Annotated in this window: 48 protein-coding genes and 1 riboswitch (2 of these 49 cut by a window edge); of the genes, 24 read left to right on the top strand and 24 right to left on the bottom strand. The window is 68.9% G+C overall.

Going from position 1 to position 57551, the window contains the following annotated elements:
* From H0E82_RS12090 to H0E82_RS12050, 9 genes are all read right to left on the bottom strand, one after another.
* A protein-coding gene (locus H0E82_RS12090; protein ID WP_180545714.1) for a S41 family peptidase crosses the window boundary here: on the bottom strand, nt 1–618 show its 5' portion. The gene continues 255 nt to the left of window position 1, outside the view; 618 of the gene's 873 nt are visible here — the first part of the coding sequence; it begins with the start codon at nt 616–618; its stop codon lies off the left edge, out of view.
* Nucleotides 619–1127: 509 nt separating this feature from the next.
* Nucleotides 1128–1466 carry a hypothetical protein gene (locus H0E82_RS12085; protein ID WP_180545713.1) on the bottom strand — a complete coding sequence of 113 codons (339 nt, stop codon included), beginning with the start codon at nt 1464–1466 and terminating at the stop codon, nt 1128–1130.
* Nucleotides 1467–1943: 477 nt separating this feature from the next.
* Nucleotides 1944–2390 (bottom strand): cupin domain-containing protein, encoded by a 447-nt coding sequence (locus tag H0E82_RS12080; RefSeq protein WP_180545712.1) that lies wholly within the window; start codon nt 2388–2390, stop codon nt 1944–1946.
* Between the two features lie 88 nt (nt 2391–2478).
* A complete protein-coding gene (locus H0E82_RS12075) occupies nt 2479–2985 on the bottom strand; it encodes a hypothetical protein (protein ID WP_180545711.1) in 507 nt (168 codons plus the stop codon).
* A gap of 81 nt (nt 2986–3066) precedes the next feature.
* Nucleotides 3067–3411, bottom strand: coding sequence for a hypothetical protein (locus tag H0E82_RS12070; RefSeq protein ID WP_180545710.1), 345 nt, complete (start codon nt 3409–3411; stop codon nt 3067–3069).
* A gap of 669 nt (nt 3412–4080) precedes the next feature.
* Nucleotides 4081–4371, bottom strand: a complete 291-nt coding sequence (locus H0E82_RS12065) for a helix-hairpin-helix domain-containing protein (RefSeq protein WP_180545709.1) — start codon at nt 4369–4371, stop codon at nt 4081–4083.
* Between the two features lie 80 nt (nt 4372–4451).
* The gene (locus H0E82_RS12060) at nt 4452–4784 is read right to left on the bottom strand and encodes a low molecular weight protein tyrosine phosphatase family protein (protein ID WP_180545708.1); all 333 of its coding nucleotides are present in this window, start codon (nt 4782–4784) and stop codon (nt 4452–4454) included.
* A 67-nt stretch (nt 4785–4851) separates the two neighbouring features.
* Entirely contained in the window at nt 4852–5295 is a 444-nt protein-coding gene (locus H0E82_RS12055) for a YxiG-like protein (RefSeq protein ID WP_425600344.1), read from the bottom strand.
* Between the two features lie 113 nt (nt 5296–5408).
* Nucleotides 5409–5648, bottom strand: a complete 240-nt coding sequence (locus tag H0E82_RS12050) for a hypothetical protein (RefSeq protein ID WP_180545706.1) — start codon at nt 5646–5648, stop codon at nt 5409–5411.
* Between the two features lie 409 nt (nt 5649–6057).
* On the opposite strand from H0E82_RS12050, the gene H0E82_RS12045 reads away from it, so the two are divergent.
* The 7 genes from H0E82_RS12045 (at nt 6058) to cls (ending at nt 13193) form a co-directional block, all read left to right on the top strand.
* Entirely contained in the window at nt 6058–6783 is a 726-nt protein-coding gene (locus tag H0E82_RS12045) for a DUF3348 domain-containing protein (RefSeq protein ID WP_235974298.1), read from the top strand.
* Between the two features lie 10 nt (nt 6784–6793).
* Nucleotides 6794–9145: a DUF802 domain-containing protein gene (locus H0E82_RS12040; protein WP_235974297.1), complete on the top strand. Its 2352-nt coding sequence runs from the start codon at nt 6794–6796 to the stop codon at nt 9143–9145.
* Complete coding sequence (locus H0E82_RS12035; RefSeq protein ID WP_180545704.1) at nt 9142–9786, top strand: OmpA family protein; 645 nt, start codon at nt 9142–9144, stop codon at nt 9784–9786. The genes H0E82_RS12040 and H0E82_RS12035 overlap by 4 nt, the downstream gene beginning before the upstream one ends.
* Complete coding sequence (locus tag H0E82_RS12030) at nt 9776–10486, top strand: DUF2894 domain-containing protein (protein WP_219338529.1); 711 nt, start codon at nt 9776–9778, stop codon at nt 10484–10486. The genes H0E82_RS12035 and H0E82_RS12030 overlap by 11 nt, the downstream gene beginning before the upstream one ends.
* Before the next feature lie 650 nt (nt 10487–11136).
* A complete protein-coding gene (gene rpmB / locus H0E82_RS12025) occupies nt 11137–11373 on the top strand; it encodes a 50S ribosomal protein L28 (protein WP_096209782.1) in 237 nt (78 codons plus the stop codon).
* A gap of 10 nt (nt 11374–11383) precedes the next feature.
* Entirely contained in the window at nt 11384–11548 is a 165-nt protein-coding gene (gene rpmG, locus H0E82_RS12020) for a 50S ribosomal protein L33 (RefSeq protein ID WP_180545703.1), read from the top strand.
* Between the two features lie 223 nt (nt 11549–11771).
* Nucleotides 11772–13193: a cardiolipin synthase gene (cls, locus tag H0E82_RS12015; protein ID WP_180545702.1), complete on the top strand. Its 1422-nt coding sequence runs from the start codon at nt 11772–11774 to the stop codon at nt 13191–13193.
* A 13-nt stretch (nt 13194–13206) separates the two neighbouring features.
* On the opposite strand, the gene H0E82_RS12010 is transcribed toward cls, so the two are convergent.
* Complete coding sequence (locus H0E82_RS12010; protein ID WP_180545701.1) at nt 13207–13746, bottom strand: DUF924 family protein; 540 nt, start codon at nt 13744–13746, stop codon at nt 13207–13209.
* 87 nt (nt 13747–13833) lie between these two features.
* Here H0E82_RS12010 and H0E82_RS12005 point away from each other — a divergent pair, with 87 nt between their 5' ends.
* On the top strand, nt 13834–14247 hold the full coding sequence (locus H0E82_RS12005; protein ID WP_180545700.1) for a hypothetical protein: 414 nt from the start codon (nt 13834–13836) through the stop codon (nt 14245–14247).
* Nucleotides 14248–14316: 69 nt separating this feature from the next.
* Here the strand turns inward: H0E82_RS12005 and H0E82_RS12000 are convergent, their stop codons facing one another.
* Nucleotides 14317–15093: an AMP nucleosidase gene (locus H0E82_RS12000; RefSeq protein ID WP_180545699.1), complete on the bottom strand. Its 777-nt coding sequence runs from the start codon at nt 15091–15093 to the stop codon at nt 14317–14319.
* Between the two features lie 168 nt (nt 15094–15261).
* On the opposite strand from H0E82_RS12000, the gene H0E82_RS11995 reads away from it, so the two are divergent.
* Both H0E82_RS11995 and H0E82_RS11990 read left to right on the top strand, forming a co-directional pair.
* Nucleotides 15262–16641 carry an amidohydrolase gene (locus H0E82_RS11995; RefSeq protein WP_180545698.1) on the top strand — a complete coding sequence of 460 codons (1380 nt, stop codon included), beginning with the start codon at nt 15262–15264 and terminating at the stop codon, nt 16639–16641.
* Complete coding sequence (locus H0E82_RS11990) at nt 16638–17951, top strand: amidohydrolase family protein (RefSeq protein WP_180545697.1); 1314 nt, start codon at nt 16638–16640, stop codon at nt 17949–17951. The genes H0E82_RS11995 and H0E82_RS11990 overlap by 4 nt, the downstream gene beginning before the upstream one ends.
* Before the next feature lie 367 nt (nt 17952–18318).
* On the opposite strand, the gene H0E82_RS11985 is transcribed toward H0E82_RS11990, so the two are convergent.
* Both H0E82_RS11985 and acs read right to left on the bottom strand, forming a co-directional pair.
* Nucleotides 18319–18984: a response regulator transcription factor gene (locus H0E82_RS11985; RefSeq protein WP_180545696.1), complete on the bottom strand. Its 666-nt coding sequence runs from the start codon at nt 18982–18984 to the stop codon at nt 18319–18321.
* 198 nt (nt 18985–19182) lie between these two features.
* Complete coding sequence (gene acs / locus H0E82_RS11980; protein ID WP_180545695.1) at nt 19183–21141, bottom strand: acetate--CoA ligase; 1959 nt, start codon at nt 21139–21141, stop codon at nt 19183–19185.
* A 210-nt stretch (nt 21142–21351) separates the two neighbouring features.
* Between acs and H0E82_RS11975 the strand changes: the two genes are divergently transcribed.
* The 4 genes from H0E82_RS11975 to H0E82_RS11960 all read left to right on the top strand — a co-directional run bounded on the left by H0E82_RS11975 (nt 21352) and on the right by H0E82_RS11960 (nt 25695).
* Nucleotides 21352–22722, top strand: a complete 1371-nt coding sequence (locus H0E82_RS11975; RefSeq protein WP_180545694.1) for a DcaP family trimeric outer membrane transporter — start codon at nt 21352–21354, stop codon at nt 22720–22722.
* A 190-nt stretch (nt 22723–22912) separates the two neighbouring features.
* Entirely contained in the window at nt 22913–23170 is a 258-nt protein-coding gene (locus H0E82_RS11970; RefSeq protein WP_180545693.1) for a DUF4212 domain-containing protein, read from the top strand.
* Nucleotides 23171–23182: 12 nt separating this feature from the next.
* Entirely contained in the window at nt 23183–24958 is a 1776-nt protein-coding gene (locus H0E82_RS11965; protein WP_180545692.1) for a sodium:solute symporter family protein, read from the top strand.
* A gap of 218 nt (nt 24959–25176) precedes the next feature.
* The gene (locus H0E82_RS11960) at nt 25177–25695 is read left to right on the top strand and encodes a hypothetical protein (protein ID WP_180545691.1); all 519 of its coding nucleotides are present in this window, start codon (nt 25177–25179) and stop codon (nt 25693–25695) included.
* 231 nt (nt 25696–25926) lie between these two features.
* Here H0E82_RS11960 and H0E82_RS11955 read toward each other — a convergent pair whose 3' ends face one another.
* Both H0E82_RS11955 and H0E82_RS11950 read right to left on the bottom strand, forming a co-directional pair.
* Nucleotides 25927–26250: an EF-hand domain-containing protein gene (locus H0E82_RS11955; protein ID WP_425600343.1), complete on the bottom strand. Its 324-nt coding sequence runs from the start codon at nt 26248–26250 to the stop codon at nt 25927–25929.
* Between the two features lie 29 nt (nt 26251–26279).
* Nucleotides 26280–27488, bottom strand: a complete 1209-nt coding sequence (locus H0E82_RS11950) for a DesA family fatty acid desaturase (RefSeq protein ID WP_180545788.1) — start codon at nt 27486–27488, stop codon at nt 26280–26282.
* A gap of 278 nt (nt 27489–27766) precedes the next feature.
* On the opposite strand from H0E82_RS11950, the gene H0E82_RS11945 reads away from it, so the two are divergent.
* Nucleotides 27767–29818, top strand: a complete 2052-nt coding sequence (locus H0E82_RS11945; RefSeq protein WP_180545690.1) for a sodium-translocating pyrophosphatase — start codon at nt 27767–27769, stop codon at nt 29816–29818.
* 797 nt (nt 29819–30615) lie between these two features.
* Here H0E82_RS11945 and H0E82_RS11940 read toward each other — a convergent pair.
* Entirely contained in the window at nt 30616–30780 is a 165-nt protein-coding gene (locus tag H0E82_RS11940; protein WP_180545689.1) for a hypothetical protein, read from the bottom strand.
* A 137-nt stretch (nt 30781–30917) separates the two neighbouring features.
* Between H0E82_RS11940 and H0E82_RS16710 the strand changes: the two genes are divergently transcribed.
* Nucleotides 30918–31154, top strand: a complete 237-nt coding sequence (locus tag H0E82_RS16710) for a hypothetical protein (protein ID WP_219338528.1) — start codon at nt 30918–30920, stop codon at nt 31152–31154.
* Nucleotides 31155–31337: 183 nt separating this feature from the next.
* Here the strand turns inward: H0E82_RS16710 and H0E82_RS11930 are convergent, their stop codons facing one another.
* Nucleotides 31338–32897, bottom strand: a complete 1560-nt coding sequence (locus H0E82_RS11930) for a M91 family zinc metallopeptidase (RefSeq protein ID WP_180545687.1) — start codon at nt 32895–32897, stop codon at nt 31338–31340.
* A gap of 193 nt (nt 32898–33090) precedes the next feature.
* On the opposite strand from H0E82_RS11930, the gene ppa reads away from it, so the two are divergent.
* Nucleotides 33091–33621, top strand: coding sequence for an inorganic diphosphatase (ppa, locus tag H0E82_RS11925; protein ID WP_180545686.1), 531 nt, complete (start codon nt 33091–33093; stop codon nt 33619–33621).
* Between the two features lie 93 nt (nt 33622–33714).
* On the top strand, nt 33715–34857 hold the full coding sequence (locus H0E82_RS11920; protein ID WP_180545685.1) for an HDOD domain-containing protein: 1143 nt from the start codon (nt 33715–33717) through the stop codon (nt 34855–34857).
* A 361-nt stretch (nt 34858–35218) separates the two neighbouring features.
* Here the strand turns inward: H0E82_RS11920 and H0E82_RS11915 are convergent, their stop codons facing one another.
* The 6 genes from H0E82_RS11915 to H0E82_RS11890 all read right to left on the bottom strand — a co-directional run bounded on the left by H0E82_RS11915 (nt 35219) and on the right by H0E82_RS11890 (nt 46927).
* Nucleotides 35219–38053: a TonB-dependent receptor plug domain-containing protein gene (locus tag H0E82_RS11915; RefSeq protein WP_235974296.1), complete on the bottom strand. Its 2835-nt coding sequence runs from the start codon at nt 38051–38053 to the stop codon at nt 35219–35221.
* Between the two features lie 483 nt (nt 38054–38536).
* Complete coding sequence (locus H0E82_RS11910) at nt 38537–39394, bottom strand: helix-turn-helix domain-containing protein (protein WP_180545684.1); 858 nt, start codon at nt 39392–39394, stop codon at nt 38537–38539.
* Nucleotides 39395–39503: 109 nt separating this feature from the next.
* The gene (locus tag H0E82_RS11905) at nt 39504–41816 is read right to left on the bottom strand and encodes a winged helix-turn-helix domain-containing protein (protein ID WP_180545683.1); all 2313 of its coding nucleotides are present in this window, start codon (nt 41814–41816) and stop codon (nt 39504–39506) included.
* Between the two features lie 327 nt (nt 41817–42143).
* Nucleotides 42144–42737 (bottom strand): DUF4136 domain-containing protein, encoded by a 594-nt coding sequence (locus tag H0E82_RS11900; protein WP_180545682.1) that lies wholly within the window; start codon nt 42735–42737, stop codon nt 42144–42146.
* A 123-nt stretch (nt 42738–42860) separates the two neighbouring features.
* Nucleotides 42861–44738: a phosphomethylpyrimidine synthase ThiC gene (gene thiC / locus H0E82_RS11895; RefSeq protein WP_180545681.1), complete on the bottom strand. Its 1878-nt coding sequence runs from the start codon at nt 44736–44738 to the stop codon at nt 42861–42863.
* A 156-nt stretch (nt 44739–44894) separates the two neighbouring features.
* Nucleotides 44895–45005, bottom strand: a riboswitch (TPP riboswitch).
* 74 nt (nt 45006–45079) lie between these two features.
* The gene (locus H0E82_RS11890; RefSeq protein WP_180545680.1) at nt 45080–46927 is read right to left on the bottom strand and encodes a methyl-accepting chemotaxis protein; all 1848 of its coding nucleotides are present in this window, start codon (nt 46925–46927) and stop codon (nt 45080–45082) included.
* Nucleotides 46928–47247: 320 nt separating this feature from the next.
* Between H0E82_RS11890 and thrA the strand changes: the two genes are divergently transcribed.
* The 3 genes from thrA to thrC are packed head-to-tail and all read left to right on the top strand — an operon-like array spanning nt 47248 to nt 52015.
* Nucleotides 47248–49755, top strand: a complete 2508-nt coding sequence (gene thrA, locus H0E82_RS11885) for a bifunctional aspartate kinase/homoserine dehydrogenase I (RefSeq protein WP_180545679.1) — start codon at nt 47248–47250, stop codon at nt 49753–49755.
* Nucleotides 49752–50723, top strand: a complete 972-nt coding sequence (locus H0E82_RS11880; RefSeq protein ID WP_180545678.1) for a homoserine kinase — start codon at nt 49752–49754, stop codon at nt 50721–50723. The genes thrA and H0E82_RS11880 overlap by 4 nt, the downstream gene beginning before the upstream one ends.
* Nucleotides 50720–52015 carry a threonine synthase gene (thrC, locus tag H0E82_RS11875; protein ID WP_180545677.1) on the top strand — a complete coding sequence of 432 codons (1296 nt, stop codon included), beginning with the start codon at nt 50720–50722 and terminating at the stop codon, nt 52013–52015. Before H0E82_RS11880 ends, thrC begins: the two co-directional genes overlap by 4 nt.
* Before the next feature lie 101 nt (nt 52016–52116).
* On the opposite strand, the gene H0E82_RS16850 is transcribed toward thrC, so the two are convergent.
* Nucleotides 52117–53226, bottom strand: a complete 1110-nt coding sequence (locus H0E82_RS16850; RefSeq protein WP_180545676.1) for a BON domain-containing protein — start codon at nt 53224–53226, stop codon at nt 52117–52119.
* A gap of 126 nt (nt 53227–53352) precedes the next feature.
* Between H0E82_RS16850 and H0E82_RS11865 the strand changes: the two genes are divergently transcribed.
* From H0E82_RS11865 to ilvG, 3 genes are all read left to right on the top strand, one after another.
* Nucleotides 53353–54453 carry a DNA topoisomerase IB gene (locus H0E82_RS11865; protein WP_180545675.1) on the top strand — a complete coding sequence of 367 codons (1101 nt, stop codon included), beginning with the start codon at nt 53353–53355 and terminating at the stop codon, nt 54451–54453.
* Between the two features lie 511 nt (nt 54454–54964).
* Nucleotides 54965–55969, top strand: a complete 1005-nt coding sequence (gene ilvC / locus H0E82_RS11860) for a ketol-acid reductoisomerase (RefSeq protein WP_180545674.1) — start codon at nt 54965–54967, stop codon at nt 55967–55969.
* Nucleotides 55969–57551, top strand: partial view of an acetolactate synthase 2 catalytic subunit gene (gene ilvG, locus H0E82_RS11855; protein ID WP_180545673.1) — the 5' portion only. Its footprint extends 187 nt past the window's final position; only the first 1583 of its 1770 coding nucleotides appear in the window; it begins with the start codon at nt 55969–55971; its stop codon lies beyond the right edge, outside the window. Before ilvC ends, ilvG begins: the two co-directional genes overlap by 1 nt.

Below are 57551 nucleotides of genomic sequence, written 5' to 3'. Positions count from 1 at the left end.
TGAACTTCTCGGTCCCACGGCGATCGCGACCAGTGGGGCGGGATGCCTCGGCTGCTGTGCTGTCGCGGTGTTCAACGCGTGGGCTGATCCGCCGATGGAGATCCCGGCCGGCCTCTTGTCGATCACCGTGGCAGTCCCGCGTGCATCCTTGAAATAGCCCAGTACGCCCTCGTTGAGGAGCGGGCTCAAACCGATCAGCATCGGCCACATGTTGCCTCCGGTGTTGCCGGAGAAATCGAGAACGATGCCACAGCGCGGCTCCGAGAGCGCGCTGACCAGGTCCGACCGCAAGGCTGCCGTTGCAGCCATCGCGTCCTGATGGGTGCCGGACCAGCCGTTGATCCGAATAACGGGAACGCCCTCATGAGACGCCTGGGCCTCGGACACGTTCCGGACCGGCGCCTGCGAGGCGGAGCCGGCGGCAGGAAGCGCCGTGACGGCCGGTCGTGGCGGCCGGTAGAAGGAGTGCCCATCGCCCAGCGACTTCAGCACGAAGCGGATTGCATCGTCCTCTCCTTTCTCTGCGGCGCGTAATCGGGCCTCCGCTTCGACGGTGCTCCAGTCGACGTCTGCCGCGCGATACGCACGCTCGCGCGCGAGCTTCAGCGTCAGCTCCACGCTCGACTGCTCCTGTGCGACGGTCAGTACAGGCAATGCCAGGAGAACCAAGCAGAAAACCGGGCGTCGCATCCGTGCTTTCATTTGAGACCCAACCCTGAGTGAATCGCGCCGCAAGCCGGCACTGGCTTGAACGCACCGCCAGGCGCCCATCAGCGACAAAGTGAAGCCTGACCCGACCCGTGACAAGACTCCACAGGCACCTCCTCGATCTGCTCGAAGTGCACCTGAGCATGCGCCATCCGGTCCTCCGGACGCACCAGCTCGAACTCCGGCGCTCCCCGAAGGCGCTCCAGTGCGGCCAGCTCAGCCTTGGATGCCGGAGTCGTCTCGAGGAACCCGGTGGCGCAGAAGCCGATCGGCTCCGACGTCCCGGCCAGCGAGCCAGTTCGCACCTCGATGAGGCACCGAACAACTGGCATGCGCACCCGACACCTGGGGTGAGCCGCGCCGCGCAGAGGCGCCGGCTCGAGCGGATCGTCAGACCGCGGCCCGGATACCTGGAGCATTCATCCCGGCACGTGCGGAATCGTTACGCGGCCGTCCGTATCGTCGCTGAAGCTCGTCACCTGCACGGTCAGCGGGTAAAGAGCGGCCCGATCCAACGCGGCCGGGCTGGGGACACTCGTCCGATCGATATCGACGCGAAGCGCCTCGAGCGCTGAAACCAGCACGGGCAGCTGCTTGGGACTTATCTCGGCTCTGACCACCAGGGCTTTGCTTCCGAGCAGATGCATGTCGTCCACGCCGGAACACGCGCGACTCACGGCGAGCCTGACGTCTTCCATGAGTCTTCGAACGGGCTCACGCGAGCTGCCGACGAGCTGGATGCGCTTGTGGTTGATCATGGTGTTGTCAGGGCTTTGATGCGCGAAGGACCCACGAATCAGGCTTGCGTCTTCGATCTTCGGACGGGTCTCGCCCGAGGCCCAACGCCTGATTTGAGCCGCGCCGCGAAGCGGTAACGGGATGAATGGATTGGTGAGCCGACAACTGACCAGACCTGGCCCTGATCTATGGAACAACAGGATCTTGCCGCAGCCTGCGGACACCAGGCGGCCCTACCCCATCCGCCGAGTCTGCCGAAGCGAGCAAGCCGATGAGCCCAGCGATGATGCCGGTTGTGGAGCTGCGGGCGGATACGAGGAAGAGCTTCACCAGCGCGATCGGCATGTGGGTGAAGAAGTGAAACGCCTGCTCGAAACACATCCTGAAGCCAATGGGCCAACCGCATGCGTGGCATCGGGGACGACCAGCCAGTGCCAGCCGGTGCAGGACATCGTCTCGAAGCTCCAGGCTGGGCACCGACGCCTCACGATTGCCGTCTAACGCTTGAACTCGGCGTCGCCGGGAAGCGGCATCGGTTCGAGTGAACTGGGAGGCGGCGGCTCCACGAACTCCGTCTCTGCTCCCTGCTGCTCGAACGTGAGGTTGACGGTCCGGCCGACAGCCCGCGTCCGATGAACCGTGCCGGCCGGAACGACCAAGCACTGCCATTCGCGGAGAACGACCGCAGGCATACCCTCGAATTCGATGTGCAGCTCTCCTGAAACGACCAGAAACAGCTCGTCCGTTCCTGAGTGGCGGTGCCACCGATACTCACCTTCGAACACCGACTGCCTCATGCATTCGCCGTTGAAGTTCAGTACGACCTGATTTCGATAGGGTTCGGCGACTTCTCTCTGCAGCGCCTGCAAGTCGACGATGGCAAGCGGCGCACAGCGCGCGCGCTCCGCGGCGTAATCCTCTGCGGATGGAAGATCCTGCGTCATGGCGTCTCCACGCTCCTGCTTCTGTATCGCTGCCGCTTGCCAACTCAGCTGAGCCGCCCCGCGAAGCCGCGTCGGCTCGGACGAGTTGTCAAGCCATGGCCGGCCCGCCACTGCACTTCTCTTTGATCACAAGCGCACGATCTCGCGCAAGGCGGCCGGCTTCAAGCTCAACCAGCCAAGTGTCGTACTGGGGGATCCGGGCATTCGGGTCCGCCGCGAGCGTGGCCTGATAGGCACGCAAGAGACTCGTGATTCCCGCCATCTGCGCCATTTCTTCGTCGTCTTTGGACGCCGGGTTCTCCAGCTGGAAAGCCGCATTACCGAGCATGGCCTGCAGCAGAAGCTCAGGGCCGTAGGGAACGGTCGAACCGGGGACGGGCCCGAGGACATCACAAACAGTCACGGTGACATCTCGGGTCTGCGTAGCCCACGCGAGCAGGTCCTGGCGCAGCTTTCGGGCACCAGGCGCGAGTGGCTCACGCTCAAGCGTGCGGACGAGCTCTGGGATGTCGGCGGTCTGCACGGGCCGGTAGGCGAGTGCAGCACTGGACACGCTGGAGACCAACAAGCCAGCAAGCAGAGCGATGGTTTTCACAGCGATCTCCACAAAGTGGCGCTCAACGCCCAACACCTGAGTCAAACCGCGCCGCGAAGCGATATCGGCTTGGACGGAGTATTAGGCACCGTTGACGTGCTCCACCGGCAGCGCCCTCACGACAGGCTCGACATCGGCGACGTCTAGGAGGATCACGATTGACTGCCCGACAAAGAGGTAGCTATCCAAGCGCTGATACTGCATGCGGCCTAGGTCACCGTAGAGGTCTAGCCGGCTGCCAGAATGATCGACCCATACTGGATAGTCGTAGGCCCCGCGACCTCCTTCGAAGCCCCCTATGTCCGGCTCGATGCCCTCCAGAGCTTCGCCGCTCTCATCCCAAAGGTACATGCCCGCGACCGCGTTCGGAAAGAAAAATTCCAGCGCAAAAAAGCAGGTCCCGGCCCGCCAATTGGTCAGCCTCACCGTAACGGTGCGCGACTGGACAGTGACATCGAGCCCGGGGAAGCCTCCAGTTCATGACCCAACGGTTGCCAACGCTGATACATGAGTGCCTAAGGCCTGAATTCAGCGGCGCCGCGAAGCGGCGTCGGCTTGGACGCACTGTTAGGCGGCACCTCGGCTCCTACGCGGCTTGCCGAAACGCTTGCCAGGGAGGCCAGCATACTGATCTTCGGAGCGCCGGCCATCTGATGCCTCTACAGTGACCCGAAAGTGCGGACCGGCGACCGGATCGGTACCGAAGCGAGCTTTCAGCACTTCAATCTCCGACGGTTCTAAGCCGTGCCGCGTGGCGAGCTCAGGGAGCATCGCCGCACACCGGCTGATCGTGGCGGCAAGCCCTTCACTGACGGGGCTGCCCGACGCGGAGCCGGTTAAGAAATCCACCTCGATGTGTCCCTCTGGCGAGGCTGCTGCCTCCGCAAAGATGTCCACGAAGTAGTGCCGATGATGAAGCACATGCCGCTTGCAACCGAATCAGCGACGTTGTGGCCGAAAGAGGTGAGCTCACCGATCTTCATGTTTGAGACTCGGAGTAGTGGTTGTACCGCCCAACACCTGAGTTGAGCCGCGCCGCGCAGCGGCGTCGGCTTGGACGAATTGTGAGCTGACAGCGACGCAACGCTGCAACCCCTATAGCTGCCCGTATTGGCGCTTACGCTGCTCGGTGAAGTTCCACCAGGGCTGCGGCGGCCCTCCTTGCAGGAACGATGTAACCGACATGAAGACATCCAGAACACATGGATCATGCCGGACCCCCGTGATTGAGCACAGCGACTGATACAGCTCAAACGGGTCCTTGCCGACCAGCTGTCCGGGCTCGCTGAAGCCGATCACTTCGAAGTCTTTGGCGCCCGCGGGGCCGATGTTTGGCAAGTCCGTGAACCGCCGGACCTTCTCTCGCACGACCTTCGCCGGATTCATGTCAGCTAGCGCCTGAATTAAACCGCGCCGCGAAGCGGCGTCGGCTTGAATGAATTGTTAGGCCGCAGCCTGCTTATATTTCAGACCGAGGGCAGGTGACGCGGGACCTTGGCCTTGAGAAGGCGGACCAAGTCCGGGTCCATGAACTCGTACTCATCCGGAATTTCTAGGCACACGATCCTGGCCTTGCCCAGGTAGGGCCTGAACTTAGCTGAGAGCTTGTTGCGATGTGTCCGCTCCATGACAAAAACGATGTCTGCCCACTGCAGCAACTCCGGAGTGACCGGATTCTCCGCGTCATGATTTAGACCGGCTGACGACGCCTCGATGTCCGGCCAGGTGGCAAACACCTGTTCTGCGGTAGGACTGCGGAGTCGGTTCTGGCTACAGATGAAGAGAACTTTGCGCGCCACGACCTCTCCTCTGCGGCCTAACGCCTGAATTAAGCGGCGCCGCGAAGCGGCGTTGGCTAGAATGAAGTTAGCTCCCCTGCGAGGGAAGCGGGATGACGACGCTCGAAACAGTGAAGGTCTCGTTGCCGACTTTAGCCCACCGCAAACTGCTAAAAATAAGATTCATACGAAAGCGGTCAGTCTCGATCTCGGCCTCACACATCGGGCTGCCTAGTCGAGCAGCCCATGCGGAGGCCTTCGCAGATGACTCGATTGCCCGAATGCCCGGCCACGCCAGCGACCAGCAAGTACCCCAGACATATCCATCCGGCTCGCCCGCATCCAGCCAAGACTGGTAGTCAACGAATGCCTCTCCCCAGGACTTTGCCCAGGCATCGTCTGCTACAGCGGTGACGTAGCTCAACTCGGCCACATGGGTGAACTGGACTTGGTGCCGCCCGGGATCTTTGCCCATCGACGACTCAACCAGAAAGGTGTAGTCCCTGCCATGCGGGGCAAACCCATGGTCCATCACCCCAAAGTCACAGTCGGGGAGCCAGTCAAAGAGGGCGTCTAGGGGATGCACGATGGGAGCCAACACTTGAGTTACGCCGCGCCACGAAGTGGCGTCGGCTTGGAGAATTGTTAGGCCTCATCTTGGCGTGGCTCATACGGCTCCTGCACCCACTCTTCGCCGGCAGCGTGCCGAGAGGCACACCACAGCGGTGGCATCCCTGCCAGCTCGCCGACTGTTGGGTCTGCCTCCAAGATGCAGCCGAGGCAGACCAGCTTGAGGTCTGTTGTATCAAGCGTCGTGCCACAGAGGAACTGCCAGTCACCGTCCGTGTCGTGATAGACCTCGCGGATCGGCTCGAGCCCTTCCATGACTTGGCGTGTGGTGAAGACACCCGTGTTTACGGCGAGCTCGAAGGGCCACGACAAGAATGCGTGCGAATGTGTCATATGAGGCCTAACACCAAGTAGCGCTCAAAAAAGCGCGATATGCATCGATGGTCTCTAAGCCAACCTCGGGCGTCAACGGCAGAAAACTTGCCGTGGATCAATCGTTTGCAGGTCAGTCATTGCGCTTGCGCAGCCACTGCGGCTTGTGCGTATCGAACAATTTGAGCGCTTTGCTCGCAGGCGGCTCGAAAAGTGCGATACGCACGGGACGTGACCACGCCCATGCGCAGATCGCCAGCGATGGTGCCGAGGCGCGGTAGCCGGCGGCTTCGGGGCGGGCGCTTGCGGCACGTACCGGCGCGCCTGCCCGGCGCTGTAAAATCGCCGTCTTTTGCGCGCCGCCTCCTTGGATTCCCTGCCCCGCCCTGCCTTCCGCGGCCCGACCTTCATCCGGCTGCTGGCCCGTCTGACCGACGCAACCCTGCCGCAGGGCGGCCCGGCGCCGGCGGAACGCTTGAGCCAGTGGATCGACTGGACGCGGGCAGTGGTGCTGTCGAAGGCGCTGGATGCGAAGCCGGCCGAGGCTGAACACGGCGCGCAAGTCCTTGATCGTGATGAAGCGGCCGCCTGCGCGAAGACGCGGGCGACGTTGCTGGCATCGATCACCGGTGCACCGGAGCTGGCGGTCCCGCAGCCGCAGGCGGTCGGGTCATCCGACGATGCTGACGCGGAGCCGCCGGCACCGGTGGACTTCGCGCCCTTCCGCCAGCGGCATCTGGCGCTGCAGCGCTCGATGCTGATCGCGACGGGCCGGCTGCGCGGCGATCTGCGCGATCGGCTGGCGCAGCGTTCTGCCGAGACGGCGCGGCTGGCCGAGGTGGACGCGGTGATGGAGGGCGCGCTGAGCCCGCGCGAGCAGGCCTTGCTCGGTGCAGTGCCGGCCTTGCTCGAGGCGCATTTCGAGCGGCTGCGCGCCGCCGCAGGGACGGCGGCCGCGGATCCGTCCGCGGCCTGGCTCGAAGGTTTTCGCAGGGACATGCGGGGCGTGCTGATCGCCGAGCTGGATGTCCGTTTCCAACCGGTCGAGGGGCTGCTCGCAGCGCTTCGCACCCACTGACGCAGTGCTTATGTCCTCACGCAGTCGCATTACCGCTTTTCTTCCCGGGTTCGCGTTCGCCCTCGGCCTGGCCGTGGTGGGCTGGATCGCGATCGGCTACATCGGCTCGAACACGCTGGCGCTGGCCGCCGCGCTGTTGATCGGCGCCTGTTACATCGCCGGTGGCCTGGAACTGCTGCGCTACAGGCGGGCGACGACCACGCTGGCCGATGGCGTGGCGCAGTTGCGCGAACCGCCGGCATCGCTGGACACCTGGCTGGACGGGCTGGATGCCGGCCTGCGCAATGCGGTGCGCTTGCGTATCGAGGGCGAGCGCGTCGCACTGCCGGTGCCGGCGCTCACGCCGTATCTGGTCGGCATGCTGGTGCTGCTGGGCATGCTGGGCACGCTGCTGGGCATGATGGTGATGCTGCGCGGCACCGGCATGGCGCTGGAGACAGCGACCGATCTGCAGGCCATTCGCGATTCGCTGGCCGCGCCGATCAAGGGCCTCGGCGTCGCGTTCGGCACGTCGATCGCGGGCATCGCCACCTCGGCGATGCTGGGCCTGGCCTCGGCGCTGCTTCGCCGCGACCGCGCCCACGTCGTGCAGCAGCTGGACGTGGCGGCGGCCACCACGCTGCGCACGCATTCGCAGGCGCACCAGCGCGCGGAGACGCTGCGCCTGCTGCAGCAGCAGACCGAGGTGATGCCGGCGCTGGTGGAGCGGTTGGGCGCGATGATGGCGACGATCGAGCAGCAGAGCGCGGCCAGCGGCGAGCGCCAGGCCGCCAGCCAGGACGCCTTCCACACCCGCACCGAAGCGGTGTACACGCAGCTGGCCGCCTCGGTGGAACGCGCGCTGCAGACCAGCGTGGCCGACAGTGCGCGCGCCGCGACGGCCGCGCTGCAACCGGTGTTCGAAACCACGATGGCCGCACTGTCGCGGGAAACATCGGCGCTGCAGGCCACGGTTGCCGATGCGGTGGAGCGCCAACTCTCCGCGCTGACCGCCGGCTTCGACGCCTCGACCGCACGCGTGAGCGAGCGCTGGCAGCAGGCCGTGGATGGCCAGCAGGCCACGAACGACACCCTGGCGCGCGACCTGCGCAGCGCACTCGACGGCTTCAACACGACGTTCGAGCAGCGCGCGAGCGGTCTGCTCGGCGATGTCGCTGCGCGCCTGGATGCGACGACCGCGCAGACCACCGCGCTGCACGCCACCGTGACCGGCGCCATCGACCGGCAGTTGCAGGCGCTCACCGCCGGCTTCGACGCCTCGACCGCAGGCGTGGCCGAGCGCTGGCAGGCCGCGCTCGACGCGCAGCAGGCGGCACATGCCGCGTTGACCGCCGATCTGCGGAGCACGCTCGACGATGTCGGCGAGACCTTTGCGAAGCGCGCGACCGCACTGGTCGACGGCGTGGCCACGCGTCTCGATGCGACCGCCGGCAGCGTCAGCGCGGCCTGGACCGAAGCACTCGACAAGCAGGCCGCAACGAATGAGGCGATGAGCGCGCAGCACCAGCAGGCGCTGACCGCCGCCGCGGCGACGTTCGAGACGCACTCGGCAGCGTTGCTGCAGAAGGTGGACGCCTCGCACGCCGAGCTGCAGACCGCGCTCGCCGCGCAGGACGCGCAGCGTCTTGCCGCCTGGACCGACAGCCTCACCGCGATGGGCGCCGCGCTGCGCGAGGACTGGGCACAGGCCGGCGCCGAGACCACACGCCAGCAGCAGGTGATCTGCGACACCCTCGCACGCACCGCGGACACCATCGGCGCGCAGACCAAGACGCATGCCAGCGACACCATCGCCGAGATCTCGCGCCTGGTCGACACCGCTTCCGAGGCGCCGCGCGCGGCCGCCGAGGTCATCTCCGAACTGCGGCAGTCGCTTTCGGAGAGCATGGTGCGCGACACCGCGATGCTGGAGAAGCGCACGCAGATGCTGTCGACGCTCGACACGCTGCTCAGCGCAGTGAATCACGCCTCGACCGAGCAGCGCGCGGCGATCGATGCACTGGTCGCGACTTCGGCGGATCTGCTGGAACGCGTGGGCACGCGCTTCACCGATCACATCACTGCCGAGACCGGCAAGCTCGACGGCGTGGCGACGACGCTCAGCGTCGGCGCGGCCGAAGTGGCGAGTCTCGGCGAGGCCTTCGGCGCGGCGGTCGAGGTCTTCGGCGAATCGAACCAGCAGCTCGCGGCGCGCCTGCAGGGCATCGAGGACGCACTGGAGAAATCTTTGGCGCGCAGCGACGAGCAGCTGGCGTACTACGTGGCCCAGGCGCGCGAGGTCGTGGATCTTAGCGTGCTGGCGCAGAAGCAGATCATCGAAGACCTGCAGCAGCTCGGCGCCTCGCGGGCCGTCTCCGCATGAGCGTCGAGCTGGAGGGCGATCACGAGTCGACCGCGCCGATCTGGGCCGCCTTCGGCGACCTGATGTCGGTGCTGCTGGGCGTGTTCGTGCTGATCCTGGTCGGCGTGATCGGTGTGCAGCTGCAGCTGGAAATGAAGCTGGACGCTGAGATCGCGCAGCGCGAGGCGGAAGAGAAGCGCCGGCAGACGCTCGAGCAGGCATTGGCCGCACCGCTGGCCGCGGGCCGCATCACCCTGGTCGACGGCCGCATCGGCATCCGCGGCAGCGTGCTGTTTGCCGACGCCTCCGACCAGTTGCAGGCCGGGGGCCGCGAACTGCTGCAGAGCCTGGCCGCGCCGGTGTCCGAATACCTCTCGGCGCGTGACGAGATCCTGATGGTCAGCGGCTTCACAGACGACCGCCTGGTGCGCGACGGCAACCGCTTCGCCGACAACCTGGAACTTTCGGCGCAACGCGCCTTGAACGTGACCCGCGGCCTGATCGCCGCCGGCGTCCCGGCCGATTCGGTGTTCGCCGCCGCGTTCGGCGCGCAGCAGCCGGTGGGCTCCAATGACGACGCCGAAGGCCGCGCGCAGAACCGGCGCGTGGAGATGGCACCGGTGCCCCGCCCGCAGGCCGCCGCCCAGCCCGATGGCCGCTGATCGCATCGACATCGACGCGCTGCTCGACGCCTGGCGTGCACGGGGCGCCGACCGTACGGACCCGGTGCGCTTCCATCGCATCGCCGCGCTGCAACGACGGGCAGCCGCACGCACCGGCCCTGCGCGTCAGGCGCTCGAGGCCAGACTCGCGACGCTGGTGCAGGCCGATGGGCACGGGCCGGACGGTCAGGGGGCAGCGAGCGCGCGTCCGCAGGCCGATGCGACGGACGACGACGTGCAGGCCGGTTCACTCAGGCGGACCGGAGCGCCGGCGATCCCGAAGCGCGGACCGGACGCGTCCGCGCTCGGCGCCCTGCTCGAGGCGATGGCCGCCGACGCGCCGAACGCGGGCGGGCACGACGCGTTCCACTTGCAGCGCGCGGCCTATCCCGAGCTGCCCGCACTCGAGGACTTCCGCCAGCTCTGGTCGGCGCTGCGCACCGGCAACCAGGTGCGCCGCTCGCTGAAGCCGCCGACCGACGATGCCGGACCGCTGAACTCCGGCCGTCTCGTGCATCGCGCGCTGACCCTGATGCGCGGCCTCTCACCGGAGTACCTGCGGCAGTTCCTGGCCTACGCCGACACGCTCTCGTGGCTGGAGACGCTGCAGGACGCCCGCGTGCTGACGGGCGCGGAACCCACCCCGCTCGCCAGCGGCAAGCCGCGGGCCAAGGCCAGGCCGAGGAAGCGCAAGGAATAGCCGGGCCTGGGACGGGGCCGCGGCGATTAGGCGGACCCGCGTCGGCAGTGGCCGACTCCTGTCCTTCGCGCCCACTTTGGAACGCCATACATGCCCTCCCTGCGGGAGTGTTCCTGGACGCGACCGGCGGTGTCCCGAGGACCGGTGCGCCCGCGCGAGGGCAAGGCGGTCCTGGTGCCCGGAACCGGAGCTCCCGGTTTGCAGGGGCGCCGCGGGGGCGCCGGGGCATGGCTGCGCAGGCCATTCGCGCGAGCGCGTTCCTGACAAAGCGGTCGCGACACGCCCGGTCACCGCCCCCTGCAGAAGCGCCGCGGGCTCGATGGGCGATTCCGCGGGGGCCGGAGCACCGCAAGCGCATTCCTGCTGTGCGACGCAGGGCAGACGTCAGCCGGCTGCGCGTATGACGCCAGGCCCAGCGGCAGGCAGCGGCGCCCCTGGATCGTCCAAGGCCTTGCGCGGGAACGGGATTTTCAGCAGAATGGCCGGCTCGCTGCGTCCAGCCCATGGAAACATGGCCTGACCGGCGGCCCGGAAGCGCGATTCCCGGCCGCGGGGCACGAGGCCTCACCCACCCGTATCGCGCGATGGCCACGCCATCGGGGCCGCCATCTCCCTGGCTAAGGGCGATACCAAACACTTCGAGGTGCGCAATGTCCCGAGTATGCCAAGTCACCGGCAAGCGTACGACGCATGGCAACAATGTGTCGCACGCGATGAACAAGACCCGCCGCCGTTTCATGCCCAACCTGCATGAGCGTCGCTTCTGGGTCGCCAGCGAGAACCGCTGGATCAAGCTGCGAGTGTCCACCAAGGCCCTGCGCACCATCGACAAGAACGGCATCGACGTCGTCCTCGCCGAGCTTCGTGCCCGCGGCGAAAAGGTCTGAGGAGTAGAACATGGCAGGCAAGCGCGACAAGATCCGTCTGATTTCCTCGGCCAACACCGGGCATTTCTACACCACGGACAAGAACAAGAAGAACACCCCCGGCAAGATGGAGATCAAGAAGTACGATCCCGTCGTCCGGAAGCACGTGATGTACAAGGAAGGCAAGATCAAGTGATCCACCCGCACGCGCAGCGCGCGTGCCGGACGGTCCACCCGCGATGCGGGGATCGCGCCCCCACGGAACCCGCCGCGATGCGGGTTTCGTGCGTTCGGGACCCGGGAAATCGCCGGCCCGGGGGCCGGCGGATGCCTGCACGCAGCGGGCAACAGACCTCGGCGGCCCTGCAGGACGGATCGGGATGACGCGGCCTGGCCCGCCGATCCCGCACACTCGTTGAATGGACTGGCCGGCATTGAATTTCGGGCTGTGGCTGCTCGTCACCGACTGGGTCATCCGCATCGCCGCGCTGATGTGGATCCCCGTGCGCACGCGGCCGGCGGCGGCGCGCAGCTGGCTGTTGCTGATCGGGTTCGTGCCGCTGGCCGGGCTGCCGCTGTACCTGGCGTTCGGTCATCCCTGGCTCTCGCGCCAGCGCATCGTGCGGCAGCGGCAGGCCTCGCAGGTCATCCGGGACGAGCAGCGCCCCCTGGAAGCCCTGCGCTGGACACCGCCTGTGCAGACGGCATCCGCCGAAATGGCCCCGCTGCTCGAGCGCCTCGGCGATTTCATGCCGACCCACGGCAATGCGCTGCGCCTGATCGACGACTACGACGCATCGCTGCGCGCCCTGCTCGCCGACATCGACGGCGCGCGTGCCCGCGTGCACCTGCTGTACTACCTGATGTTCGACGACGCCACCGGCGAGGCGATCGTGGAGGCACTGGAACGCGCGGCCGCCCGTGGCGTCCGCTGCCGGGTCCTGCTCGATGCGGTAGGCGCACGACGCGGGCTGCGCGGCTACGCCAAGCGGCTGCGGGCCGCCGGTGTCGACGTGCGGGCGATGCTGCCGGGCGGCCTGCAGTGGCGGCGCAGCGGACGGATGGACCTGCGCAACCATCGCAAGATCGCGGTCATCGACGATACCGCTGCACACGTGGGATCGCAGAACCTGGCCGATGCGACGTTCATCCCGGGATTTCCCAACCGCGAGCTGGTCGCCCGCGTGCAGGGCCCGGTGCTCGCCCACCTGGAAGCGGTGTTCGCCAGCGACTGGTTCATCGAGACCGGGGAACGCCTGGAGGTGGCGGCGACCACCGCCCTGCCCGACGCCGACATCGCCACCCAGCTGCTGCCCAGCGGCCCGGCCTATCCCTTCGAGAATCCGCGCGACACCGTCAACGCCCTGATCCATCTGGCGCGCCGGCGGCTGGTGCTGGCCACGCCCTATTTCGTGCCCGACGATGCCACCCTGACCGCACTGCGCATTGCCGCACTGTCTGGCGTGGAGGTGCAGCTGATCCTCTCGGCGAGCAACAACCAGCCGCTGACCGCATGGGCGCAGAAGGCCTACTACGGCGAACTGCTGGAGAGCGGCGTACGCATCGCCCTGTACCGGCCCCACTTCCTGCACGCCAAGCACATGAGCGTGGACGACGACATGGCGCTGCTGGGTTCGATCAACCTCGACATCCGGTCCTTCGCGCTCAATGCCGAAATCGGCCTGCTGGCCTACGACCGCGAGGTGGTCGCTTCGATGCGCCGCATCGAAGCCGACTACCTGGCGCACTCGACCCAGATCACGCTGGCGGACTGGTCGACGCGACCCGCGTGGCGGCGAAGCCTGGAAGGCATCGCGCGGCTCGCCGACTCCTTCCTGTGAGCGCCGGCGCGCTCTAGAACCCCCCGCCGGCGTCGAGCCAGGCCTGCTCGTCGTCTGTATTCGCACGCCCGAGAGCCGCGTTGCGATGCGGAAACCGGCCGAAGCGTGCGATGACGTCGAAGTGGGCCTGTGCATAGGCCCGGTAGTCCGCATTGTCGACGTCGGCGAACAGGCGCACGGACTCGTGCTGGTCGGCGAGCGCCTCCGAGTGCTCGAACGGCAGATAGACGAAGGCACGCAGGTCGTCGTCGAAGGTGCGGTCGACGCCCGCGGCGACCATCGTCCGCGCGTAGTGCAGCGCCAGGCCGTCACTGGCGAAGGCATGGCCGCTCCCGCGGAAGATGTTGCGCGGAATCTGGTCGAGCAGGATCAGCAGCGCCAGCCCACCCTCGGGGGTGGCCAGCCAGTCCTCGCATTCGCGCCGGGCGGCGGTGAAGTGGATCTCACGGAAGCGGCGGTCGCATTCGCGGTCGAACGCCTCGCCGCCGTTGAACCATTTGCCCGGGCCGGCGTCGATCCAGAAATCGAGGATGTCACGAGATGTGGTGTCCATCGCCCAAGCCTACCCGGTTGTCGCGCGCCGGACGACCGTCGCCCGGCCCGCCTATACTCGCGCTCCACTCCACTGCCGGATGCTCCGATGCGCCTGTTTCGCCCTCTGCCCGCGGTCCTGATCCTCCTCTGCGCACTGGCGCTCGGCGCCTGCAGTTCGAAAGAGGCCGATACCGCGCTGATCACCGCGCCCGCGGTCGGCGACGTGTATGCCGCCCAGCTCAGCGAATTCTCCGGTTACGGTTTCACCGACGAGGACGGCAAGGACATCGATCCTGCATACGGCCTGATGAAAGTGGTCGCACTCGAGGACAGCGGCGTCGTGGTGATCACGGAAAACCATGCGCTCAGCAGCCAGACGCAATCGCGCAAGGACCTGCGCGGCGACATGACGGACGTGGTGTTCGACGAGAACGAGCGCATCGCCATCGCGCCGGCGGACCTGCGCAAGGCCTATGACGACGGCCTGATCTACGCCGTGCGCCGGCCGAGCGCGCCCTGAGGCCGGCCGCCCCGCGACGCACGAACGCCCGGCGATGCCGGGCGTTTTTCATTGGCCGCATCCCACCGGCTATTCGTCGAAGCGCAGGTGCCGCACCGATTTCCCGTGGCGCCGGATCAGCTTCAGCGCCTCGATGCCGATGGTGATGTGGCGCTCGACGAATTCCGCGCTCACCTTGGCGTCCGAGGCCTCGGTCTTGACCCCTTCCGGAATCATCGGCTGGTCGCTGACCAGCAGCAGTGCACCGGCCGGAATCCGGTTGGCGAATCCGGCCGCGAAGATCGTCGCCGTTTCCATGTCGATGGCCATGCACCGCATCGCGCGCAGGCGCGCCTTGAAGGCGTCGTCGTGCTCCCAGACCCGGCGGTTGGTGGTGTAGACCGTGCCGGTCCAGTAGTCGTGCCCGAGATCGCGGATCATCGTCGAGACCGCACGCTGCAGTGCGAACGCGGGCAGCGCCGGCACTTCCGGCAGCAGGTAGTCGCTGCTGGTGCCTTCGCCGCGGATGGCTGCGATCGGCAGCACCAGATCGCCGAGCTGGTTCTTGCGCTTGAGTCCACCGCACTTGCCGAGGAACAGCACCGATTTGGGCATCACCGCCGATAGCAGATCCATCATCGTCGCGGCGTTCGGGCTGCCCATGCCGAAGTTGATCATGGTGATGCCGTCGGCGGTCGCGCTGGGCATCGGCCGGTCGAGGCCGATCACCTCGGCGCCGGTGAGCCGCGCGAAATGATGCAGGTAGCCCCCGAAGTTGGTCAGCAGCACGTGCTCGCCGAACTGGTCCAGCGGCACCCCGGTGTAGCGCGGCAGCCAGTTCTCCACGATCTGGTCTTTCTCTTTCATCGTCGTCTCCGTTCGCGTCGGCGCATTCTCGCATCCGTCATCGCGCGCGGCGGCCGGCTCGCGATTGCGCGCCGCGCGCGGGTACACTCGGGCGGCCGCACGCCGCACGCCGCCTGCCGTTGCGCGTCGCGCGGCACACCTGTCGACCTTCGCTCCGGGGAACTGCCGATGTACCGCGTCCTGTCCGCCGCCCTCGCGGCCGCCTTGCTGGGTGGCTGCGCCACCAGCGCCACGTCCGCGCGCCCGGCCGATGCGCCGGCCTCGCGCGCCACCCCGGCATACGCCAGCACCTACGTGCCGATCGCATCGGCACCGGTCCTGATCACCGGCGCCACCGTGCTCACCGGCGACGGCACCCGGCTGGACGGCGCCGACGTGCTGCTGCAGGACGGACGCATCGAGGCGGTGGGCAGCGGCCTGGCCGCGCCGGCGAACGCGCAGCGTGTCGATGGCACCGGCAAGTGGGTGACCCCGGGCATCATCGACGTGCACTCGCACCTCGGCGTCTATCCGAGCCCGGGCGCCAGCGCACACAGCGACGGCAACGAGATGACCGCACCCAACACCGCCCAGGTCTGGGCGGAGCATTCGGTCTGGCCGCAGGATCCGGGCTTCTCCGCCGCGCTTGCCGGCGGGGTGACCACGCTGCAGATCCTGCCGGGTTCGGCCAATCTGGTCGGCGGGCGGGGCGTGACCCTGAAGAACATCGCAGCCCTCACCGTGCAGGACATGAAGTTTCCGGGCGCGCCCTACGGCCTGAAGATGGCCTGCGGCGAGAATCCCAAGCGTGTCTACGGCCAGAAGGGCGGTCCTGCGACGCGCATGGGCAACGTGGCCGGCTACAGGCAGGCGCTGATCGACGCCGCCGATTACCGCACCAAGCAGGCCGGCGACTCCCCCGGCAAGCGCGACCTCAAGCTGGAGACGCTGGCAGGCGCGATGGACGGCGACATCCTCGTGCACATCCACTGCTACCGCGCCGACGAGATGGTGCAGATGCTGGACCTGGCGCAGGAGTTCGACTTCCGCGTCACCGCGTTCCACCACGGCGTCGAGGCCTACAAGATCGCCGACCGCCTGGCCGCCGACGGTGTCTGCGGCGCACTGTGGGCCGACTGGTGGGGCTTCAAGATGGAAGCCCTGGACGGCATCCAGGAGAACATCGCGATCGTCGACCGGGCGCCGGGCGGCTGCGCGATCGTGCATTCGGATTCCGACGAGGGCATCCAGCGGCTCAACCAGGAAGCCGCCAAGGTGATCGCCAGTGCGCGGCGCGCCGGTGTCGAGATCGCGCCCGAGCACGCGATCCGCTGGCTCACCGAGAACGCGGCGAAGTCCCTCGGCGTGCTCGAACACACGGGCACATTGACGCCGGGCAAGATGGGCGACGTGGTGCTGTGGAGCGGCAATCCCTTCAGCGTCTATGCGCTCGCCGAACAGGTCTGGATCGACGGCGCGCACGTCTACGACCGCACCGATCCGGCGCGTCAGCCGGTCTCGGACTTCATGCTCGGCCAGGGCGCCGCCGCCACCGGAGGTGCCCGATGAGCCGCCACGCCTCGAACCGCAACGTGTCCCGTGCAATGGCACGCGTGCTGGCGTGCGCGCTGCTGGCCGCGGCGCTGCCGGCGACCGCGCAGTCGCTGCTGATCCGTGGCGCCACCGTGCACACCGCGGGGGCCCAGGGCACACTGCAGAACACCGACGTGCTGGTGCAGGGCGGGCGCATCGCCGCGATCGGCACCGGCCTGGCGGCGGGCGATGCCCAGGTGGTGGAGGCCAACGGCCGTCCGTTGACGCCGACCCTGTTCGGTGGCGTGACCGGGCTCGGCATCGAGGAGGTGTCCGGCGAGAGCGCCACGCGCGACGATCGCCTGTCGCTCGGCGAGGCGAGCGACATGGCGGTGCGGCCCGAGTTCGACGTGAGCCTCGCCTTCAACCCGGAATCCATGGTCATCCCGGTGGCCCGCGTCGAAGGCATCGGCTTCACGCTGATCTCCGCCGGCAGCGCGAGCTCGATCATCGGCGGCCAGGGCGCGCCGATGCGCCTGGACGGCAGTCTCGATCCCGCGGGGCCGAAGGTGCTGTACCTCTCGCTGGGCAGCAGCGCGGCGGGCCAGAGCGGCACCTCGCGCGCGGCGCAGTGGATGCTGCTCGACCAGCTCGTCGACGAGGCGCGCGGCCGGCTGCCTGCCGATGCGCAGGGCGCGGCGCTGACGCCCGCCGGCAAGCGTGCCCTGGCCGGTTATCTCGACGGCCGCGGCACGATCGTGGTCGGCGTGCATCGGGCGTCCGACATCCGCCAGCTGCTGCGCTGGTCACGGCGCCACGGCCTGACCGTCGCGATCCGCGGCGGGGCGGAAGCCTGGAAGGTCGCCGGCGAACTCGCCGCGGCCCGGGTGCCGGTATTCGTCGATCCGCTGGCGAACCTGCCGGCGGATTTCGACCAGCTCGGCGCGACGATGCAGAACGCCGCGCGCCTGCATGCTGCAGGCGTACGCGTGGGCTTCGCGCAGGCGAGCGACGCCTCGCACAACGCGCGCAAGCTGCGCCAGCTGGCCGGCAACGCGGTCGCCCAGGGTCTGCCTTGGGAAGCCGGTCTTGCCGGGCTCACCCGCGTGCCTGCCGACGTCCTGGGGCTCGGCGCGTCGATCGGCACGATCGCCGTCGGGCGCACGGCCGATCTCGTGTTGTGGTCGGGCGACCCGCTCGATGTCGCCCACACCGCCGAGCAGGTCTGGTTCGACGGTCGCGCCATTCCGATGCGCTCGCGCCAGACCGAACTGCGCGACCGCTATCTGCAGCCGGTGACGCCGGCCCGCGACGGAGGTCTGCCTCGGGCCTATCGCACGCGCTGAGTGCGGGCCGCCGGACGCGGCGCCCGGCGCGTGACACCGCCGGCGCAGGCCATGCGTCGGCGCGCTGGACCACGCGGGCCACGGATGCCGGTGGGCGCCGCCGTCTAGGGACCCGGGCACTGCGTGCGGCGACGGTCGCCGATGGCAGCGACGCAGGATCAGAAACGGCGCGTGGTGCAGGCGGGCAGCGGACCCGTCACATGCCGGGTCGCGACGTGCGTTTCCGTTGGCGTTCCTCCATCTGGCTTGCCGACGCGCTCATTCCCGCGAATCCGGGACGTCCGTATGGCCCGGCTCGCGTGCGCGGCCTCGCGGTGATGCACGTCGGCGAGGCGTCTGTCCGACCGGCGAGCGATGCAACGGGCGCTCAGCGCGCGTCGGGCGGAATCTCGTCGGGATCCGGGTCCACCGCCAGCTTGCCGGCGATCAGCACGGCCTGGGTGCGGTTGGACGCCCCGAGCTTGCGCAGCACCGCGGTCATGTGCGCCTTGACCGTGGCCTCGGAGACATGGAGCTCGTAGGCGATCTGCTTGTTGAGCATGCCGTCGCCGAGCATCTGCAGCACCCGGAACTGCTGGGGCGTGAGGTCGCGCAGGCGCGCGGCGACATCGTGCTCCTGCGCGGTGACCGCAGGCGCCGACACCGCCGCCTCGGGCACGAACCGGTCGCCGTCGAGGACCTGCATCACCGCCCGGCCGAGGGTTTCGGCATCGGCGGACTTGGGCACGAAACCCGCTGCGCCGTGGTCGAGCGCGCGACGCATGACGGCCGGCTCCTCGCGTGCGGACACCATCAGTACGGGCAGCTGCGGATACTGCGCGCGCAGGTGCACCAGCGCGCTGAAGCCGTGCACGCCGGGCATGTTGAGATCGAGCATCAGCAGGTCGGCGTCGGGCTCGGCGTCGACCATCGCATACAGCGCATCGACGTTGTGGGCCTCGCACACGCGCGCCTCGGGCACCGCCCGCGAGATCGCGCCGCGCAGCGCTTCGCGGAACAGCGGGTGGTCGTCGGCGATCAGCAGGGTGGTCATGCGCGGGAGGACTCTCTGCGATGAAATACGCCGGTCGGCGGCACCGGGCAAACTGCGCTCTGGACCCCGCGGCCGGGGATGCGCGGACGCCGCGTGCTCCACGTCGCGTCGCCCGACACGATCCCGGCCCGCGGCCCCCCCGTCACGGCACCCGGGCGCCATTCCATGCCGTCCACGGCTGCCAGCTCCATCTGCAACTCAGGCACCGGGGATGAAGCGGTCCTTGACCAGTGCGTCGACGACCGACGGATCGGCGAGGGTGCTGGTGTCGCCGAGCTGATCGGGCGCGTTCTCGGCGATCTTGCGCAGGATGCGGCGCATGATCTTGCCCGAGCGCGTTTTCGGCAGGCCCGGTGCCCACTGGATGTGGTCCGGGGACGCGGTCGGGCCGATCTCGCTGCGCACATGCCGGACGAGCTCCTTGCGCAGATCCTCACTGTAGTCCTCGCCGGCCTTGAGGGTGACGTAGGCGTAGATGCCCTGGCCCTTGATGTCGTGCGGGAAGCCCACGACCGCCGCCTCGGCGACCTTGGGGTGGAGCACGAGGGCGCTCTCCAGTTCGGCCGTGCCGATGCGGTGGCCCGACACGTTGATCACGTCGTCGACGCGGCCGGTGATCCAGTAGTAACCGTCCTCGTCGCGGCGACAGCCGTCGCCCGTGAAGTACATGCCCGGATAGGCCTTGAAGTAGGTGTCGATGAAGCGCTGGTGGTCGCCGTAGACGCTGCGCATCTGGCCGGGCCACGAGTCGGTGATGACGAGATTGCCCTCTGTCGCGCCTTCGAGAATCGTCCCGTTGGCATCCACCAGCGCCGGCTGCACGCCGAAGAACGGACGCGTCGCCGATCCCGGCTTGGTGTCGATCGCGCCGGGCAGCGGCGAGATCAGGATGCCGCCGGTCTCGGTCTGCCACCAGGTGTCGACGATCGGGCAGCGGCCGTCGCCGACGACATCGGCATACCAGCGCCAGGCCTCGGGGTTGATCGGCTCGCCCACGCTGCCGAGCAGGCGCAGGCTGGCGCGCGAGGTCTTCTTCACCGGCGCCTCGCCCTCGCGCATCAGCGCGCGAATGGCGGTCGGCGCGGTGTAGAAGATGCTCACCCGGTGCCGGTCGATGACCTCCCAGAAACGCGAGACGCTGGGATAGTTGGGCACGCCCTCGAACACCAGCGAGGTCGCGCCGTTGGCGAGCGGGCCGTAGACGATGTAGCTGTGGCCCGTCACCCAGCCGACGTCGGCGGTGCACCAGTAGACGTCGTCGTCCCGCAGGTCGAACACCGCCTCGTGCGTGTAGCTCGCATAGAGCAGATAGCCGCCGGTGGTGTGCAGCACGCCCTTGGGCTTGCCGGTGGATCCCGAGGTGTAGAGGATGAAGAGCGGGTCTTCCGCGTTCATGCGCTCGGGCTCGCAGGTGTCTGGCTGGCTGTCGACGACGGCGTCGTACCAGCGGTCGCGCGGCATCTGCATGTCGACCGCGCCGCGGGTGTGGCGCACCACCAGGACCGTCTCCACCGTATTGGTGCCGGGCAGCTTCAGCGCCGCGTCGACGTTCGCCTTCAGCGGTACGGTCTTGCCGCCGCGCAGACCCTCGTCGGCGGTGATGATCAGCCTGCTGCCGCAATCGGCGACACGGTCGGCGATGGAGTTGGGCGAGAAGCCGCCGAAGACCACGCAGTGCACCGCGCCGATCCGCGCACAGGCCAGCATCGCGACCGCGGCCTCGACGATCATCGGCAGGTAGATCGTGACCCGGTCGCCCTTGCCGACCCCGAGATTGCGCAACGCGTTGGCGAGCCGGCACACGCGCGCGTGCAGTTCGCGGTAGCTGACCTCGAGCGGCGCGGTCGCCGGATCGTCGGCTTCCCAGATCAACGCGGTCTTGTCGCCGCGCGCGGCCAGGTGGCGGTCGAGGCAGTTGACGCTGGCGTTGAGCTCGCCGTCCTCGAACCAGCGGATGCGGAAGTCGGCCGGATCGAAGCTGACATTGCGCACGCGCGTGGGCGCCCGGTCCCACTGCAGGCGCCGCGCCGCCTCGCCCCAGAAGGCATCCGGGTCCTGCACGGACCGCGCGTAATCGCGCTCGTAGCCGGCGCGGGAGATGGTGCCCGGCCCGGCGAAACCGGACGGCACGGGATGGAGTTCTGCGGGGTTGGACATCGCGGGGCCCTCTCTGTGACGCGTCCGGCCAGTGTGCCGCATTCGCCGTGGCGCCGGCCTAGACCTTCGTCTAAGCGGACCCCGGCACGCGATCCGGGTATCGACCAATGGCGAATGTGCGCGGCCACGGCATCGGTGCAGTCTGCGTGACGGACCGGTCCGCGGCGCTGCGCCGCGAACCGATTTCTTGTAACCCGTGGGAGGGGAGCGATGACACAGACAATCCAGGCACGGCCGCGCGTGCTGGCCACCGCGGTGCTCGCCGCACTGATGCTGCCGGGCGCGGCCTTCGCCCAGACCGCCAAGGAGCGCGAGCTGGAAGCGCGTGTCGCGCAGCTCGAGCAGATGGTCCAGCAGCTCGTGTCGCAGCAACAGCAGACCGAGACCGCGGTGAGCGAAGTGCGTACCGCCCAGGCCGCGCAGCCTGCCGCTGCGCCTGCCGGCACCGGTGCAGCCGCACCGATCCAGGCCACGACGATCACTCCGGGCGCCAATCCGGGAACCAGGTTCACCGTGGGCGGCATGATCCGCACCGATGCGATGGTCACCAAGACCACCGACGGCGACATCGCCAAGGGCACGGCAGGGCGCGATTTCTACGTGCCCGGCGCCATTCCGGTCGGCGGCAACGGGCCGGACACGTATTCCGATGCCCATCTGAAGTTCTCGCGGCTGTGGTTCGACGCCAGTACAACCCTGGATTCGGGCGATCGGCTCGGCGCACGCGTCGAACTGGATTTCTTCGGCGGCGCGCTCGGCAACACCGCGGCCACCAATACCTACGGCGCCACGCTGCGCCACGCCTATCTGACCTACAACAACTGGCTGGCCGGCCAGACGTGGTCCAACTTCATGGACACCACCGCCCTGCTCGACTCGGTCGATTTCGTCGGCCCGACCGATGCGGTGGTCTTCGTGCGCCAGCCGCAGCTGCGTTACACCAATGGCCCGTGGACGGTCTCGGTGGAGAGCCCCGAGACCACCGTGCAGCCCTTCGGCGGCGGCGCGCGGGTGATCGCGGGCGACAACAGCGCGATCCCGGACGTCGTGGCCCGCTACACCCACAAGAGCGACTGGGGCCACGTCAGCGTGGCGGGTCTTGCGCGCCAGCTCAAGTACGAACCGGTGGCCGGCGCCGACAGCACGGACACCGGCTTCGGCGCGACGGTCAGCGGCCTGGTCAAGCTCGGTGAGAGCACCGATCTGCGCTATCAGATCAGCGGCGGCGACGGCATCGGCCGCTACATCGGCCTGGCCACGGTGCAGCAGGATGCGATGGTGGACGGCGCCGGCAACATCGACGCGCTCGGCGGCTGGGCGGGCTACGTGGGCCTGCGCCAGGTGTTCAGCCCGCGGGTCCGCGGCAACCTCTTCTACGCGCGCTCGGAGTGGGACAACGACACCGCGTGGACCGGCTTCGGCGTGACGCGCAAGGTCCACTCGCTGCACGCCAACATGATCTGGTCGCCGGTGCCCAAGCTCGACTTCGGCGTCGAGGCGATCTGGGGCGAGCGCACGCTCGAGTCCGGCGTCGACGGCGAGCTGATCCGCCTGCACACGATGGCCCGCTACAGCTTCTGACGGACGCCGCCGGTGCAGGGAGGCGGCGCTCGTGCGCGACCGGTTTCGATCTCATCGACAACGCCGAGGGAGGCGATGCATGCCCGACAGCTCCGCCGCAGCTCCGACCGGTCGGCGCACGCATCCGCCGCCCGCCCCGCCCCACCGCACTTCCGCCATCGCCCATCACGTCTTCTGAGGGGGAACGCTCATGTTGGACAAGACCGCTAGCAATTACTGGAAGGCCAATCTCAGGATCATCGGCATCTGCATGTCGATCTGGGCACTGGTCTCGTTCGGGTTCGGCATCATCCTGCGGCCGCTGCTCAGCGGCATCCGCATCGGTGGTACCGATCTGGGCTTCTGGTTCGCGCAGCAGGGCTCGATCCTGGTCTTCATCGCCCTGATCTTCTTCTACACCTGGTACATGAACCGGCTCGATCGCGAGTACGGCGTGGACGAGCAATAAGGACCGCGACCCATGGATCAGTTCACCATCAATCTCATCTTCGTCGTCGGCACGTTCCTGCTCTACATCGGGATCGCGATCTGGGCCCGCGCCGGCTCCACCTCCGAGTTCTATGCGGCCGGACGCAGCGTCAATCCGGTGGTCAACGGCGCGGCCACCGCCGCGGACTGGATGTCGGCGGCATCGTTCATTTCGATGGCCGGCCTCATCGCGTTCGTCGGCTACGGCAATTCCACCTACCTGATGGGCTGGACCGGCGGCTACGTGCTGCTGGCCCTGCTGCTGGCGCCGTATCTGCGCAAGTTCGGCCGGTTCACCGTGCCCGACTTCATCGGTGACCGCTTCTACAGCCGCAGCGCGCGTCTGGTGGCGGTGGCGTCGCTGCTGATCATGTCGGTGACCTACGTGATCGGTCAGATGACTGGCGCGGGCGTGGCGTTCTCGCGGTTCCTGGAAGTCGATGCGACGACCGGACTGATGATCGCCTCGGGCGTGGTCTTCGTGTACGCGGTGCTCGGCGGCATGAAGGGCATCACCTACACGCAGCTGGCGCAGTACGTGGTGCTGATCATCGCCTACACGATCCCGGCGGTGTTCATCTCGCTGCAGCTCACCGGCAACGGCATCCCCCAGCTGGGCCTGTTCTCAACGCACACCGAATCGGGCCTGCCGCTGCTGGCCAAGCTCGACCAGGTGCTGCTGGAACTGGGCTTCCAGGACTACACCGGCCACCACGGCTCCACGCTCAACATGGTGCTGTTCACCATGTCGCTGATGATCGGCACCGCCGGCTTGCCGCACGTGATCATCCGCTTCTTCACCGTTCCGAAGGTCTCCGACGCACGCAAGTCGGCGGGCTGGGCGCTGGTGTTCATCGCCCTGCTCTACACCGTGGCCCCGGCCGTGGGTGCGATGGCGCGTCTGAACATCATCACCACGATCTATCCCCAGGGCACCGAGAACGCGTCGATCACCTACGACGAGCGTCCGGACTGGATGCACAACTGGGAACAGACCGGCCTGCTGAAGTTCGAGGATCTCAACGGCGACGGTCGCATCCAGTACTACAACGGTGCGAACGAGGAGTTCGCCGCGGTCGCCGAGTCGCGCGGCTGGGCGGGCAACGAGATGGTGACCTTCAACCAGGACATCCTGGTGCTGGCCAATCCCGAGATCGCGCAGCTGCCCGGCTGGGTGGTGGGCCTGATCGCCGCGGGCGGTCTGGCGGCAGCCTTGTCGACGGCGGCAGGCCTGCTGCTGGCGATCTCGTCGGCCATCAGTCACGACCTGATCAAGTCCACCTTCAAACCGAACATCTCGGAGAAGGGGGAACTGCTCGCGGCACGCATCTCGATGGCGGTGGCGATCATGGTGGCGACGTGGCTGGGGCTCAATCCGCCAGGATTCGCGGCGCAAACCGTGGCGCTCGCCTTCGGACTGGCCGCCTCCTCGTTGTTCCCGGCGATCATGATGGGCATCTTCTACAAGCGTATGAACTCCACCGGCGCCATCGTGGGCATGCTGGTCGGCCTGCTCTCCACCTGCCTGTACATCTTCACGTACCTAGGCTGGTTCTTCATTCCGGAGACCAACATGCTGCCCAACACGCCCGACAACTGGCTGTTCGGCATCTCCCCGCTGTCGTTCGGCGCGGTGGGCGCGGCACTCAACTTCATCGCGGCCTACGTCACGATGCTGTTCACCAAGCCGACGCCCGAGCGCATCCAGGAACTGGTCGAAAGCATCCGCGTCCCCCGCGGCGCAGGTGCGGCCACGGGTCACCACTGATCCCGCGAGTGCGTCACCGGACGGCCCGTCCTTCGCGATGCGAAGGGCGGGCCGTTTTCTGTCCGGGCCCCGATGCGCCCCGGCGACGGCTTGCGAACGACGCATCCATCTCCGCGGGTGGGGGCGGGAATGCGACGATGCGTCGATCGCGCCACGTACGATTGCCCTTTTCCATGTGACACGCCCCGGTCGCCGACGCGGCCCTGACAGGATCCGCCATGCTGCTCGAGTTCATCGCCATCATCGCCGCGGGCTTCGGCCTGGCCGGGCTCGTTCTGATGCTCAACGTCGTCGTGCGCAAGCGTCTGCCCGGCTGGGCGATGCCGGCATCCGCCGGCCTCGGCATGCTGGCGATGGCGGTTTGGCTGGAGTACTCGTGGCTGGATCGCGTGACCGCGCAGTACCCCGCCGAAGTGGAGATCGCATCGACCAACGAAGTCCGCGCGTGGTACCGGCCGTGGACCTACGCGGTGCCGCAGGTGAACCGGCTGATCGCGATCGACCATCGCTTCGACCGAAGGAATCCGGCGCATCCGGACCAGGTGCTGACCCAGGTGCTGCTGGTCGGGCGCTGGGAGCCTGCGCGCCAGTTCGGGGTCGTGTTCGACTGCGCCGGCGGTCGTCGGGCGGACCTGGTCGATCAGGTGCGTTTCGCCGAGGACGGCTCCCTGGCCAACGCGCCATGGCGTGCCCTGCAGCCGGACGACCCGGTCCTGCGCGCGGCGTGCCGCCGCTGACCCGACAGAACGCGCAGGCCCCTGCCCACTGGACGACGGCGCCCGGCCGCGGCGTCACCGGGATGCGCAGGCAGTGCGGGAGACAAGGCGATCTTGCGCCTCCCGAAGACCGGTGCTGCCGGGCCGATCGTGCAGACGATGACGGACGGGACGTGTGGACGCGCGGCCCGGCTTCGTCGCCAAGGCCCGCGCCCGGTACGTCCCCTTCTTCGCGGGCCTCTCCGCGCGGACTCAGCGCTGCGGCGGCGCGGCCAGCTCGCGTGTGTCGAGAAATCCGTCGCGATTGGTGTCCTGCCGGTTGAACGTGGCCGCGACGCGGGCCAGGTGCTCGGCCCGCGTGACCGGACGGCCCTTGCCGCCAGGCAATTCGTCGACGGCCAGCGTGCCGTCGCCGTTGCGGTCCATGCGGTCGAAGGCGTAGCTCATCCACGCCTGGTACTCGGCCAGCGAGACGCGGCCATCGCCGTCGGCGTCCATGTGTTCGAGATACTCGCGGGTCTGGGTGACCTGCGCGGCGGCCACGCCGGCCGCGCACGTCAGGACCAGCCCGACCACGCGTCCCGCTCCATGGTGGCGGGACGCGCTCAAACGCGCGCGCTCTGCAGCGAGTAACCCTTCAGCCGCATCGAGTAGTCCTGCAGCGCACGGATCCCGGTGGCTTCCGCCTCGCGGCACCAGGCCTGCAGCGCCTGCAGGGCCTCACCGGCGTTCTGGGAGCGTGCCTCGAGCAGCGCGGACAGCCGGGCGCGGTGCTCGACCAGCGTGCGGATCCGTGGGCGCTGCGCCACCCAGGCCTGCAGCTGTTCGCGTGCATCGGGCTTGAGCCAGCGGCCGTCGTCGACCAGACCCTTGCGCAGGCGCCGCGGCAACAATGCGCGCAAGCGCGCGCCGGCGGCCTGCGCCTCTTCGCGCAAGGCCGGCTTGAGCACGTTGCGCTGGTAGTCGGTCATCGCCTGGAACCGATGGGTGAGCAGCGCGCGCATCGTGTCGGTATCCGGGACGTGGATGTTCGGGCGCACGTCCAACGACGGTGCGACGCGCAGCACCTTCGCCAGTCCGACCATCTCCAGCCCCCGGATCACCGCCCAACCGATGTCGAACTCCCATTTGCGCAGGGCGAACTTCGCCGAGCTCGGGAACGCGTGGTGATTGTTGTGGAGTTCCTCGCCGCCGATCCACACGCCCCAGGGCGTCAGGTTGGTCGCGGTGTCGGTCGTTTCGAAATTGCGGTAGCCCCACCAGTGGCCGAGGCCGTTGACGACGCCCGCGGCCCAGAACGGAATCCACGCCATCTGGATCGCCCACACCGCGATGCCCTTGAAGCCGAACAGCGCGAAGCTGACGAACAGCAGCAGCGTCGGACCGAAGGTCGCCCACGGGGTATAGACCTTGCGCTCGATCCAGTCGTCGGGCGCGCCCTTGCCGTACTGCTCGATATCGGCGCGCATGCCGCGCGCCTCGCGGTACAGCTCCACGCCCTGCCAGAACACGGTCCTGATGCCCTTGAAGCGCGGGCTGTGCGGATCGTCCTCGGTCTCGCACTTGGCGTGGTGCTTGCGATGGATCGCCACCCATTCGCGCGTGATCATCGACGTCGTGAGCCACGTCCAGAACCGGAACACATGCGCGATCACCGGATGGAAATCCACGCCGCGATGCGCCTGGCTTCGGTGCAGGTACAGGGTGACGGCGAAGATCGTCAGCTGGGTCGCCGCCAGCAGATAGAGCAGCATCGCGCCCCATCCGAACTGGAGCAGGCCGCCGGACAGGAATTCGAGCAGGGAAACGGGCATGGCGTCGGTCGCATCGAGGTGGACCCGGATCATGATGCGGGCGGCTGTGCGGCTTTGCCATCCCTGCGACCGCGTACGGTGGTGTGCGGCTCAGGCTTTGCAGACCGTCGTCGCATTCAGCGCGCGCAGGCCCGCCGCTGGACGATGTCCCGCGGAAAGAACGACCCGTCTCGCGCGTCCATTCCGCTCGCGGCGTGCACCGCGCCGCCACGCCTGTGCCATAGTCGGCCCGCACCACCGCTGTTCAGTCTTGGCATACCGACTCTGGGAGGGGTTCCATGCTCGAGCAACACGGTTTATGGCTGGCGCTGGGCTGCGCGGCCATCGCAATCCTCTACGGCGTGGTCTCCGCCGGATGGATCAACCGGCAACCCGGCGGCAACGAACGGATGCAGCAGATCGCAGGGGCGATCCAGGAAGGCGCACGCGCCTATCTCAACCGGCAGTATCTGACGATCTCGGTGGCGGGGGTCGTGCTCTTCGTCTTGATCGGCGTCTTCCTCGGTTGGGCGACGGGCATCGGCTTCCTGCTCGGCGCGGTGCTCTCGGGCGCGGCCGGTTACATCGGCATGAACGTCTCGGTACGCGCGAACGTGCGCACCGCCGAGGCGGCGCGTCGCGGCATCGGACCGGCGATGGACGTCGCGTTCCGCGGCGGCGCGATCACCGGCATGCTCGTCGTCGGCCTCGGCCTGCTCGGCGTCGCCGGGTACTGGATGCTGCTGCCGCGCTTCGGCATCGCCGGCGAGGCCGCGCTGCACGCGCTGGTGGGGCTCGCCTTCGGCAGCTCGCTGATCTCGATCTTCGCGCGCCTGGGCGGCGGCATCTTCACCAAGGGCGCCGATGTCGGCGCGGACCTGGTGGGAAAGGTCGAGGCCGGCATTCCCGAGGACGACCCGCGCAATCCGGCGGTGATCGCCGACAACGTCGGCGACAACGTCGGCGACTGCGCGGGCATGGCGGCCGATCTGTTCGAGACCTACGCGGTCACCGTGATCGCGACGATGCTGCTCGGCTTCCTGATGGCGGCGACGGTCGGCGGCAACGGCGTGCTGTATCCGCTGGTGCTCGGCGGGGCGTCGATCCTGGCCTCCATCGTCGGCACGTTTTTCGTCAAGGTGAAGACCGGCGGCTCGATCATGGGCGCGCTGTACAAGGGCGTGATCATCTCGGGCGTCATCGCCGCGGCGCTGTTCTGGCCGATCACCACCCAGCTGATGGCCGACAACGTCCACGGCGCGACCAATGTGTACTGGTGCGCTCTGATCGGTCTGGCCCTCACCGGCGCGATCGTCTGGATCACCGAGTACTACACCGGCACCCAGTACGCACCGGTCAAGCACATCGCACAGGCGTCCACCACCGGCCACGGCACCAACATCATCGCCGGCCTCGGCGTGTCGATGAAGTCCACCGCGATGCCGGTGATCGCGGTGTGCTTCGCGATCTGGGCGTGCTTCTCGTTCGCGGGCCTGTATGGCATCGCGATCGCGGCGACGGCGATGCTGTCGATGGCCGGCATGATCGTGGCGCTGGATGCCTACGGGCCGATCACCGACAACGCCGGCGGCATCGCCGAGATGGCCGACCTGCCGCCGGAGATCCGCGCGATCACCGACCCGCTTGATGCGGTGGGCAACACCACCAAGGCGGTGACCAAGGGGTATGCGATCGGTTCGGCGGCGTTGGCCGCGCTGGTGCTGTTCGCCGATTTCACGCACAACCTGGAAGCCCGGTATCCGGGCACCGAGTTCCGCTTCGATCTCGCGGATCCGGCGGTGATCATCGGCCTGTTCATCGGCGGCTTGATTCCCTACCTCTTCGGTGCGATGGCGATGGAAGCCGTGGGCCGGGCGGCCGGCGCGGTGGTGGAGGAGGTCCGGCGCCAGTTCCGCGAGATCCCGGGGATCATGGAGGGCACCGGCAAGCCCGACTATTCGCGCGCGGTGGACATGCTGACCAGATCCGCGATCAAGGAAATGATCGTCCCGTCCCTGCTTCCGGTTCTGGTGCCGGTGGTCGTCGCGCTCGGCATGAACGCCCTGATGGGGCCGGGCGCCGGCATCCGCGCGCTCGGCGGCCTGCTGATCGGCACGATCGTCACCGGCCTGTTCGTCGCGATCTCGATGACGACGGGAGGCGGCGCCTGGGACAACGCCAAGAAATACATCGAGGACGGCAACTTCGGCGGCAAGGGCAGCGAGGCGCACAAGGCCGCCGTGACCGGCGATACCGTTGGCGACCCCTACAAGGACACCGCGGGCCCGGCGATCAATCCCTTGATCAAGATCATCAACATCGTCGCCCTGTTGCTGGTGCCGCTGCTGTAACGGGAATCTCGGGCGTCGCCCTGCCCCGGGCGGCGGGGCGACGCATCGGGACATCGACAGGCCTGCGTGCGGGGCCCGACATCGGCGATCTCGGATCGGCCTGATCGCCGTCTCCGCGTGCCGCTGCGCGACAACGTATTGCGCGCTCCCCCGGCATCCCGGGGACCGGAATGCCCACCCACGGCGACCACCTGCGCGATCTGTTCGATGGTGTCCGCGTGCTGCAGGGGAGCTCCGGCCTCGAGTCCGGCGCGGCGCCGCGCTGCTTGCCAGTTCCGCCAGGCGTCCGCATCGGATCCCGCTCGGCAGCCCGTCGTCCGGGGGCGCGGCGCGGCGTTCCGTTCGTGTTCCGCGGCCTCGTGCTGTTCCTTGACCTTCGTCGTGCCCTGCACGCCGGTTTTCACAGCGGACGGAGCTGCGGGGACGCTGGCCACTACGCGGTCCGCACCCTGCGTTGCGCGCGCGACGAACCAGGGAAGCGCGCAGACCCCGCGCCCGGCGCAGGCCTTCGTGCCCTGCCGTACGGCGCAGGAGACGCGTGCGACGCTGCGGGGTCCGCGGCCGAACATCTGTGCGGGCCTCGAAGCGCGGGGCGAAGCGAGTGATCACGAGACCGCCGTCATCCAGGCGGCATGCGCTGGATGAGGGCGCTGCGGACCGGAGGCTCTCATGTTGGGTGCACGCCCCACGAAGAACGGTGACCCGTGGACGTGACGCCGCGTATCGGGATCCTCAGCGGCTCGTCGAGGCCGCGCATCCGTTCACGCCTCTGGCGTCGAGACAGGCGGCGCGGGCACTCAGTCCGACGATGCTTCGAAACGCCCTGAGGTCATGTCGAACCACGGCGTGCACAGACGCACCTGGTCGTCCGTGTAGCCGAAGTCGGCCTCCCAGAGCACGACATCGCCGTGCGTTTCGGACCTGCACAGCCGCGACACCTGGCCTGGGCGATGCCCACGCACCAGCGCACCCGTGCGGGAACGCCGTCCCGCCATCGTGAAAAGCGGAACGTGGCATCGACACAGGTGCCGGGCGCCACTTCGCGTGCCAACGGCGTCGGCGGCAGGGTCGGCGTGGGCATCGGCAGAGCGCGCGCCAGATGCAGGAGCGTCTCCCCGCCCTCGCTCTCGAAACGCACGGGCACGCCGACCGCACCTGCCGCCTGTCGCCGTGTCAGGACCGCATGCCGGTCGCCGCGGTCGAACACCAGCAGCGGCACGGCTCCGGTGTTGCAGACCCGGTAGTCCGCCTGCAGCGCATCACGCTCGCGCGCGAGCACGGCATCGAGCGTCGCGCATCGAGCGACGAGGCGGACACATGCGCTGCCGGGGCGTGACATCAGTGATCCCTCGAGTGGGCCGCCATCGACCGAGATCATCGATACCCTCCACTGCAGCGCACAAGCCTGCGTCAAACCAGCACGCCACCTCACGTGCCGCCGGCATCCGCTGCGCACGCCACCGCCGCTCACCGGCACTCAGCGCAGCGCGGGTGCCCCGAGCCGCGCGCCCTCATTCCCTCACAATGCGTAGCTCGGACGGTCCGGCATGCCGAGCTCGCGGCGGATGCCGTTCTCGGTCAGATGGATCGGGTTGTGGGTGATCGCACCGGTGCCGTCGAAATCGAAGGCGGGGGCACTGCTCTCCAGGCCCACGGCCTGACGCTCGGCATTGGGCACGCGGCCGCTGTCGGGGCCCTCACCGCGGTACGTGCCGGGCAGGAAGGTGCCGTTGACGCCGTTATAGGCATGCGACATCTCGTGGTACAGCACCACCGACGGCGCCGGGAACGCATCCATGTGGAATGACGGGTTGTAGCTGATGGTCACATCGCCGCCCGCGCCCGGACGCCCGTTGATGATGTCGGCATCGCTGCTGAAGGTCTGGGCATATCCGTTGTCCTCGTTGGACAGCTCCTGGATCGTCACGCTGTTGCCCTTGGCCTCGGCGGCACGATCGAATTCGACCAGCATCTGCTGACCGGCCGGCGAGGCCTTCAGAAGGTCGAGCTCGGACTGCATGCGCTGGACGAAGGCATCCGAGCCGCGCACGGTGATGCCGCGCTCCCCGGCGCCCGCATCGATCTCGACATTGACCACGGTCGGCCGGGCGCCGGTGGCCGCGTTGATCAGATCGGACACTTCGGCGTAGACCGTGCTGTCGGCGCGCGCGCCTTCGACGCTGTCGGCGCCGGCGCCGGTGTAGACCGTGGTCCGGCCCTCGCCGACGTGGATCACATCGTCCCCGCTTCCGCCCGAGAGGATGTCGAAGCCGCCTCCGCCATGGACCGTGTCGTCGCCGCGACCGGCCTCGATGTAATTGGTACCGGCGCCGGCGTGGATCGTGTCGCTGCCGTCGCCGCCGTAGATCACATTGACGCCGCTGCCGCCATGGATCGCGTTGGTGCCGCCGGTGGTGTGGATGTCGTTGCGGCCACTGCCGGTCACGCGGATGGTGTCGTCGCCGTCGCCGCTGGCGATGCGGTGGTCGCCGTCGCCCTCGATCAGGATGTCGTTGTCGCCGCTGCCGGCGTCGACGACCACGTTGACCTCGACGTTGGGCGCGACCCGGATCGTGTCGTCGCCGCTGCCGGTGCGCAGCGTGAGCTCCTGGCCCTGGGCCAGGCGCACCGCGTACTGCTCGCCGTTGACGCTGACATCCAAGGTGCCGTCGTCGCGCTGGGTGACGCCGACATCGTCGTTGCCGGCGCCGGTGGTGAAGACCACCTGGTCGCGGCTGACGTAGCCCTGGGCCACGGTGCGCTCGCGGGCGATCGACAGATCGCCGTCGCGGTGCAGCGGATCGACCTGGATCGGCTTGCCGTCCGGGGTGCGTCCGGTGGTGCGTTCGGCCGGATTGCTGGCGCCGCCGTCCACCTCGATCGCGCCGCCGCGCTCGCGTTGCGGCGCCTCCCGGGTGGAGACGGCCGGGCCCTCCTCCAGGCCCTCGACGGCATCGGCACGGCCCACGCCGACCGTCGGCCCATCGTGGGTGTGGTGGCCGGGCGCGAGCGGATTGTCCCAGTAGCCCTGGGAGGCGGTCAGCGGGCTCGAGGCGGTCAGGGCATCGAACGAAGTCATGGACGTGGCCTGCAGTGGAAACGTGGCGACCATATGTACGCCCCCGTATGGAGAGCGCGTACTAGGGCGTACCCGAGGCGGGGCCCCCTGCATCCGCAGCCAACGGGCAGCACCGGGCCGGGCGCGCCACGCTGCGGCGCAGCATCGTTCGCGTAGAATGGCGCCCCTCTCCGCCTCAATGGATCGCAGCAGCATGGGCCTCGACTCCGTCCCCACCGGCAAGAACCCGCCGGACGAAATCAACGTCATCATCGAGATTCCCAAGGACGCCGAGCCGGTCAAGTACGAGGTGGACAAGGCCAGTGGCGCAATCTTCGTCGATCGCATCCTGTCCACGCCGATGCGCTATCCCTGCAACTACGGCTACGTGCCCAACACCGTCTGCGGCGATGGCGATCCGGCCGACGTGCTGGTGGTGCTGCCCCTGCCGCTGATTCCCGGTTCGGTGATCCGCTGCCGCCCCGTCGGCGTGCTGAAGATGACCGACGAAGCGGGCAGCGACGAGAAGATCCTCGCCGTGCCTGTGGAAAAGGTGTTCGCCGGATACGCCCACGTGGACGACATCGGCAAGGTGTCGGGCCACTGGCTGGAGCGCATCGGCCATTTCTTCGAGCACTACAAGGATCTCGAGAAGGGCAAGTGGGTGAAGATCAGCGGCTGGGGCGATGCGGCCGAGGCCAAAGCCCTGCTCAACGACGCGATCGCCGCCTACGCGGCCGAGTGAGCCCCCGGCGGCGCAGCCGCCGTCACAGTTCGTGAACCCGCCCGGGGCCGGGCGCTGCGCGGGTTGGTACTATCCGCGCACGCAGGCGCCACGATGCACGTGGCGCGGCGCCCAGGGGATTTCATCGTGCGTATTCTGTTTGTTGGCGGCGAAGACAGCCTGCCGCTCGAGCTCGTCGGGCTGGTCGGGGACATGGACGACAGCTGGCAGGTCCAGCGGGCCGAGGATGGCGCCGGTGCGACCGCGCTCATCGCGGAGGCCTCGCATGACGTGGTGGTGGTCGCGCCCTCACTTCCCGACATGCCGGTCGCCACCCTGCTCGGCCAGATCCGCACGCTCCGCCCGGAAACCTCACGGATCGCCGTGATCGGCGGACAGCCGCCTGCCCGCGTGCTGTCGCTCGCGCACCGCTTCCTGCCGCTGCCGGTCGGCGAGGCGCAGTTGCTCGAAGCGATCGGCAGCCTCGAAGAACTGCGCGAACTGCTGGACAACCCGGTGCTGCGTGAGCGCATCGGCCAGATCGAGAAGCTGCCCTCGCCGCCCCAGACCTATCTGGCGCTGGCGCATGCGCTCGAGGCCGAAGACGAGACCAACGCCAACGACATCGCGCAGCTGATCTCGGGCGACCCCGCGATCGCGGCCAAGGTGCTGCAGCTGTGCAACTCGGCCTATTTTTCCGCAGGCCGCACGATCACCGACCTGCGCTCGGCGGTCACCCGGCTGGGCATGGCCACCATGCGCGACCTGGTGCTGGCGAGCGAGGTCTTCGCGCACGGCGCGGGCGCGCATCTCGACCGGCCCGCGATGCAGCAGCGCGCGCTCGTGGCCTCCCAGCTCGCGCGACGCATGCTGCCCGAATCGAGTGCCGAACTCGGCGCGACCGCGGCCCTGCTGGCCGACATCGGCCTGCTGCTGCCGGGCATCCGCGACGAGCGGGCGCCTGCGGAAACCCAGCCCGAGGACGCCCCGGGGCACACCGAGGCCGGTGCCTACCTGCTGGGGCTGTGGGGCCTGCCGATGCCGATCATCGAGGCGGTCGCCTTCCAGCGCACGCCTGCGCGTGCCGGCACCCGCAGCTTCTGGGTCACCGGCGCGGTGCATGTCGCGACCGCGCTCGCGGCCGGCGAACCGGTGCATGAAGACTATCTGCAGCGCACGGGCATGATCGACAAGCTCGACGGCTGGCGTGGCCACGCCGAACGCCTGCTCGGCCTGGCGGACGTGCAGCCGGCCTGATCCGGCGCGCGCGCGGGCCTCCGCCCGCAAGGTCCCCGGCGACACCGCCGGGGATGGCACCTGGGGATCGCCTTCGGCTGACGCCCCCGTCACGACCGCATCGACGGCGCCGGCGGACGGTCACCGCCGTCGGTCCGCGGGCTCGGCTCGAGCCCGACGCCCGATGTCGATGCTCATGCACGGCCTGTGGCACTGCACACGCCGGGCACCGTCAAGGCGCCTGCGCGTCCTTCGATACCTGTTCTGGACAAGCGGTCCAACGCGATCCGGTCGCGCATCGGGCCTCCGGCATCACGCGCACGATCCAAAAAAAAGGCGGGCCCGAAGGCCCGCCTTTCTGCATTTCAGGATCGCGTGGCGATCAGAAACGCTGGGTGTAGCGCATGTACATGAAGCGACCGATATCGAACTCGGGGTAGTACGGGAACGCGGTGCTGACGTTGCCACCGTTGAACAGGATGGCCGCTTCGCGATCGAACACGTTGTCGACGCCGAGCGACACCGTCGCATCCCACGGTGCGTTGTACGACACCTGCAGGTTGTGGAAGGTGTTCGAACCCAGGCGGTTGCGCGGTGCAGTCTCGCCGTTCTGGAAGCGGTCCGGTTCCGAGCACGGACGGTTGGCAACGCAGCCGTCGTTGATGCCGGAGTAGTAACGCATGTTCCAGGTGGCGTTCCAGTCCTCGTTGATCTCCCAGTTGGTGCTCAGGGTCGACTTGATGCGGAAGTAGCCCGGGTCACCGGCGCCGCCGACGAAGATGTTCTCGCCTGCGGAATTCTGGGTCAGCGTGTCGTACTTCGCCAGGTAGCTGGTCTGCCAGTCGAAAGTGAAGCCACCGAACGCCGTGTCGGCCATGCGGTAACGCGCACCGAAGTCCCAACCTTCCGTTTCCAGCTCGCCGAGGTTGGTCAGGCCGAAGAACATGCCCGAGATGTGGCCGTCGGCAGCGCGCGTGATGCCTGCGCAGCGGCTCGCGTCACCGAGCACGTAGCAGTCACGCAGGATGCGGTTGACGCTGTCCTGGATGATGTAGTTCGACAGCTTGTAGTTGTACCAGTCGAGGCTCAGGGTCAGGCCTTCGGCGAAGCCGGGGCTCCACACGATGCCAGCCGTCCGGCTGATCGACGCTTCCGGCCCGAGATCCGGGTTGGAACCCGAGAGGAACTGGTCGGGCGTCTGGCACGGCCATGAGGTACAGGGCACCAGACCCTGGCCCAGCTGGACGTAGGTCGGCGAGACGCCGGCCGACGTACAGGCTGCGTTGCCGGCGACACTGCCGGGCACGCCGACCGAGCACGGATCGGTGTAGCTCTCGAAGCTGCCGCCGATGCCGCCGTACAGGTTGTCGATCGACGGGGCACGGAAGCCCTGCGCCCAGGTCGCGCGCACTGCAACCGAATCGATCGGACGCCAGATGAAGCTCGCCTTCGAATTGGTGGTGTCGCCGAAGTTGCTGTAGTCGGAGTAGCGCGACGCCAGGTTGAGGGTCAACTCCTGCGCGAACGCCACATCGGCGAGCAGCGGGATGTTGAGCTCGAGGTAGGCCTCGTCGACCTCGTATCCGCCCTGGGTGGTGGTCGCCGGCAGACCGGTCGAGTTGCCACTCTGGTTGAACGCGTCCGGCACGAAGCGACCGGTCTCCTCACGACGTTCCAGACCGAACGCGAAGCCGAAGTCGCCGGCCGGCAGCTCGAACAGGCCACCACTCAGATTGGCGGAGTAGATCTTCGAGCTGGTCTCGCCCGTATCGGTGTAGGTCGGGAACAGGAAGTCCTGCACCTCCGCATTGCCCAGCGAGCCGGGACCCGAGACACCGAACGGCAGCAGCGGATTCCACGGTATGCAGCCGGCGATCGGGCTGGCGACCGTACCGCAACGTGCGACGCCGCTGCCATCGATGAACGACGGCCCGAGCGCCGGCGCGGTGGCCAGCAAGCTGGCGTCACCGTGACCGGTCTTGGTCACTTCGTTGCGGTTGTTGGCGTAGGAGACGTTCCAGTCCCAGGGACGTTCGTTGACGTCGAAGTAACCGCTCAGTCCCGCGACGACGCGGAATGTGGTCAGTTCGCTGCGCGTGGTGCGCGGCACTTCCCACAGGCGACGACGGAACTCGATGTCCTCGCCGACCGGGTTGAACACGCTGTCACCCGAGAGCGGCGTGTCGAACGCGAGCGACTGGTACGGATAACCGGCGATCTGCTGGTCGGTCGAGCGCTTGTTGTAGAGGATGTCACTGTTGAAGCTGATGCGATCGGTCAGGTCGTAGTTGATGTTGGAGAACACCGACTTACGCTCCAGGCCCGTCTGCACAAACATCTGCTGGTTGGCGTTGGCGTTGAAGGCTGCCGTGTGCGGCACGTAGTCCGCACGGTTGGCCGGATTGCCGCCCGGGCGCAGCGTCAGCCAGGTCTCAGTGGCCTCGTCGAACCAGGAACCGTTCTGGCTCACCGGGCTGAAGCCCGAGCCCGGATAGTCCGGACCGGCGTTGCCGAACGCGCTGAAGAAGCGGTTGCCGGCGAGGATCGGGTCGGCTTCCATGAACTCGGCCGAGATCGTGATGCCGCCGCGCTCGTTGCTGGTGCCGAAAGAGCCCGAATAGATCGTCTCTCCGCCGTCGCCGTCACTGAACTGGCCGTACTGCACCGAGGCCTCGGCGCCGTCGAAACGCGAACGGGTGATGACATTGACCACCGCCGCGATCGCGTCGGAGCCGTAGAGGGCCGAAGCGCCGTCCTTCAGGATGTCGATGCGCTCGATCGCCGAAACCGGGATCTGGCTCAGGTCCTGGAAGCCGCCGGTGGTCGCGCCGAGGCGGACGCCGTTGATCAGGACGAGCGTGCGCGTTGCACCGAGGTTGCGGATGTCGATGTAGTAGCCACCGACGTTCTCGCCCGACGCCAGTGCATCTGCGCGCGAGATGGACGGCGAGCCCGCCGACGAGATGTTCTGCAGGAGGTCGGCAACCGTGGCCTGACCGGAGCGCGAGATCTGCTCACGCGAAACGGTCAGGATGGGCTGCGCGTTCTCGATCTCGACGCCGCGGATGCGCGAGCCGGTGACCTGGATGCGATCGAGGTTGGTGGCACCGGTGGCGGTCGCCTGTTCCTGGGCGGACACGGCCGCCGGCACGAGGGCCGTCAGCACTGCGAGGGGCAACAGGCCCTTCCGCAGCGCGGGAGTGCGAAGATTCTTCAAGTTCTCTCTCCAGAGTAGGTTTTGCGTTACTGACGCGTTAAAACGCCATCCGCACGGTACGACCGCGTCCGCTGTTCATGCCTTGCAGGGGGCGGCCTCTGTGTTTGCCGAATCTGGCGCGAAGCCCTTTCGCGGGAACTTCTGATCCGCGCGTCACGCGCGCGCAACATGCCGTATGTGGAATCCGCGACGGACTGTCACGGCAGCAGACGTTCGCATTGCGCGCGGGCGCGCGCGTTCGACACGCGCATGGCTCTGAGAAATGCGTCGAAGTGTGTCGGCAGCCGCTGTTCGCGGGTCGACCCGACGGATCGGCGCTCACCGCGGCAGCGGCGGAAACACGCGCGCCGCCAGCACACGTGCGACCCTCGAGGAAGAGTGCGTGCCCCTCGCGTGTTCGAGGCCCGGAAGCGACATGCGGGTGGGGCCCGGGCCGCCGCCGAGCGCGAACTCGCGCGCGCCGCCGCCCCGGCACCGGAGCACTCAGCCCGTGCGGACGGATCCGGTCTTGGCTGTCACGCGCGACGCGCGGTAGCGGCTCGCCGACATCCCGTGATGGGTCTTGAATGCACGCGCGAAGCTGCAGCAGTTGTCGAAGCCGGTCGCGGCCGCGACTTCGCCGATCATCATCGATGTGGTGCGCAGCAGCAGCGCCGCGCGCTCGAGACGCAGGCGCACCGACAAGGCCTGGGGACTTTCGTCGTACAACGCGTGGAAGGCCTTCGAGAAGTACCAGCTCGAGAAGCTGGTCAGGTCGGCGAGTTCGCTGATGCGCACGACCCGGTCGCTGTTGCCTTCGAGATAGAGGCGAGCGCGCTGCATGCGGCCGAACACCTGCCGCTTGCGCGTGCGCGAGCGGCCCGGGCAACGGCGCACGCGCGCGGCCAAGTCACGCTGCACCGATGCGAGCTGGAGCAGCAGCGGTCGGATCGCGACGCCGTCGTCATCGGCCGCGGCGGCTTTGCGCCACAGGCGCAGCAGCATGCGCAGCTCCTGCGCCGGAACCCGACCGCGGCCCGCGTACAGGGTGCCGTCATTGAGGGCCTGGAGCCCGTCGAGCGCCTTGGCGTCGAGCGCGACACCGATGCACACGCCACGCGGTCCGGTCTGCACGAGCGGAGCGGATTCCTTTTCGAACGCCATCCAGTCGCCGCGACGCATCCGGAACCGGCCCTCGCGGGACTCGATCCAGCCGTCGCCACGCACCTGTACCCAGACGTTGAAGACCGGGGCACCGACTTGGACGGCACCCAGACGGGCACTGCCCAGGCATCGCGCCGAGCCGTCCATCGATTCGAACTGCAGGACGTGGCCACGGGCGGACCAGAGGGGAGCTTGCATGGAACACCGTTCGTTCTGGGGGAACGGTGTTATGCAGGCCTGGCGCGCGGATTGCCCGACGATGCACGGAATCTTTGCCGAAATTGTGGCGTTCGCCGTTCCGAAAGAATCACGAAACCTTTTTCTTCAGCGACAACAACCACTTGGCGACGCGATTCGGATCCGTTTCCGCGGGCGGCAGCGCCATGAATCCGATGTCGGAACCGTCTTCGGAGGCGATCGACACCCACCAGGCGTCGGCCCCGACGCTGAAGCCATTGGTCGCGCTGCGCCGGTCTCGGGCGGCGCAGTCGACACCGGTCGGCACCAGCGCATCGGCCGCGATGCGGAACCGGGCCAATCGCGAGCGGCAGTCCGCGTCGCCGTCGAGATACGACAGGGTGCCGTCGGCCGATACCGACCACGTCCGATACCGCCACCGTGTGGGAATCCGGTCGCTCAGCTGCCGGATCGAGCCCGGCGTGAGCGTGGCATCGGCCGCCCACAGACCATCTCCGTCCAGTCGTGTGTAGAGCACACGCCCGGACGGTGGATCGAAACGCACCTGGGAGACCCCCTCGATCCGACCGAGCGCGTGCCAGCCGTCCCGACGGTAGACCACGAGTGCGGCCCGCCCGGCGCCGTCCTCCTCGATCACGAGCAAGCGGTCTCCGGGTCCATGCACGGCCTGCATCGGGCGCGCGGCAGGCACCGGCACCACGACGAGGTGCCCGGTCTCCGGTTCGAGTTCCATGATCACGGGCACGCCGGCGTCGTCGACCGCCGACACCAGCAGACGCTGGCCGTCCGCCGACCAGTCCGGGGCCTGCCGGGTGTCCGGACGCAGGCCTTCGATCGGACGCAGCGACTCGGGCCGTGCGAGGTCCGTCCACCACAGCTCGAACGGCCCCGCACGATCGGAAGCGAACACCAGTTGGCGTCCGTCCGGCGACACCATCGGCTGCGTGTCCCGCCCGGAGGATGGGAACATCGGTGTCGCGGTGCCGTCCGCCGCGATGCGGCGCACGCCGAAATGCGGCCGGCGGTGCACGAAAGCCAGCATGCCACCACGCGGCGAGATCGCCGGCATCTGCGCGTCCTCGATGCCGAGATCGGCGAGCGCGCCGCTCTCCGAGTCGAGGTGATAGAGGCGGGATTCGTGTTCGACCCGCACGCCGAACACCAGGCCACGGCTGTCCGGCGCCCAGGCCAGCCCACGCATTTCCGCACCCAGGCGTGTCAGTTGCTGGGGCTCGCCGCCCTCTGCCGGAACACGCCAGATGTCGCCCATCTGGGGATTGCGCACGAACGCGATCCAGCGACCGTCGGGCGACGTCCTCGGGCCGTAGTCGAAATCCCCGGTTCCCGGGTAGTCCAGCGCGCGCCAGCGACCATCGACCGGGTTCAGCACGCGCATGCGCGCGCCGTCCCCAGCCCCGGTCATCGTGCCGAACAGCAGACCGCTACCGTCGGGCAGCCAGTCGAAACTGAGCAGGTCGCTGCCGTCGCAACGTGCGATTTCCCGCTCGTCGCCCACCCCGGTGGCCGCGACCAGGAGCACCCGGCAGACGCCGCCCGCCGATCGCCGCGAAAATGCGATCTCCCGGCCGTCCGGCGACCATGCCGGCAGGTCGTCGCGCTCACCCGGCCCGGGCCGGCTCAATACCCGCGGCGCGGCACTGGTCGTGGTCTGCACCAGGATGACCGAGCCTGCACCCCCCGGCGATTCCGACGAGGATGCGGAATACGCCACCATCGAGGCATCGGGCGACAGGCTGGGGGAGAGTTCGAACCCGGCCGCCGTGGTAATCAGCCGATAGGGACGACCCGGGCCGGGCACGGGCTCGACGCGCGCGCTCGTGGCGGAGGGCGCGCCGCGCACCAGCACCAGGCCGAGCACCGTCGCCAGCACCAGCGCCAACGCTGCGGTGCCCACGAGCCAGCGTTGTGTCCAGGCGGCCGAGGTCGCTGCCGCGCGGCCGGGCTCAAGCGCCGCGCCTGTCACGGGCCCGGCGAACGCGGGATCGGTCACACGGTAGGCCGGCGTGGAGGATGCGGCGCGCGCGTCCGTCGCCTCCACGACCTCTACCGGCACGGTCAGGCGATAGCCGGTCTTGGAGATCGTCTCGATGTAGCGCCGCCCTTCGGCCGCGCTCACACTGCCCGCACCGAATGCCTTGCGCAGCTGGGTGACAGCCTGGGTGAGCACGTCGTCGCCGGGCAGGGTGTCCGGCCAGGCCCGTGCCAGCAGCTCCGACCGTGTCATCACCTCGCCAGGCTGCTCGGCGAGCAGGCGCAGGACCGCGATCGATTTCGGAGTCACACGGGCAGCGTCCCTCGCACCGTCGACGCGGATCTCACGCGTGGCGAAATCGACCACGGCAGCTCCGATGCGCAGGCGCAGCGGAACCGGGTCATCGCTAAGGGGGGGAACCTGTGACATCGGGGGGCCGTACTGACTCGGCCGACACAATAGCGACCACAAACTGAATCCTGTGCAAGGTCCTGTCCCGATTCGGCAAAGCGCACGTCACGTTTCCACGGCCTTGCTGGCCGCCCAGCCCGGCGACGGCGCGATCGGCGTGCGCGTTCTGGCCATGGGCTGCGAGTGCGATCCAACGCGCGACGGCAGCGCGTGGCGCGACCGGCCGCACCAGATGGCCCGGCGAGTGGCCGGCGCACCCGCCTGATCTTCCGCGACCGGCACGCGCCGACCCCCAGACGCGAGAGCGGGCCCGCAGGCCCGCTCTTTCATTTCATGGCCCTGCGCTCAGAGCGTACCGGTGCGCATTCCCGCACGGTGGGGATAGTTGGCGAAGATCTCGGCAATGGTCGAATTGACCCGTTGGGCGCGCTGGTCCGGCCGCAGGTTCGCCACGCGGCCCACCGCGATACCTTCCCAGACCAGACGCTTCTCGCGGGCGTCGACCAGGTCCACGTTCATCGTTCCCTCGGTGTAACGGTGCACCTGGGTGCGCTCGTTCCAGTACGGCACCGCAAAGTACGCGCGGTGCCGATAGCTGTAGTAGTAGCCGTAATCCACCGTGGGGTAGCTGCTGACGTCGGTCCGACGCTCGAGATAGGCATTGATGTTCACCCACAGGTCCGGGTTGGCTTCGCTGTAGGTATAGCCCCGCCGTTCCATTTCGGATCGCACCGCCGCCTTGGCGAGGGCGCTGGTCTGGGTTTCGTAGCCGTCCTTCTCGATCGCCAGCGGCGTGTAGAACGACCAGGTGCGGTAGGCCGAGAAGTCGGCACGCGGGTCGGCTTCGGTGGTGATGCGCGGGCCGGTGGCACAACCCGCCAGCACGACGAGCGCGCACAAGGCCACGAGCCACGCGGCAAAGCGCTTGGAGGTGTTCATATGGGTTCTCCCTGGGGACTGGCGGATCGTGACTCGATGCCCCGATACCGGCCCTGAACATACGCCGGCCGCCGTCGCGCGGATGCGATGGCGGCCTGGGCCGTTCAGCCCGGGGCATGCGGTTTATTCCGGGTGGTAGACCTCGGCGCCCTGCGCCCGGAACTCCGCGGATTTCTCCGCCATGCCCGCCTCGAGCGCGGAAGTCGCGTCGAGTCCCTGCCCGGCCGCGTAATCGCGCACGTCCTGGGTGATCTTCATCGAGCAGAAATGCGGCCCGCACATCGAACAGAAGTGCGCCACCTTGTGCGCATCCTTCGGCAGGGTTTCGTCGTGGAACTCCTTGGCCTTCTCCGGGTCGAGGCCCAGATGGAACTGGTCGTCCCAGCGGAACTCGAAACGCGCCTTGCTCAGCGCGTTGTCGCGCACCTGCGCACCGGGATGACCCTTGGCGAGATCGGCGGCGTGCGCGGCGATCTTGTAGGCCATGATCCCGTCGCGCACGTCCTCGCGGTTCGGCAGGCCGAGATGCTCCTTCGGCGTCACGTAACAAAGCATCGCGCAGCCGTACCAACCGATCATCGCGGCGCCGATCGCGCTGGTGATGTGGTCGTAGCCCGGCGCGATGTCGGTGGTCAGCGGCCCGAGGGTGTAGAACGGCGCCTCGCCGCATTCGCGCAGCTGCTTGTCCATGTTCTCCTTGATCAGCTGCATCGGCACGTGGCCGGGGCCTTCGATCATGGTCTGGATGTCGTGCTTCCAGGCGATCTGCGTCAGCTCGCCCAGCGTCTCCAGCTCGCCGAACTGCGCGGCGTCGTTGGCATCTGCAATACAGCCCGGGCGCAGGCCGTCGCCGAGCGAGAAGGCCACGTCGTAGGCCTTCATGATTTCGCAGATGTCCTCGAAGTGTGTGTAGAGGAAGCTCTCGCGATGATGCGCCAGGCACCACTTGGCCATGATCGAGCCGCCGCGCGAGACGATGCCGGTCACGCGCTTGGCGGTCAGCGGCACGTAGCGCAGCAGCACGCCGGCGTGGATCGTGAAGTAGTCGACGCCCTGCTCGGCCTGCTCGATCAGCGTGTCGCGGAAGATCTCCCAGGTCAGCTCCTCGGCGCGGCCGTCCACCTTCTCCAGCGCCTGGTAGATCGGCACCGTGCCGATCGGCACCGGCGAATTGCGGATGATCCACTCGCGCGTCTCGTGGATGTGCTTGCCGGTGGACAGATCCATCACCGTGTCGCCGCCCCAGCGGATCGCCCAGACCAGCTTCTCCACTTCCTCGGCAATGCCCGAGCTCACCGCGCTGTTGCCGATGTTGGCGTTGATCTTGGTCAGGAAGTTGCGGCCGATGATCATCGGCTCGCTCTCTGGATGGTTGATGTTGTTGGGCAGGATCGCGCGACCGCGGGCGATCTCGTCACGGACGAATTCGGGCGTGATCAGCTGCTGGATGTGCGCGCCGAAGGCTTCGCCGGGATGCTGCGCGCGCAGATGCGCCTCGCGCACGCTTTCGATCCGCTGGTTCTCGCGGATCGCCACGTACTCCATCTCGGGGGTGACGATACCCCGGCGGGCGTAATGCATCTGGGTGACGTTGCTGCCGGCGCGGGCCACGCGCGGCAGCGTGCGCGACGGAAACCGCACGTGGGCGAGCTTCGGGTCGTGCTCGCGGGCGCGGCCGAACGCGCTGCTCAGTCCGGAGAGCTGCTCGGTGTCGCCCCGCGCCTCGATCCAGCGCGCGCGCAGCGGCGCGAGGCCGGTGGACAGGTCGATCCTCGCATCCGGGTCGGTGTAGGGCCCCGACGGGTCGTACACGGTGATCGGCGGGTTGTCCTCGCCGCCGAACAGCGTGGGAGTGCGGCTCTGCGCGATCTCGCGCATCGCGACGCGGATGTCGGGCTGCGAGCCCTGGACATGGATCTTGCGCGAGCCGGGGATCGGTCGGGTCACCGACTCGGACAGCTGGTCGGTCTGCTGCAGCAGCGTGGCGGGCACGGCATTCATGGCATTCGTCCTGTGAGTGCTGCGGGCGCCCACGGTGGGCCCCCTGTCGTGCGGGACGTCCGGTTGACGGCGCGCTGGCCGTGGGTCGGAGAGGTCTCGCGGCGCGGACGAAGCGGCGGCGCCGGACCGGGCACGGTCGGCCGCGGATGCGGGACGTGGCGGGCCTGCGAAGCTTCCCTACGCCGGTATCAGCCGGATCAGGTTCGAAGGGACTGTCTCAACCCCGGTGCCGTGTCTCCGGCAACCGCGGTACCCCCGCTTCGACGGCATTAGACCGCGAACCGGCGGACGACGCCAGCAGCGGACGCGGCGCCGCGAGGCGCACGGCATCGTGGCGCCGCTCACTCGAGCGTGTAACCGACCCGGAAACCACCCCAGTGCCGGCCGGCCACGAACACGGGGACCGAAAGGTCGAACATGATCTGGCCGGTGTCGCGCCGATAGACCTGGAGACGCCATGGATCGGTATGCGCGCCGACGCTGCGTCCGACGCGATCCTCGAAGATGCGTTTGGTGCGGTTGCCGACCAGATCGCGCGCCGGATCGCCGGTCAGCGGCAGGCTGAAGCGCAGATTGTGTGTGGGCACGTAACCGTCCGGATTGGCGCAGATGGCGAATACGATCCAGGGCTGCGCATCGAGCACGGGCTCCTGCAGCGGCGGCAGCAGCCGGTCGCACAACGCGTCGAATCCGGTGGTGTACTTGGCGGGCGCCACGCCGGGCACCGGCTCGTAGTCGCGCGCGAACAGGCCGTCGACGTCGATCTCGCGCCTGGCGAGTGCCGCGGTCAATGCGTCGCCGATGCGGGCCGCGGTGCTCTGGGCGAGATCGCGGACGCAGGCGTGACGCGGGGTCCGCATCGGATCCGGCGGCAGGCGGAACAGGCCGACGCCGTCGTGCAGCGTCGCGGCGTCCCGGCCCAGGGCCTCGCTCCGTTCCGCGACGTGCGCGGCATGTTCGAGATTGCTGCGGCCGAGGCCGACCACCTGCTCGACCGCGCGGTCGATCGCGGCGATCTCGCCGCCCTGCGCATCGATGCGGCCGGCGACGGTGGCCATCGCCCGGCCTGCGCCGCCGAGGAGATCGCCGATCCCGTCGAGCACCTGGCCGGTATGCCGGGCCGATGCGGCGCCTTCGCCCAATGCCGCGACGGTCTCGCCGATGATCGTGCGTACGTCGCGGGCGGCCGCGGCGGCCTGGTCGGCGAGGCGGCGGATCTCGGTGGCCACCACCGCGAAGCCGCGGCCGGCCTCGCCAGCATGGGCGGCCTCGATGCTGGCGTTGATCGAGAGGATATTGGTCTGGAAGGCCACGGTGTCGATGACCTCGATCACCTCGGCGGCGCGGGCCGAGCGCTGCTGCACGGCGGCCATCGAGTCGGCCAGCGCGCGCGCGGCGTCGATGCCTTCGCGCGCTTTCGCATCGGCGCTGCCCGCGACGTCGCGCACGGCCTGCAGATCGCCCGACACCGCCTGCAGATCGTCGAGCAGGCGGCGGCTCGCGGCCCGGACCGACTCGAGCGCTTCGAGCTGCGCCTGCGACTGGCGCAGGAGTTCGTCGTTCTCGCCGACCAGGTGCGGCACCTCGTCGGCGATGCCTACCGACAGCGCCACCGCCTGGCGGATGGCCTCGGCCAGGTTGCCGAAGCCGGCCGAGAGCCGGCGTACGTGCGGTGTATCGTCGCCGGCCTCGCATACCGACGCGAGATCCAGGTCGCAGCGGGTGAGCAGGTCGCCGATCCCGTCGAGCAGGCGGCTCGCGCCCTGCGTGTCGGCCAAACGGCGTGCGATTGGCTGCAACGGCGGGGAGACCGCGAGGCCGGCATCGCCGCGGGCGAGGGCTGCGGCCTCGCGCAGCAGGGTTGCGGTTTCCGCATGCGGCAGCGCCAGGATCCATCCACCGTGCTCGCGGTCGGCCTGATAGCGCACGCGGGCGGCCGGGTCATCGCCGGGCGCCAACCAGATGCCGTCCGCGCCCTGCAGCGCATCGACCGCAAGGCCCCACGGCAGGCCTGCCGAGCCATCGGCGATGGCGTCGGCACGCAGGCCGAGCAGGTCGATGGCGGCGCGATTCGCCGCGACCAGCACGCCGCGCGCGTCGAGACGCAACAGGCCCACCGGCGCGTCGGGCAGCGCAGCAGGCGTCCCCGCCACTGCGCCGTCGTCCACCCACCCTTCCGGTTCCGCCATGTCCGTTCTCCGTCTCGCTCATGCCGTTAGCGGCCTCGCCGCGCGGATGTTGAATCCGACGCTTGACGCGGCGCACCATTCGGGAGGAAGCTCGGGCCATGCCGTCGATCGCCGCCCGCCTGCACACTGCCGATGCCCGCCCCGTGCGTGCGGGCCTGGGCGCGCAGGCTCGCGTCACCATTACGACCACCGGTACCACCCGACCCAGGGTGTGGACGGGCGTGTCCGACTGACCAGCACGCCGCTCCGCACCCGAACCGGGTGCGGGCATGTCGCCGGACCTGGAACGACGCGGGGCCCCGATTTCCAAGGAGCCCACGATGTCCACCGAGCCGTTACCCGCGTCCTCCCCGTTCCTCCACGTGCACAAGTTCGGCGGCAGCAGTCTCGCTGACGCCGGGCGCATCGCATCAGCCGCACGCATCGCCGCCGGATCGCCCGGCGCCCACCGGGTGGTGGTGGTCTCGGCGATGCAGGGCGTCACCGACGCCCTGGTGGCCCTGGCCACCGCGGCGCGGGCCGGAGACGACACCACGCCTGCCTGGACCGCCCTCGCCGAACGCCATCGGGCGACCGCCCTCGCCCTGGCCGGCGCGGATCCTGCACCCCTGTGCGACCGGCTGGCGCTGGAATCGGAAGCGCTGCGCGGCGATCTCGAGGCGCTGGCGCGGGCCACGGGCGATGCGGTGGTCCGCCTGAGCGAGCGCATCTGGGGCCATGGCGAGCTGTGCAGCGCCTGGCTGATGCAGGCTGCACTCGGCGGCGAAGCGGCGGGCTGGACCCGCCTGGATACCCGCGAGGTGCTGGTGGTCCGCGCCGCCGACATGGGCGCACAGGTGGACCGCGACGCGAGCCTCCACCGCTTGCGGGCCTGGCGCACGCGTCACGCGTCCACGCACATCGTCGCCACCGGATTCGTGGCCCGGACCACCGATGGCGAGGCGACCACGCTCGGACGCAACGGCAGCGACCATTCGGCGGCGCTGCTGGCCGACCTGTTCGATGCGGCGTCGGTGACCATCTGGACAGATGTCGACGGCGTGCTCTCGGCCGATCCACGCCTGGTGCCGGACGCGGTCTGCCTGCCCGCACTGTCGTACGCCGAAGCCTGCGAGCTGGCCTACTTCGGCGCCAAGGTGCTGCATCCCCGGACACTCGCCCCCCTGCAGGCACGCGGCATTCCGCTGGCCATCCGCAACACGCTCGCACCGGCGCGTCCGGGGACCCGGATCGATGCCCGCGGGGAAGCCGCGGCCTCACCGGTCAAAGGCCTGAGCATCGTCGACGGCATGGCGGTGCTCGAGCTGGTCGGCAGCGGCATGACCGGCGTGCCCGGCGTCGCCGAGACGCTGTTCGCGGCCCTGCACGACGCCGGCGTCTCGGTGACGATGATCTCGCAGGGCTCGTCCGAGCATTCGATCTGTTGCGTGGTGCGCGAGGTCGATGCCGGGCGGGGACGCGCCGCCATCGATGCCGCCTTCGCCGAGGCCATCGCCGCCGGCCAGGTGGAGGGCGTTCGTATGCAGGACGGGTTGTGCGTGCTGGCCGCGGTGGGCGATGGCATGGTCGGCGTCCACGGCGTCGCGGCGCGGCTCTTCGACGGGCTGGCGCAGGCGCGGGTCAACATCCGCGCGATCGCCCAGGGCGCCAGCGAACGCAACATCTCCGTCGCCATCGCCCAGGCCCATGCGACACGTGCACTGCGCGCCGCGCACGCGGCGTTCTGGCTGTCGCCGCAGACGGTGTCGGTGGGCGTGATCGGGCCGGGGCACGTGGGCCGGGCGCTGCTCGAACAGCTGGCCGAGGTGATACCGCGGCTGCGCGCGGAGGCGGGGGTGGACCTGCGCCTGCGCGGGCTCGCCTCGAGCCGCTGGATGCGCCTCGGCGATGCGCCGATGGACCCCGCGTCCGCGGCCGCGCAGCTGGACGGCGACGGGGCCGTGCCCTGTGATCTCGACGCCTTCGCCGCCCATGTCCGCGCCTCGCATCTGCCCCACGCGATGATCGTGGACTGCAGCGCCAGCGATGCCGTGGCGGAACGCTATGCCGGCTGGCTCGCCGCCGGCATCCACGTGGTGACGCCGAACAAGCAGGCCGGCAGCGGCGACTGGACCCGCTACGCGGCGATCATGGCCGCGCGCCGGGCCGGCGGCAGCCGCTTCCTGTACGAGGCCACCGTCGGCGCGGGCCTGCCCGTCGTGCTGACCCTGCGCACGCTGCTCGACACCGGCGACACGCTGCACGGTATCGACGGCATGCTCTCGGGAACACTGGCCTGGCTGTTCAACCGCTACGACGGCCGCGAGCCGTTTTCAGCCCTTGTGCGCGAGGCGCGTGCGCTCGGCTACACCGAGCCCGATCCGCGCGACGACCTGTCCGGACTCGACGTCGCACGCAAGCTGGTGATCCTCGCCCGCGAGGCGGGACGGCCGCTGTCGCTCGCCGACGTCGAGGTCGAGAGCCTGGTGCCGGACGCATTGCGCTCGGTCGACGTCGACACGTTCCTCGCCCGGCTCGACCTGCTCGATGCGCCGATGCAGGCGCGGCTCGACGCGGCGCGCGCAGCCGGTTGCGGCCTTCGCCACATCGCCAAGCTGGACAGCGAGGGCCGGGCGACGGTTGGCGTGCAGGCGCTTCCGGCCGATCATGCGTGCATGCATACCCGCCTGACCGACAACCTGGTCCAGTTCACCACGGCGCGCTACGCCGAGAATCCGCTGGTCGTGCAGGGCCCGGGCGCAGGCCCCGAGGTCACCGCGGCCGGGGTGTTCGGCGACGTGCTGACCATTGCGCAGGCGCTCGGGGCCGGGCCGAGGCGCTCGCCGTGAGCGCGCCGGTCTCGGCGTTCGCCCCGGCCAGCGTCGGCAACATCGGCGTCGGCTTCGACCTGCTCGGTCACGTCATCGACGGCCCACGCGACGTGGCCACCGTGGTCCGCACGCGCGCACCGGGCGTGCGCATCACCGCCATCACCGGCGCGGCCGCGGGGGTCGAGCGGCTGCCACTCGACGCGCCCGCCAACACCGCCGGTCAGGCCCTCCTGTCGCTGCAACGCGCGCTGGAACTGGACCACGGCTTCGAGCTCCGTCTGCACAAGGGCATTCCGCTCGGCTCGGGTCTGGGCGGCTCGGCAGCGTCGTGCGTCGCCGCGCTGGTGGCTGCGAATGCGTTGCTGGACACGCCGCTCTCGCGCGAGGCCTTGTACCCCTTCGCGCTCGACGGAGAAGCGGTCGCCAGCGGCAGCCGGCATGGCGACAACGTCGCGCCGATGTTGCTGGGCGGCGTGGTCCTCGCCACCGGCGAGCGCCTGTTGCGGCTGTCCGCGCCGGCGTGGCTGCATGCCGTGGTGGTCCACCCCGACCAGGTGCTGGAGACCCGGCGCTCGCGCGCGGTGCTCGCCGACCCCTTCGATCTGCACACGGTGGTCGCACACGGCACCCATCTCGCCCTGTTCCTGACCGGACTGCAGCGCGGTGACCCCGAGCTGCTGCGTGCGGGCCTGCGCGACGTGCTGGTGGAGCCGCGGCGCGCCGCGCTGATTCCGGGATTCCGCGCGGTCCAGGCCGCCGCCTTCGCGCACGACGCGATCGGCGCGAGCATTTCCGGCGGGGGTCCGAGCGTCTTCGCCTGGTTCGCATCGGCGGAGTCGGCCCGCGCCGCGGCCGGCGCCATGCGCGGCGCGTTCGCCGACGCCGGCTTCGACGCACGCGCCTACGTCTCGGCAGTGAACGGGCCGCGCGCCGAACTGCTCGAACGCCAGCCCTCGGCTGCGCGCGCCGAGGGTTCGACGCCATGAGGTTCGTCAGCAGTCGCGGCGGCGGCGTGCCGACCGGTTTCGATGAGGCACTGGCGGCGGGCCTGGCCCCCGATGGCGGCCTGTACGTGCCGGAATCGATCCCCGGGATCGACCTGACCACGCCGCGGGCGACGCTGGCGCAGACCGCCGAGGCCGTGCTCGCGCCCTATCTGGTGCAGTCCGCCCTGGCTGGCCGCCTGTCCGACCTGTGCACCGACGCCTTCGGCTTCGATGCCCCGTTGCGCGCCATGCGCGGATCCGGGGACTGGCTGCTCGAGCTGTTTCACGGCCCGACGGCCGCCTTCAAGGATTACGCGGCGCGGTTCCTGGCCGGGGCGCTTGCGGCGCTCCGCCCGGCGGGCGCGCCGCTCAGCACGATCCTGGTGGCCACGTCGGGGGACACCGGCGCGGCCGTGGCGGCCGCGTTCCATCGCCGGCCCGGCTTCCGCGTGGTGATCCTGTATCCCGAGGGCCGCGTATCCCCGCGCCAGGCGCACGGCCTCGAATGCTGGGGCGACAACGTGGAGACCTACCGGGTGGCCGCGCGCTTCGACGACTGCCAGCGTCTGGTCAAGCAGGCACTGTCGGACGGCGCGCTGCGCAGCCGCGTGACTCTGGGCTCGGCCAACAGCATCAGTCTGGGCCGCCTGCTGCCGCAGGCCGCGTACTACGCACACGCCGCTGCCCACCACCACGCCGCCACGGGGCGGCTTTTGAACGTCATCGTGCCCACCGGCAACCTCGGCAACGCGTGCGCCGCGGTGCTCGCACGTCGCATGGGTGCACCGCTCGGTGCCCTGCACCTGGCCTGCAATGCCAACGACACCCTGCCGCGCTTCCTGGCCGGCGCTGACTACGCACCCATGGCCACGCGGACGACGCTCGCCAATGCGATGGATGTCGGCGCGCCCAGCAACATCGAGCGCCTGCGTCACTGGTTCGACGGCGACGATGCCGCGCTGCGTGCGGCGGTGCGGGCCACCGCGGTCGACGACGTCCGGATCCGCGCCGCGATCGCCGCCTCGCCAGTAAGGCACGGCGTGGTCCCGTGCCCGCACACGGCGGTCGGACTCGAGGTGCTCGCGGACCTGCGCGCCGCCGGCGATACACGCGACTGGGCGGTCGTGGCCACCGCGCACCCGGCCAAGTTCGAAACGATCGTCGAGCCGCTCGTCGGTCACGGGGTGGAGGCGCCGGTCGCACTCGCCGCGTGTCTGGCGCGGCCCGCCATTGCCCGGACCCTGCGGGCGGACACCGATGCGCTGCGCGCGCTCCTGCTCGGAGCGACGTGATCCACGCCCAGCGCGGTCGCGTTCGCCCCCGCAGTACCCCGGCTTCCGACCTCAAAAAAAGGCCTCCCGCCCCGATCAGGGGCGGGAGGCCGGTCATGCGATCAACGCTGGGCGCCGACCTTCAGCTGCTTGGCGTCGACGGTGCGCACACCTTCGATTCCGCGGGCGATCGAGGTGGCGCGCTCGATCTGCGTCCGGTTCTCGACGTCGCCCGACAGGCTCACCGTGCCATTGGCGGTCTCGACCGTGATGTCGAGTCCCGACACGTCGCTCTCGGCGAGCAGCGCGGCCTTCACCTTGGTGGTGATCCAGGTGTCGGACACCGGCTGTTGCGACTCGGTATTCGCAGCGGTCGTGCGATCCGACCGGTCGTTGCGATCGGAGCTCATGCGTCCGGCGTCCGTCGCGGCGGCATTGCGATTGGGCTGCGTGGCCCCGTGACCGGCGCGCTCGCCACTCGCGGCGCGCGCGTTCCGGTCACGCGAGGTACCGACCACGAGCTGCTTCGCATCGACCGAACGGACACCTTCGATCTCGCGGGCAACGGCCGTGGCACGGTCGATCTGGGCCCGCGTCTCGACGTCCCCGGACAGGCTGACCGTCCCGTTCGCCGTCTCGACGGTGATGTCGAGCCCGGACACATCGCGCTCGGCGAGGAGGGCGGCCTTCACCTTCGTGGTGATCCACGCGTCGGACATCGGCCGTTCCGACTCGGTCTGCGCGGCCGTCGTGCGATCCGACCGGTCGTTGCGATCGGAGCTCATGCGTCCGGCGTCCGTCGCGGCGGCGTTGCGATTGGGCTGCGCGGCCCCATGACCGGCGCGCTCGCCACTCGCGGCGCGCGCGTTCCGGTCACGCGAGGTACCGACCACAAGCTGCTTCGCATCGACCGAACGGACACCTTCGATCTCGCGGGCAACGGCAGTGGCACGGTCGATCTGGGCCCGCGTCTCGGCGTCCCCGGACAAGCTGACCGTCCCGTTCGCCGTCTCGACGGTGATGTCGAGCCCGGACACATCGCGCTCGGCGAGAAGGGCGGCCTTCACCTTCGTGGTGATCCACGCGTCGGACATCGGCCGTTCCGACTCGGTCTGCGCGGCCGTCGTGCGATCGGCGCGATCGGCCTGCTGCGCGAACGCGGCGCCTGCGAAGACCAGCGAGCCGGCGATCGCGGCGGAAAGAAGCGACTTGGAAAAACGCGAAGTATTCATGGGTGACTCTCGGTCATAGATGTGACCTGGAGTCTCCGTCCCGCGTCGTGCCAGGCGGGTGAAACCGCGCTCTGGGCCGCCACGCCGTTCACGAACCGGTGATCGGCGCATTGCTATCTCCCGGCAATGCCGAAACCGATTTCAAGCGAGATGACCGGTCGGGACGATCCGGTCCAGGTGGCCCGCCTCGCGGGTCTTCGCTGGGTGAGCGATGCCGAGCCCGGTCTGCGCCGCGTGCGGGCTGGCAAGCATTTCTCCTATCGCGACGCGGATGGTCGAGTGGTCCGCGACCCCGAGACGCTCGAACGCGCGCGGCGCCTGGCGGTTCCGCCCGCCTACACCGACGTCTGGATCTGCGCGCGAGCCGACGGCCATCTTCAGGCAACCGGCCGTGACGCGCGTGGTCGCAAGCAGTACCGGTATCACCCGGACTGGGCCGAGGTGCGCGGCGACGGCAAGTTCGACCGCATCGTGGCCTTCGGCAGCGCGCTGCCTCGGTTGCGCCGCGTCCTGCGCCGCGACCTCAAGCGGCCGGGGCTGGAGCGCGACAAGGTGCTGGCGATCGTGGTGTCGCTGATGGCGCAGACCTTCGTGCGCGTGGGCAACGACAGCTATACGCGCGCCAACGGATCGTTCGGGCTCACCACGTTGCGCAACCGCCATTTCGAACTCGCGCGTTCGGGGCGCGCCCGTCTGAAGTTCCGCGGCAAGAGCGGGCAGGACCACGAGATCGTGCTCGACGACGCCCGACTGTGCCGCATGGTGCGCACCGTGCAGCAGTTGCCCGGACAGGCACTGTTCCAGTATCTGGACGAGGACGGCGAGCGGCACGGCATCGACTCGGGGATGGTCAACGACTATCTGCGCGACGCGATGGGCGGCCCGTTCACCGCCAAGGATTTCCGCACCTGGGGCGGCACCCTGATGGCGTTCCGACGCTTCGCCGCGATGCCTCTGCCCGAAGGCCGGCAAGGCGGCGAGCCGAGCGAGCGTGCACTGGCGGTGCAGGAGAAGATCGTCGTGGCGGACGTGGCCGACGCGCTCGGCAATACGGTGTCGGTCTGCCGCAAGGCCTATATCGATCCGGTGCTCTACGCGGCCTGGCGCGACGGTCGCCTGCAGCGCACTGCAGCCAATGCGCGCGGCGCCCGGCAATGGGAGAGCGCGTGCCTCAAACTCCTGCGCCGCGCCCACCGCACGCCCCGGACGCGTGGAGCGGCGCGTTGACCGCCGGCGGCGCATGCGCGTCGGCGAAGCGAGACGCCGGTAACGCACGATTCCTGACCACGGGTCTGCGAGGCGGTGGCGTGCCTACTCGCGCGAGCCTGCGAGCACGTCGTCCGCCTCCCCGATCGTTGTGGATGTAACTGTTGACACGCCATGACGCGCATGATGTTCTCGGCGTCATGACGCAGCGCAGCACCCGCGACCACACCGCTCCGCACGCCGGCACCGCCCTCGTGTCGGCGCATCGCATGCCGCTGGTCGCGGTCCTCCTTCCCGTACTCCTTATTACCGGCCTCACTGGCACGGGGATGGGGATTGCGTAACCGCTAGACGCAGAACCCAAGGTCGAAAGAACCGAACCCCGTGCCGAGAGGCGCGGGGTTTTTTCGTTTGCTCCCTCCTCCGGCGTGCACCCCCCTTCCCACCCTTGACCCGAGCCAACCCCGCACGCGCCCCCCATCGCTCCATGCCACGCGCGGCGCCGCCGCACTCTTACAGGACATCGATGCCCATGACCGGATCCAGACCCACCATCGCCATCGTCGGCTACGGCAGCCAGGGCCGCGCGCACGCGTTGAACCTGCGTGATTCCGGCTTCGACGTCACCGTCGGCCTGCGCCCCGGCGGCCCGACCGAGCAGAAGGCCAGGGCCGACGGCTTCATCGCCAAGCCGCCCGCCGAAGCCGTCGCCGACGCCGATCTGGTCGCGGTGCTCACCCCCGACATGGTGCAGAAGCAGCTCTATGCCGACGTGCTGGCGCCGCACATGAAGCAGGGCGCCTGCCTGCTGTTCGCGCACGGGCTCAACGTGCATTTCGAGATGATCGCGCCGCGCGCCGATCTCGATGTGGTGCTGGTCGCGCCCAAGGGTCCGGGCGCGCTGGTACGCCGCGAGTACGAGATCGGCCGCGGCGTGCCGTGCATCTACGCCGTGCATCAGGACCCCAGCGGCCATGCCGAGCAGCTGGCGCTGACCTATGCCGGGGGCCTCGGCGGCGCGCGCGCGAACATCATCAGGACCACGTTCAAGGAAGAGACCGAGACCGATCTGTTCGGCGAACAGGCCGTGCTGTGCGGCGGTGCATCGTCGCTGGTGCAGGCGGGCTTCGAGACGCTGGTCGAAGCCGGCTACCAGCCCGAGATCGCGTACTACGAAGTGCTGCACGAGCTGAAGCTGATCGTCGACCTGTTCTACGAAGGCGGCATCACCCGGATGCTGGAGTTCGTGTCCGAGACCGCGCAGTACGGCGATTACGTCAGCGGACCGCGCGTCATCGACGCCAGCGTCAAGGCGCGCATGAAGGACGTGCTGACCGACATCCAGAACGGCACCTTCACCAAGAACTGGGTGGCCGAGTACGAAGCCGGCCTGCCGAACTACAACAAATACAAGCAGGCCGACTTCGATCATCCGATCGAGCAGGTCGGCCGCGAGCTGCGCGCCAAGATGGTCTGGCTCAATGCGGAGGCGGATGCGAAGGCCGCCACAGCCGATCCACGGAAAGAGGCCGCCTGATGAACGGCGCCCGCTGGCTGGTGCAGGCCCTGGAGGCCGAAGGTGTCGACACGATCTTCGGGTATCCGGGCGGCGCGATCATGCCGTTCTACGACGCGCTGCACGGCGCGTCGCTGAAGCACGTACTGGTCCGCCACGAACAGGGCGCGGCGTTCGCCGCGAACGGGTTCGCACGGGCCAGCGGGCGCGTCGGTGTGTGCGTGGCGACCTCGGGGCCGGGCGCCTCGAACCTGGTGACCGGCATCGCCGATGCGATGCTGGATTCGGTGCCGATGGTGGTCATCACCGGCCAGGTGGCGACGCCGCTGATGGGCACCGATGCCTTCCAGGAACTGGACGTGTTCGGCCTGACGCTGCCGATCGTCAAGCACAGCTTCCTCGTGCGCCACGTCGACGAGCTGCCGCGCGTCGTCGCCGAGGCATTCCGCATCGCGCGCTCGGGCCGGCCCGGCCCGGTGCTGATCGACCTGCCCAAGGACGTGCAGATCGGCGCCGCCGCGCATCTGCACGCGCACGTGCCCTCGCAGGCCGACACGATGCCGGGCTGCGAGGACCATGCGCTGCACCAGGCGGCCGCGGTGATCTCGCAGGCCGAGCGGCCGGTGGTCTACGCCGGCGGCGGCATCATCCTCGGCGACGCGCTGGACGCGTTTCGCGAGTTCGCGGATCTGACCCGGATCCCGACCGTGCTGACGCTGCGCGCGCTGGGCGCGCTGCCACCGGCGCACCCGGCCAACCTCGGCATGCTGGGCATGCACGGCACACGCGCGGCGAACCTGGCGGTGCAGGAATCGGATCTGCTGATCGTCGTCGGCGCGCGCTTCGATGACCGCGCGACCGGCAAGCTGGGCGAATTCGCGCCACACGCGCGCATCGTGCATCTCGACGGTGACGGCTGCGAGATCGGCAAGCTGCGTGCAGCCGATGTGTCGGTCTGCGGCGATGTCGCCGCCAGCCTGTCGCGCCTCGCCGCGCCGTGCGCGGCGCAGATGAGCGGACGCCACGCCGCCGCGCGCGACGCCTGGCGCGCGCTGTGCGACCAGCGTCGCACGCGGTTCGCCGCACGCTACGACGCGCCCGGCGACACGGTGTTCGCACCTGCGCTGCTGAAGCGCCTGAGTGAACTGGCACCCGATGCGACCGTCGCCTGCGACGTCGGCCAGCACCAGATGTGGGTAGCGCAGCACTGGCGCTTCGGCCATCCGCGCAAGCACCTGACCAGCGGCGCCCTCGGCGCGATGGGCTTCGGCCTGCCGGCCGCGATCGGCGCGCAGATGGAAGACCCGTCGCGGCGCGTGGTCTGCGTCAGCGGCGACGGCTCGTTCCTGATGAACGTGCAGGAGCTGGCGACGCTGCGACGCTACCGCCTGCCGGTGAAGATCGTGCTGCTCGACAACCAGGCGCTGGGCATGGTGCGGCAGTGGCAGGAGCTGTTCTTCGAGCGGCGCTATTCCGAGATCGACCTGTCCGACAACCCGGATTTCGCCGAGGTCGCGCGCGCGTTCGGCATCCAGGCCATGTCGGTCGACAAGGCCGCCGACGTCGAAGCCGCACTCGCCGCGTTGCTGGCCGCCGACGGCCC

The sequence above is a fragment of the Luteimonas deserti genome (assembly GCF_013425765.1).
Classification (GTDB): Bacteria; Pseudomonadota; Gammaproteobacteria; order Xanthomonadales; family Xanthomonadaceae; genus Luteimonas; species Luteimonas deserti.
Note: the sequence above shows the minus strand (reverse complement) of the source record. Positions and strands in the feature narration are given on the sequence as shown.

Excerpts from the sequence above, each read along its gene's own strand:
- H0E82_RS12080 (WP_180545712.1), bottom strand. The coding sequence starts at position 2,390 with ATGACGCAGGATCTTCCATCCGCAGAGGATTACGCCGCGGAGCGCGCG.
- acs (WP_180545695.1), bottom strand. The coding sequence starts at position 21,141 with ATGTCCAACCCCGCAGAACTCCATCCCGTGCCGTCCGGTTTCGCCGGG.
- thrA (WP_180545679.1), top strand. The coding sequence starts at position 47,248 with ATGTCCACCGAGCCGTTACCCGCGTCCTCCCCGTTCCTCCACGTGCAC.
- H0E82_RS11930 (WP_180545687.1), bottom strand. The coding sequence starts at position 32,897 with ATGACTTCGTTCGATGCCCTGACCGCCTCGAGCCCGCTGACCGCCTCC.
- cls (WP_180545702.1), top strand. The coding sequence starts at position 11,772 with ATGGACTGGCCGGCATTGAATTTCGGGCTGTGGCTGCTCGTCACCGAC.
- H0E82_RS11920 (WP_180545685.1), top strand. The coding sequence starts at position 33,715 with ATGCACGTGGCGCGGCGCCCAGGGGATTTCATCGTGCGTATTCTGTTT.
- H0E82_RS11995 (WP_180545698.1), top strand. The coding sequence starts at position 15,262 with ATGTACCGCGTCCTGTCCGCCGCCCTCGCGGCCGCCTTGCTGGGTGGC.
- H0E82_RS11865 (WP_180545675.1), top strand. The coding sequence starts at position 53,353 with ATGCCGAAACCGATTTCAAGCGAGATGACCGGTCGGGACGATCCGGTC.
- H0E82_RS11990 (WP_180545697.1), top strand. The coding sequence starts at position 16,638 with ATGAGCCGCCACGCCTCGAACCGCAACGTGTCCCGTGCAATGGCACGC.
- H0E82_RS12050 (WP_180545706.1), bottom strand. The coding sequence starts at position 5,648 with ATGGAAGGGCTCGAGCCGATCCGCGAGGTCTATCACGACACGGACGGT.
- ilvC (WP_180545674.1), top strand. The coding sequence starts at position 54,965 with ATGACCGGATCCAGACCCACCATCGCCATCGTCGGCTACGGCAGCCAG.
- H0E82_RS12030 (WP_219338529.1), top strand. The coding sequence starts at position 9,776 with ATGGCCGCTGATCGCATCGACATCGACGCGCTGCTCGACGCCTGGCGT.
- H0E82_RS12035 (WP_180545704.1), top strand. The coding sequence starts at position 9,142 with ATGAGCGTCGAGCTGGAGGGCGATCACGAGTCGACCGCGCCGATCTGG.
- rpmB (WP_096209782.1), top strand. The coding sequence starts at position 11,137 with ATGTCCCGAGTATGCCAAGTCACCGGCAAGCGTACGACGCATGGCAAC.
- H0E82_RS11945 (WP_180545690.1), top strand. The coding sequence starts at position 27,767 with ATGCTCGAGCAACACGGTTTATGGCTGGCGCTGGGCTGCGCGGCCATC.
- H0E82_RS16710 (WP_219338528.1), top strand. The coding sequence starts at position 30,918 with ATGCAGGAGCGTCTCCCCGCCCTCGCTCTCGAAACGCACGGGCACGCC.
- H0E82_RS11975 (WP_180545694.1), top strand. The coding sequence starts at position 21,352 with ATGACACAGACAATCCAGGCACGGCCGCGCGTGCTGGCCACCGCGGTG.
- H0E82_RS11890 (WP_180545680.1), bottom strand. The coding sequence starts at position 46,927 with ATGGCGGAACCGGAAGGGTGGGTGGACGACGGCGCAGTGGCGGGGACG.
- H0E82_RS11985 (WP_180545696.1), bottom strand. The coding sequence starts at position 18,984 with ATGACCACCCTGCTGATCGCCGACGACCACCCGCTGTTCCGCGAAGCG.
- H0E82_RS12010 (WP_180545701.1), bottom strand. The coding sequence starts at position 13,746 with ATGGACACCACATCTCGTGACATCCTCGATTTCTGGATCGACGCCGGC.
- H0E82_RS12000 (WP_180545699.1), bottom strand. The coding sequence starts at position 15,093 with ATGAAAGAGAAAGACCAGATCGTGGAGAACTGGCTGCCGCGCTACACC.
- H0E82_RS11950 (WP_180545788.1), bottom strand. The coding sequence starts at position 27,488 with ATGCCCGTTTCCCTGCTCGAATTCCTGTCCGGCGGCCTGCTCCAGTTC.
- H0E82_RS11965 (WP_180545692.1), top strand. The coding sequence starts at position 23,183 with ATGGATCAGTTCACCATCAATCTCATCTTCGTCGTCGGCACGTTCCTG.
- H0E82_RS16850 (WP_180545676.1), bottom strand. The coding sequence starts at position 53,226 with ATGAATACTTCGCGTTTTTCCAAGTCGCTTCTTTCCGCCGCGATCGCC.
- thiC (WP_180545681.1), bottom strand. The coding sequence starts at position 44,738 with ATGAATGCCGTGCCCGCCACGCTGCTGCAGCAGACCGACCAGCTGTCC.
- H0E82_RS11910 (WP_180545684.1), bottom strand. The coding sequence starts at position 39,394 with ATGCAAGCTCCCCTCTGGTCCGCCCGTGGCCACGTCCTGCAGTTCGAA.
- H0E82_RS11960 (WP_180545691.1), top strand. The coding sequence starts at position 25,177 with ATGCTGCTCGAGTTCATCGCCATCATCGCCGCGGGCTTCGGCCTGGCC.
- ppa (WP_180545686.1), top strand. The coding sequence starts at position 33,091 with ATGGGCCTCGACTCCGTCCCCACCGGCAAGAACCCGCCGGACGAAATC.
- H0E82_RS12055 (WP_425600344.1), bottom strand. The coding sequence starts at position 5,295 with ATGGACCATGGGTTTGCCCCGCATGGCAGGGACTACACCTTTCTGGTT.
- rpmG (WP_180545703.1), top strand. The coding sequence starts at position 11,384 with ATGGCAGGCAAGCGCGACAAGATCCGTCTGATTTCCTCGGCCAACACC.
- H0E82_RS12065 (WP_180545709.1), bottom strand. The coding sequence starts at position 4,371 with ATGAATCCGGCGAAGGTCGTGCGAGAGAAGGTCCGGCGGTTCACGGAC.
- H0E82_RS11900 (WP_180545682.1), bottom strand. The coding sequence starts at position 42,737 with ATGAACACCTCCAAGCGCTTTGCCGCGTGGCTCGTGGCCTTGTGCGCG.
- H0E82_RS12085 (WP_180545713.1), bottom strand. The coding sequence starts at position 1,466 with ATGATCAACCACAAGCGCATCCAGCTCGTCGGCAGCTCGCGTGAGCCC.
- H0E82_RS11905 (WP_180545683.1), bottom strand. The coding sequence starts at position 41,816 with ATGTCACAGGTTCCCCCCCTTAGCGATGACCCGGTTCCGCTGCGCCTG.
- H0E82_RS11970 (WP_180545693.1), top strand. The coding sequence starts at position 22,913 with ATGTTGGACAAGACCGCTAGCAATTACTGGAAGGCCAATCTCAGGATC.
- H0E82_RS12040 (WP_235974297.1), top strand. The coding sequence starts at position 6,794 with ATGTCCTCACGCAGTCGCATTACCGCTTTTCTTCCCGGGTTCGCGTTC.
- H0E82_RS12005 (WP_180545700.1), top strand. The coding sequence starts at position 13,834 with ATGCGCCTGTTTCGCCCTCTGCCCGCGGTCCTGATCCTCCTCTGCGCA.
- thrC (WP_180545677.1), top strand. The coding sequence starts at position 50,720 with ATGAGGTTCGTCAGCAGTCGCGGCGGCGGCGTGCCGACCGGTTTCGAT.